The organism is Streptomyces sp. NPDC057682, from assembly GCF_042799575.1.
Classification (GTDB): domain Bacteria; phylum Actinomycetota; class Actinomycetes; order Streptomycetales; family Streptomycetaceae; genus Streptomyces.
The window spans coordinates 338,296-394,841 of the sequence record NZ_JBHVIN010000001.1 but is presented as its reverse complement, the minus strand read 5'-3'; the positions used below and the strand labels follow the sequence as shown (position 1 = coordinate 394,841).

The 56,546-nt window shown below is 70.6% G+C and carries 53 protein-coding genes, 1 tRNA gene and 1 riboswitch (2 of these 55 only partly in view); of the genes, 27 read left to right on the top strand and 27 right to left on the bottom strand.

Translation table 11 applies throughout. The features are described from left to right. The 4 genes from efeB to ACFVDM_RS01820 form a co-directional block, all read left to right on the top strand. Positions 1-813: the 3' portion of an iron uptake transporter deferrochelatase/peroxidase subunit gene (gene efeB, locus ACFVDM_RS01835; protein ID WP_383631578.1), read on the top strand. The gene continues 537 nt to the left of window position 1, outside the view; the window shows 813 of its 1,350 coding nt (coding positions 538-1,350); the start codon falls outside the window, past its left edge; its stop codon occupies positions 811-813. Positions 814-873: 60 nt separating this feature from the next. Then, a complete protein-coding gene (pheA, locus tag ACFVDM_RS01830) occupies positions 874-1,809 on the top strand; it encodes a prephenate dehydratase (RefSeq protein WP_383631575.1) in 936 nt (311 codons plus the stop codon). Between the two features lie 627 nt (positions 1,810-2,436). After that, the gene (gene serS / locus ACFVDM_RS01825; RefSeq protein ID WP_383631572.1) at positions 2,437-3,726 is read left to right on the top strand and encodes a serine--tRNA ligase; all 1,290 of its coding nucleotides are present in this window, start codon (positions 2,437-2,439) and stop codon (positions 3,724-3,726) included. Further along, a complete protein-coding gene (locus tag ACFVDM_RS01820; protein WP_383631569.1) occupies positions 3,723-4,520 on the top strand; it encodes an HAD family hydrolase in 798 nt (265 codons plus the stop codon). Before serS ends, ACFVDM_RS01820 begins: the two co-directional genes overlap by 4 nt. A 28-nt stretch (positions 4,521-4,548) precedes the next feature. Here the strand turns inward: ACFVDM_RS01820 and ACFVDM_RS01815 are convergent. The 6 genes from ACFVDM_RS01815 to ACFVDM_RS01790 all read right to left on the bottom strand — a co-directional run bounded on the left by ACFVDM_RS01815 (position 4,549) and on the right by ACFVDM_RS01790 (position 9,472). Further along, positions 4,549-4,636 (bottom strand) — tRNA-Ser (locus ACFVDM_RS01815). Between the two features lie 315 nt (positions 4,637-4,951). After that, positions 4,952-5,647: a hypothetical protein gene (locus ACFVDM_RS01810; protein WP_383631566.1), complete on the bottom strand. Its 696-nt coding sequence runs from the start codon at positions 5,645-5,647 to the stop codon at positions 4,952-4,954. 282 nt (positions 5,648-5,929) lie between these two features. After that, positions 5,930-6,649, bottom strand: coding sequence for an ABC transporter permease (locus tag ACFVDM_RS01805; RefSeq protein WP_383631563.1), 720 nt, complete (start codon positions 6,647-6,649; stop codon positions 5,930-5,932). Positions 6,650-6,676: 27 nt separating this feature from the next. Further along, complete coding sequence (locus ACFVDM_RS01800) at positions 6,677-7,588, bottom strand: ABC transporter ATP-binding protein (RefSeq protein WP_383631560.1); 912 nt, start codon at positions 7,586-7,588, stop codon at positions 6,677-6,679. Continuing rightward, on the bottom strand, positions 7,585-8,493 hold the full coding sequence (locus ACFVDM_RS01795; RefSeq protein WP_383631557.1) for an ABC transporter permease: 909 nt from the start codon (positions 8,491-8,493) through the stop codon (positions 7,585-7,587). The genes ACFVDM_RS01800 and ACFVDM_RS01795 overlap by 4 nt, the downstream gene beginning before the upstream one ends. Next, positions 8,483-9,472 carry an ABC transporter ATP-binding protein gene (locus tag ACFVDM_RS01790; protein WP_383632136.1) on the bottom strand — a complete coding sequence of 330 codons (990 nt, stop codon included), beginning with the start codon at positions 9,470-9,472 and terminating at the stop codon, positions 8,483-8,485. Before ACFVDM_RS01790 ends, ACFVDM_RS01795 begins: the two co-directional genes overlap by 11 nt. 305 nt (positions 9,473-9,777) lie before the next feature. On the opposite strand from ACFVDM_RS01790, the gene ACFVDM_RS01785 reads away from it, so the two are divergent. From ACFVDM_RS01785 to ACFVDM_RS01770, 4 genes are all read left to right on the top strand, one after another. Beyond that, on the top strand, positions 9,778-10,629 hold the full coding sequence (locus ACFVDM_RS01785; RefSeq protein ID WP_383631554.1) for a M24 family metallopeptidase: 852 nt from the start codon (positions 9,778-9,780) through the stop codon (positions 10,627-10,629). Further along, positions 10,626-12,407: an SDR family oxidoreductase gene (locus ACFVDM_RS01780; RefSeq protein WP_383631551.1), complete on the top strand. Its 1,782-nt coding sequence runs from the start codon at positions 10,626-10,628 to the stop codon at positions 12,405-12,407. The genes ACFVDM_RS01785 and ACFVDM_RS01780 overlap by 4 nt, the downstream gene beginning before the upstream one ends. Then, on the top strand, positions 12,404-13,375 hold the full coding sequence (locus tag ACFVDM_RS01775; RefSeq protein WP_383631548.1) for a MerR family transcriptional regulator: 972 nt from the start codon (positions 12,404-12,406) through the stop codon (positions 13,373-13,375). The genes ACFVDM_RS01780 and ACFVDM_RS01775 overlap by 4 nt, the downstream gene beginning before the upstream one ends. Before the next feature lie 180 nt (positions 13,376-13,555). Beyond that, positions 13,556-14,098: an RNA 2'-phosphotransferase gene (locus tag ACFVDM_RS01770; protein WP_383632133.1), complete on the top strand. Its 543-nt coding sequence runs from the start codon at positions 13,556-13,558 to the stop codon at positions 14,096-14,098. 16 nt (positions 14,099-14,114) lie between these two features. On the opposite strand, the gene ACFVDM_RS01765 is transcribed toward ACFVDM_RS01770, so the two are convergent. Then, the gene (locus tag ACFVDM_RS01765) at positions 14,115-15,071 is read right to left on the bottom strand and encodes an LLM class flavin-dependent oxidoreductase (protein WP_383631545.1); all 957 of its coding nucleotides are present in this window, start codon (positions 15,069-15,071) and stop codon (positions 14,115-14,117) included. A gap of 47 nt (positions 15,072-15,118) precedes the next feature. Next, entirely contained in the window at positions 15,119-15,976 is an 858-nt protein-coding gene (locus ACFVDM_RS01760; protein WP_383631543.1) for an isocitrate lyase/phosphoenolpyruvate mutase family protein, read from the bottom strand. Between the two features lie 343 nt (positions 15,977-16,319). On the opposite strand from ACFVDM_RS01760, the gene ACFVDM_RS01755 reads away from it, so the two are divergent. After that, positions 16,320-17,186, top strand: a complete 867-nt coding sequence (locus ACFVDM_RS01755) for an HAD hydrolase family protein (RefSeq protein ID WP_383631541.1) — start codon at positions 16,320-16,322, stop codon at positions 17,184-17,186. A 5-nt stretch (positions 17,187-17,191) separates the two neighbouring features. Here the strand turns inward: ACFVDM_RS01755 and ACFVDM_RS01750 are convergent, their stop codons facing one another. The 5 genes from ACFVDM_RS01750 to hisC all read right to left on the bottom strand — a co-directional run bounded on the left by ACFVDM_RS01750 (position 17,192) and on the right by hisC (position 26,499). Beyond that, positions 17,192-18,898, bottom strand: a complete 1,707-nt coding sequence (locus ACFVDM_RS01750) for a GAF domain-containing sensor histidine kinase (protein WP_383631538.1) — start codon at positions 18,896-18,898, stop codon at positions 17,192-17,194. Between the two features lie 113 nt (positions 18,899-19,011). After that, positions 19,012-22,536: a thiol reductant ABC exporter subunit CydD gene (cydD, locus tag ACFVDM_RS01745; RefSeq protein ID WP_383631535.1), complete on the bottom strand. Its 3,525-nt coding sequence runs from the start codon at positions 22,534-22,536 to the stop codon at positions 19,012-19,014. Between the two features lie 87 nt (positions 22,537-22,623). Beyond that, a complete protein-coding gene (cydB, locus tag ACFVDM_RS01740) occupies positions 22,624-23,625 on the bottom strand; it encodes a cytochrome d ubiquinol oxidase subunit II (protein WP_383631531.1) in 1,002 nt (333 codons plus the stop codon). A gap of 19 nt (positions 23,626-23,644) precedes the next feature. Next, the gene (locus ACFVDM_RS01735; RefSeq protein WP_383631528.1) at positions 23,645-25,153 is read right to left on the bottom strand and encodes a cytochrome ubiquinol oxidase subunit I; all 1,509 of its coding nucleotides are present in this window, start codon (positions 25,151-25,153) and stop codon (positions 23,645-23,647) included. A 266-nt stretch (positions 25,154-25,419) separates the two neighbouring features. Beyond that, positions 25,420-26,499: a histidinol-phosphate transaminase gene (gene hisC, locus ACFVDM_RS01730; RefSeq protein ID WP_383631525.1), complete on the bottom strand. Its 1,080-nt coding sequence runs from the start codon at positions 26,497-26,499 to the stop codon at positions 25,420-25,422. Positions 26,500-26,870: 371 nt separating this feature from the next. Here hisC and ACFVDM_RS01725 point away from each other — a divergent pair, with 371 nt between their 5' ends. From ACFVDM_RS01725 to ACFVDM_RS01710, 4 genes are all read left to right on the top strand, one after another. Then, on the top strand, positions 26,871-27,983 hold the full coding sequence (locus tag ACFVDM_RS01725) for a LacI family DNA-binding transcriptional regulator (protein WP_383631522.1): 1,113 nt from the start codon (positions 26,871-26,873) through the stop codon (positions 27,981-27,983). A 173-nt stretch (positions 27,984-28,156) separates the two neighbouring features. Further along, the gene (locus tag ACFVDM_RS01720) at positions 28,157-29,206 is read left to right on the top strand and encodes a metallophosphoesterase (protein ID WP_383631519.1); all 1,050 of its coding nucleotides are present in this window, start codon (positions 28,157-28,159) and stop codon (positions 29,204-29,206) included. Between the two features lie 181 nt (positions 29,207-29,387). Continuing rightward, positions 29,388-30,206, top strand: coding sequence for a hypothetical protein (locus ACFVDM_RS01715; RefSeq protein ID WP_383631516.1), 819 nt, complete (start codon positions 29,388-29,390; stop codon positions 30,204-30,206). 44 nt (positions 30,207-30,250) lie between these two features. Then, a complete protein-coding gene (locus ACFVDM_RS01710) occupies positions 30,251-30,946 on the top strand; it encodes an IMP cyclohydrolase (protein WP_383631513.1) in 696 nt (231 codons plus the stop codon). A gap of 72 nt (positions 30,947-31,018) precedes the next feature. Here the strand turns inward: ACFVDM_RS01710 and thiC are convergent, their stop codons facing one another. The 5 genes from thiC to ACFVDM_RS01685 all read right to left on the bottom strand — a co-directional run bounded on the left by thiC (position 31,019) and on the right by ACFVDM_RS01685 (position 35,275). Beyond that, positions 31,019-32,812: a phosphomethylpyrimidine synthase ThiC gene (thiC, locus tag ACFVDM_RS01705; RefSeq protein WP_383631510.1), complete on the bottom strand. Its 1,794-nt coding sequence runs from the start codon at positions 32,810-32,812 to the stop codon at positions 31,019-31,021. After that, positions 32,805-32,939: riboswitch (TPP riboswitch) on the bottom strand. (Overlaps the previous gene by 8 nt.) Positions 32,940-33,069: 130 nt before the next feature. Further along, positions 33,070-33,507 carry an SsgA family sporulation/cell division regulator gene (locus tag ACFVDM_RS01700; RefSeq protein ID WP_018553937.1) on the bottom strand — a complete coding sequence of 146 codons (438 nt, stop codon included), beginning with the start codon at positions 33,505-33,507 and terminating at the stop codon, positions 33,070-33,072. Between the two features lie 101 nt (positions 33,508-33,608). After that, positions 33,609-34,379: an IclR family transcriptional regulator gene (locus tag ACFVDM_RS01695; RefSeq protein WP_383631507.1), complete on the bottom strand. Its 771-nt coding sequence runs from the start codon at positions 34,377-34,379 to the stop codon at positions 33,609-33,611. Between the two features lie 241 nt (positions 34,380-34,620). Beyond that, complete coding sequence (locus tag ACFVDM_RS01690) at positions 34,621-34,830, bottom strand: DUF5326 family protein (protein WP_383631504.1); 210 nt, start codon at positions 34,828-34,830, stop codon at positions 34,621-34,623. A gap of 127 nt (positions 34,831-34,957) precedes the next feature. Further along, positions 34,958-35,275 (bottom strand): cupin domain-containing protein, encoded by a 318-nt coding sequence (locus tag ACFVDM_RS01685; protein WP_383631501.1) that lies wholly within the window; start codon positions 35,273-35,275, stop codon positions 34,958-34,960. Between the two features lie 68 nt (positions 35,276-35,343). Here ACFVDM_RS01685 and ACFVDM_RS01680 point away from each other — a divergent pair, with 68 nt between their 5' ends. The 7 genes from ACFVDM_RS01680 to ACFVDM_RS01650 all read left to right on the top strand — a co-directional run bounded on the left by ACFVDM_RS01680 (position 35,344) and on the right by ACFVDM_RS01650 (position 41,833). Beyond that, entirely contained in the window at positions 35,344-35,721 is a 378-nt protein-coding gene (locus ACFVDM_RS01680; RefSeq protein WP_383631498.1) for a phage holin family protein, read from the top strand. 140 nt (positions 35,722-35,861) lie between these two features. Further along, positions 35,862-36,992 (top strand): cystathionine gamma-lyase, encoded by a 1,131-nt coding sequence (locus tag ACFVDM_RS01675; protein WP_383631496.1) that lies wholly within the window; start codon positions 35,862-35,864, stop codon positions 36,990-36,992. A gap of 100 nt (positions 36,993-37,092) precedes the next feature. After that, positions 37,093-38,601, top strand: coding sequence for a DUF4246 domain-containing protein (locus ACFVDM_RS01670; RefSeq protein ID WP_383631493.1), 1,509 nt, complete (start codon positions 37,093-37,095; stop codon positions 38,599-38,601). A 224-nt stretch (positions 38,602-38,825) separates the two neighbouring features. After that, positions 38,826-39,722 carry a LysR family transcriptional regulator gene (locus ACFVDM_RS01665; RefSeq protein WP_383631490.1) on the top strand — a complete coding sequence of 299 codons (897 nt, stop codon included), beginning with the start codon at positions 38,826-38,828 and terminating at the stop codon, positions 39,720-39,722. A 63-nt stretch (positions 39,723-39,785) separates the two neighbouring features. Next, complete coding sequence (locus ACFVDM_RS01660; RefSeq protein WP_383631487.1) at positions 39,786-40,265, top strand: NUDIX domain-containing protein; 480 nt, start codon at positions 39,786-39,788, stop codon at positions 40,263-40,265. Positions 40,266-40,412: 147 nt separating this feature from the next. Further along, the gene (locus ACFVDM_RS01655; RefSeq protein WP_383631484.1) at positions 40,413-40,940 is read left to right on the top strand and encodes a DUF2269 domain-containing protein; all 528 of its coding nucleotides are present in this window, start codon (positions 40,413-40,415) and stop codon (positions 40,938-40,940) included. Positions 40,941-40,945: 5 nt separating this feature from the next. Further along, positions 40,946-41,833, top strand: a complete 888-nt coding sequence (locus ACFVDM_RS01650; protein WP_383631481.1) for a GNAT family N-acetyltransferase — start codon at positions 40,946-40,948, stop codon at positions 41,831-41,833. Positions 41,834-41,888: 55 nt separating this feature from the next. Here ACFVDM_RS01650 and ACFVDM_RS01645 read toward each other — a convergent pair whose 3' ends face one another. Next, a complete protein-coding gene (locus tag ACFVDM_RS01645) occupies positions 41,889-42,314 on the bottom strand; it encodes a heme-binding protein (protein WP_383631479.1) in 426 nt (141 codons plus the stop codon). 73 nt (positions 42,315-42,387) lie between these two features. Continuing rightward, positions 42,388-43,602 carry an MFS transporter gene (locus ACFVDM_RS01640; RefSeq protein ID WP_383631476.1) on the bottom strand — a complete coding sequence of 405 codons (1,215 nt, stop codon included), beginning with the start codon at positions 43,600-43,602 and terminating at the stop codon, positions 42,388-42,390. Positions 43,603-43,770: 168 nt separating this feature from the next. Between ACFVDM_RS01640 and ACFVDM_RS01635 the strand changes: the two genes are divergently transcribed. Genes ACFVDM_RS01635 through ACFVDM_RS01625 form a run of 3 tightly spaced genes read left to right on the top strand, consistent with a single transcriptional unit; the run spans position 43,771 to position 45,915 of the window. Next, positions 43,771-44,262 (top strand): MarR family winged helix-turn-helix transcriptional regulator, encoded by a 492-nt coding sequence (locus ACFVDM_RS01635; RefSeq protein ID WP_383631473.1) that lies wholly within the window; start codon positions 43,771-43,773, stop codon positions 44,260-44,262. Between the two features lie 10 nt (positions 44,263-44,272). Next, entirely contained in the window at positions 44,273-44,725 is a 453-nt protein-coding gene (locus ACFVDM_RS01630; RefSeq protein ID WP_383631470.1) for a GNAT family N-acetyltransferase, read from the top strand. A gap of 26 nt (positions 44,726-44,751) precedes the next feature. Then, the gene (locus tag ACFVDM_RS01625; protein WP_383631467.1) at positions 44,752-45,915 is read left to right on the top strand and encodes a winged helix DNA-binding domain-containing protein; all 1,164 of its coding nucleotides are present in this window, start codon (positions 44,752-44,754) and stop codon (positions 45,913-45,915) included. A gap of 36 nt (positions 45,916-45,951) precedes the next feature. Here the strand turns inward: ACFVDM_RS01625 and ACFVDM_RS01620 are convergent, their stop codons facing one another. Together ACFVDM_RS01620 and dnaB are read right to left on the bottom strand one after the other, a co-directional pair. Further along, the gene (locus tag ACFVDM_RS01620) at positions 45,952-47,334 is read right to left on the bottom strand and encodes a serine hydrolase domain-containing protein (RefSeq protein ID WP_383631464.1); all 1,383 of its coding nucleotides are present in this window, start codon (positions 47,332-47,334) and stop codon (positions 45,952-45,954) included. 82 nt (positions 47,335-47,416) lie between these two features. Further along, positions 47,417-48,898 (bottom strand): replicative DNA helicase, encoded by a 1,482-nt coding sequence (gene dnaB / locus ACFVDM_RS01615; RefSeq protein ID WP_383631461.1) that lies wholly within the window; start codon positions 48,896-48,898, stop codon positions 47,417-47,419. A 458-nt stretch (positions 48,899-49,356) separates the two neighbouring features. On the opposite strand from dnaB, the gene ACFVDM_RS01610 reads away from it, so the two are divergent. Beyond that, positions 49,357-50,694: an MATE family efflux transporter gene (locus ACFVDM_RS01610; protein ID WP_383631458.1), complete on the top strand. Its 1,338-nt coding sequence runs from the start codon at positions 49,357-49,359 to the stop codon at positions 50,692-50,694. Between the two features lie 128 nt (positions 50,695-50,822). Here the strand turns inward: ACFVDM_RS01610 and rplI are convergent, their stop codons facing one another. The 4 genes from rplI to rpsF form a co-directional block, all read right to left on the bottom strand. Next, on the bottom strand, positions 50,823-51,269 hold the full coding sequence (gene rplI, locus ACFVDM_RS01605; protein ID WP_383631455.1) for a 50S ribosomal protein L9: 447 nt from the start codon (positions 51,267-51,269) through the stop codon (positions 50,823-50,825). 18 nt (positions 51,270-51,287) lie between these two features. Beyond that, complete coding sequence (gene rpsR, locus ACFVDM_RS01600; protein ID WP_003967857.1) at positions 51,288-51,524, bottom strand: 30S ribosomal protein S18; 237 nt, start codon at positions 51,522-51,524, stop codon at positions 51,288-51,290. Between the two features lie 43 nt (positions 51,525-51,567). Continuing rightward, a complete protein-coding gene (locus tag ACFVDM_RS01595) occupies positions 51,568-52,161 on the bottom strand; it encodes a single-stranded DNA-binding protein (protein ID WP_383631453.1) in 594 nt (197 codons plus the stop codon). Positions 52,162-52,235: 74 nt separating this feature from the next. After that, positions 52,236-52,526, bottom strand: a complete 291-nt coding sequence (gene rpsF / locus ACFVDM_RS01590) for a 30S ribosomal protein S6 (RefSeq protein ID WP_018101872.1) — start codon at positions 52,524-52,526, stop codon at positions 52,236-52,238. Positions 52,527-52,806: 280 nt separating this feature from the next. Here rpsF and ACFVDM_RS01585 point away from each other — a divergent pair, with 280 nt between their 5' ends. The 3 genes from ACFVDM_RS01585 to ACFVDM_RS01575 all read left to right on the top strand — a co-directional run bounded on the left by ACFVDM_RS01585 (position 52,807) and on the right by ACFVDM_RS01575 (position 55,615). Next, positions 52,807-53,127 (top strand): hypothetical protein, encoded by a 321-nt coding sequence (locus ACFVDM_RS01585; protein ID WP_383631450.1) that lies wholly within the window; start codon positions 52,807-52,809, stop codon positions 53,125-53,127. A 186-nt stretch (positions 53,128-53,313) separates the two neighbouring features. Continuing rightward, positions 53,314-54,432 carry a lipid II:glycine glycyltransferase FemX gene (locus ACFVDM_RS01580; protein WP_383631447.1) on the top strand — a complete coding sequence of 373 codons (1,119 nt, stop codon included), beginning with the start codon at positions 53,314-53,316 and terminating at the stop codon, positions 54,430-54,432. A 151-nt stretch (positions 54,433-54,583) separates the two neighbouring features. Continuing rightward, complete coding sequence (locus ACFVDM_RS01575; protein WP_383631444.1) at positions 54,584-55,615, top strand: alanine racemase; 1,032 nt, start codon at positions 54,584-54,586, stop codon at positions 55,613-55,615. 28 nt (positions 55,616-55,643) lie between these two features. Here the strand turns inward: ACFVDM_RS01575 and ACFVDM_RS01570 are convergent, their stop codons facing one another. Next, on the bottom strand, positions 55,644-56,546 hold the 3' portion of the coding sequence (locus tag ACFVDM_RS01570) for a glycosyltransferase family 87 protein (protein WP_383631441.1). It continues 600 nt past the right edge of the window; 903 of the gene's 1,503 nt are visible here — the last part of the coding sequence; its start codon lies beyond the right edge, outside the window; the stop codon is at positions 55,644-55,646.

Below are 56,546 nucleotides of genomic sequence, written 5' to 3'. Positions count from 1 at the left end.
CCGCCGGGGCTCGACCCGCTGCCGCCCTTCTCCTCCGACCACCTCGACAGCGCGCGTTCGAACGGCGACCTCTGGGTGCAGATCGGTGCCGACGACGCGCTCGTCGCCTTCCACGCGCTGCGCGCCGTGCAGAAGGAGGCCGGATCGACGGCCACCGTGCGCTGGCAGATGAACGGCTTCAACCGCACCCCCGGAGCCACCGCCACGCCCATGACCGCACGCAACCTCATGGGCCAGATCGACGGCACCGGCAACCCGAAGCCCGCCGACAGCGACTTCGACCGGCGGATCTTCGTCCCCGCGCAGGCCGCCGACGCCCGGTACGCCTGGCTGGCGGGCGGTTCCTACGCGGTGGTCCGGCGCATCAGGATGCTGCTCGACGACTGGGAGAAGCTGTCGGTGGAGCGGCAGGAACGGGTCATCGGCCGGCGCAAGTCGGACGGCGCACCGCTCAGCGGCGGCACCGAGACCACCCCCATGGACCTCGACAGAGCGGGCCCCGACGGAAAGCTCCTGATCCCGGACAACGCGCACGCGCGGATCTCCTCGCCGGAGCGCAACAGCGGCGCGGCCATGCTGCGCCGCCCGTTCTCGTACCACGACGGGGTGGCCACGGACGGCACTCCGGACGCGGGGCTGCTCTTCATCTGCTGGCAGGCGGATCCGCTGCGCGGATTCGTCACCGTGCAGCGGAAACTCGACCGCGGCGACGCGCTGTCGCCCTTCCTCCGCCATGAGGCGAGCGGCCTCTTCGCGGTGCCGGGCGGGGCGGCGAAGGGGGAGTACGTGGGGCAGCGGCTCCTGGAGTCCTGAGCGGCGCGGGCGTTCGGCGTTCCGGGTCCTGGAGGTCCCCCCGCGCATTAGGGTGACGGTATGTCCGCCACGCGCTACGTCTATCTCGGCCCCGAAGGCACCTTCACCGAGGTCGCCCTCCGTACGCTCCCGGAGGCCGCCACCCGCGAGCTCGTCCCGATGGTGTCCGTGCCGGCTGCCCTGGACGCGGTGCGCAACGGCACGGCCGCCGCCGCCCTCGTACCGATCGAGAACTCCGTCGAGGGCGGTATCACCACCACCCTCGACCAGCTCACCAGCGGCGAACCGCTGATGATCTACCGCGAGGTGCTGCTGTCCATCACGTTCGCGCTGCTGGTGCGTCCGGGGACCAAGCTGTCGGACATCAAGACGGTCACCGCGCACCCGGCCGCGCAGCCGCAGGTGCGCAACTGGCTGGCGGCGAATCTCCCCCAGGCCGTCTGGGAGTCCGCCTCGTCCAACGCGGACGGGGCCCGGCTGGTGCAGGAGGGGCGGTACGACGCCGCCTTCGCGGGCGAGTTCGCGGCGGCGACGTACGGGCTCGAACCGCTGGTGACGGAGATCCACGACGCGGAGAACGCGCAGACCCGCTTCGTCCTGGTGGGCCGTCCGGCGCGCCCCTCGGCGCCGACGGGCGCGGACAAGACGTCGGTGGTGATCTGGCTCGGGGACGACCACCCGGGTGCGCTGCTCGAACTGCTCCAGGAGTTCGCGGTGCGCGGGGTGAACCTGATGCTGATCCAGTCCCGGCCGACGGGCGCGGGCATCGGCAACTACTGCTTCGCGGTGGACGCCGAAGGCCATATCGCCGACCGGCGGGTCGGGGAGGCGCTGATGGGGCTGAAGCGGATCTGCCCGAACGTGCGGTTCCTGGGCTCCTACCCCCGGGCCGGGGTGAGCCCGCAGGACGTGCGACCGCTCCGGGCGGGTACCTCGGACGCCGAGTTCACCGAGGCCTCCGACTGGCTCCTTCGCAATCAGGACGGCCGGGCCTGACCCCTCCTCGCAGGCGGCGCGCCGCTCCGCGTCCGCCTGCGGGACGCCGCCCGCACGGCCGGTGTGATCAGCCGATGGTCATCCGTGGAAAAGTTATCCACAGGTCGGCGGTTCGGCCTGGGGACAAGTCGACACCGCAAGGCGACATGGTCGACAAATCGGCCCACCCCGCCTGGACCGGCCCACAGGACGACAGGTCATCCGTTGTCAGTCGAATTCCCTTGATCAACTCTTTAGGGCGAGCAATTCCCACCCGAACGAGTGCGCGATCGGGGTTTGAACCGTGAATCCACGTACCTCAACCCCCTTTTCGGAATGATCTCCTCCATGTCCACAGACCTTCCTCACAGCCTGTGGATAACTTTCGCCGAGCTTCCACCCCTGTGGACAAGCAACGGCCAACTCCCCCTTCACCCAAGGCCGATGCGTCAAGACGCGCGGCCTTTCTGCCCCATTTAGGGGAAATGGATCTCTTTCTTGACGGGATCGCGCGCACCCTTGACGGGATCACGCGCACCGCGCCACAGAATCCCTCCCCAGCATTACCAATGCAGGCAATTCGGGCAAAGTGACACGCTTGGCTATATCGGTTCGAGTCGGGGAAGCCGACACCGGTAGCCTGGAGGGGTGATTGACCTTCGCCTGCTTCGTGAGGACCCCGACCGTGTTCGCGCCTCCCAGCGCGCCCGTGGAGAGGACGTCGGCCTCGTCGACGCCCTGCTCTCCGCCGACGAGCGGCGCAGGTCGTCCGGGGTTCGGTTCGACGAGCTCCGTTCCGAGCAGAAATCGCTCGGCAAACTCGTCTCCAAGGCCTCTCCCGAGGAGCGCGCCGAGCTCCTGCAGCGGGCCGAACAGCTCAAGGCCGACGTCAAGGCGGCCGACGCCGCCCAGGACGAGGCCGCCGAGGAGACCAGGAGCCTGCTGCTGCGGCTCGGCAACATCGTCCACGCGGACGTGCCGGTCGGTGGCGAGGAGGACTTCGTCGTCCTGGAGACCCACGGCACCATTCGCGACTTCGGCGCCGAGGGCTTCGAGCCCAAGGACCACCTGGAGCTCGGCGAGGCGCTCGGCGCGATCGACATGGAACGCGGCGCCAAGGTGTCCGGCTCGCGCTTCTACTACCTGACGGGCGTCGGCGCGCTGCTGGAGCTCGCCCTCGTCAACGCGGCGATCGCCCAGGCCACCGAGGCCGGCTTCGTCCCGATGCTCACCCCCGCGCTGGTCCGCCCGCGCGCCATGGAGGGCACCGGCTTCCTCGGCCAGGCCGCGGAGAACGTGTACCACCTGGAGAAGGACGACTACTACCTGGTCGGCACCTCCGAGGTCCCGCTCGCCGCGTACCACATGGACGAGATCATCGACGCGGACAAGCTGCCGCTGCGCTACGCCGGCTTCTCGCCGTGCTTCCGCCGCGAGGCCGGCACGTACGGCAAGGACACCCGCGGCATCTTCCGGGTCCACCAGTTCGACAAGGTCGAGATGTTCTCGTACGTCGACCCGGCGGACGCCGAGGCCGAGCACCAGCGCCTCCTGGACTGGGAGAAGCAGTGGCTCACCGCGCTGGGCCTGCCCTTCCAGGTCATCGACGTCGCCACCGGCGACCTGGGTGCCTCGGCGTCCAGGAAGTTCGACTGCGAGGCGTGGATCCCGACCCAGGGCAAGTACCGCGAGCTGACCTCCGCGTCCAACTGCGACGGTTTCCAGGCCCGCCGGCTCTCCGTCCGGATGCGGGACAACCGCGACGGCAAGAAGGTCCTCCAGCCGCTGTCCACGCTGAACGGCACGCTCTGCGCCGTCCCGCGCACGATCGTGGCGATCCTGGAGAACCACCAGCTCGCCGACGGTTCGGTACGGGTGCCCGAGGTGCTCCGGCCGTACCTGGGCGGACGCGAGCTGCTGGAGCCGGTCGCCAAGTGACCTTCCCGTACAAGCTCGTCGCGACCGACCTCGACGGCACGCTGCTGCGTGGCGACGACACGGTCTCCGGGCGCACACGCGACGCACTGGCCGCGGTCACCGCGGCCGGTGCGGCGCACATCATCGTCACCGGCCGGGCCGTCCCGTGGACCCGGCACATCCTGGACGACCTGGGCTACGAGGGCCTCGCGGTGTGCGGCCAGGGCGCGCAGGTCTACCACGCCGGAGAGCACCGGCTGCTGACCTCGCTCACGCTGGACCGCCAGCTCGCGGGGCTCGCCCTGTCCAAGGTCGAGGCCGAGGTCGGCCCGCTGGCCCTGGCCGCGAGCCGCGACGGGCTCGACGGCGAGGTGCTGGTCGGCCCCGGCTACCGCGTCCAGGAGGGACCGCTGCCGGCGCTCCCCGTGAAGGACGCCTCCGAGATGTGGTCCGCCCCGCTGAACAAGGTGTACATACAACATCCGGAGCTGGACGACGACGCGCTGGCGAAGGCCGCACGGGCGGCGGTCGGCAATCTGGTGGACGTGGTCATGGCCGGTCCGGGGGTCGTGGAGATCCTGCCGCTCGGCCTCAGCAAGGCGACCGGCCTGTCGCTGGCCGCGCGCCGGCTGGGCGTCAAGGCGGCGGACACCATCGCCTTCGGGGACATGCCGAACGACATCCCGATGTTCGCCTGGGCCCGGCACGGTGTGGCCATGGCCAACGCGCACGACGATCTGAAGGCCGTGGCCCACGAGATCACCGCGTCGAACGAGGACGACGGCATCGCGGTCGCCCTGGAGCAGTTGCTGTAGGAGCCGGTGGCCACGGCGGCCTCTTCGGCGGAGGATGCGCGGATCGAACGCGCGCGGGGTCAACGGCCCCGACGACGGCTTAGCAAGCCGCTGCCTTACCACTCGGCCAATCCTCCGGGAGGGCGGCCGCGCGCAGCGCGCGGAACGGCCGCCCCGGGCGAGCTGCGCGGAGCGGCGCGGCGGAGCAGTCGCTGACTACTCCGGCACCGGCTCGGGCACGCCCTGCGGGGAACTCGACGGACTCGGACTCTCGGTCATCGTCGCGCTCCTCTCCCGGTCTGTGGTGCCGCACCCGGCGGACGCCGGTCCGGCGTATGCCGTCTCCGTTCACTGTGCCCGGTGACTGGGGACCGGTGCCACCCAATATTCGACGAGCGCGCGATGAGCGCCCGGTGAACACGCGTCGGGACGGCACCGGCCACCGGGGCGTCTCAGCGGTTCCTGTTCCGGCGGTTGAGGTCCTTCAGGCCGCGGGCCAGCGCGTCCATCCGCCCGTCGAGCCGGGCGATGTCGTCGGACACCCCGGTCAGCCTGACGCTCATGGCGCCGACCACCTGATGCGTGACCTCAAGCCTCCGGTCGAGGCTGTCCAGTCGGTGCGACATCCGCCCGAGGACCGGCCCGAGCTCCTGCAGAGCGGCGCCCACACCGGCCAGGCAGCTTTCGACCCGGGTGACCCGGTGTTCGAGCGAGGCGTACCCCGCGCGCGCCTCCTGTTCGGCGTCGAGGAGATACGTACGGACGCATCGGGCGATGTCGCTGTCGCGAAGCAGCATGGCGACGTTGAGGACGGTCCTGCGGGTGAAGAGGCGCAGCTGGGTGGCTGCCTGTGGATAACCTTCACCCTCCTCACCACCCCATAGCGACATCATGTCGCTATGGAAGGACCGCAGCTCAGAGCCTCGGAGCACTCGCATGCCGTTCTCCGTGAACTCCTCCTGATGGCGGTCGGTCAGCCTCCTGACGGCGCCTGTGGATACTTCGAAGTACCGCGCCACGTCCTCGGTGCGAACGTGAATTCCGTCCGGGAGCATGACAAGGCTCTTCACCTTGTCGAGGGCGTCGACGCGCCCCATCTGTTCGATGCGCAGCGCGCGTGATTCGAGCAGGGCCACTTCCGTGGGCATGGGTGGATCTTCCTTCGTGAGGGAACGAACGGACGGCCCACTCCCCGGGCTTCAGGGGCGGAGGACGCTCACGGTTGCCACTCACTCATGGACCGACCGACGGGGCCACGGCCCCGCCGCATCGGCCTTCCTCGATTTCACGAAAGCCACGACGCCACGGATTCCAGGTGCCTCCACGCATCTGGAACAACGAGCCGATATCCGTACAGTCACGCGTAGGACTGTCCGATATGCGGAAACCCCCGTTCCGGAAGGAACGGGGGTTTCACGGGATCCGCGGTCTCACTCCTCGCCGGCGAGCTTCAGCGTGCGCAGCTTCTGGCCCGCGTACCAGGTCGCCACGACCGTGACCACGATCAGCAGCGCGGTCGCGGCCGGGAGGCCGACGTCGGAGGTGATGGTGCCGCCCCCGCCGGTCTTCTCGGCCAGCGCCAGCGACCACTGCTGGACGCTGAGGGTGCGCGCGCCGGGCACCAGACTGCCGAACAGGGCCTCCCACACCAGCGCGTACACGAGCCCGAGGACGACCGCGTGGCGGCTGACGGTGCCCAGCAGCAGGAAGAGCGCGCTGTACGCGATCGACGCGACCAGCGCCGCGATCGTGTAGGCCACCGCGATCTGCTGGCCGTTGCCGTTGAGGATCAGTCCGGCGATCATCGTCGGCACCGCCGAGAACACCATCGTCACCGCGATGGCCACGATCAGTTTGGTGAAGATGATCGTGGGACGTTTCACCGGCTTCGACAGCAGATAGACGATCGATCCGTCGTCGATCTCCGGGCCGATGGCCCCCGTACCGGCGATCACGCCGATCAGGGGCACCATGGTCGCGATGGCGAAACCGCCCAGGACGTCCGAGGCCACCTGGTCGTCCGCCCCCGCGAACGCCCGTACCGCGACCGCGATGACGATCAGCAGGGCGGGCAGGACGAAGAGGATGGCGGCCCGGCGCCGGCCGAGCAGGGCCCGGTAGGTGAGCCGGGCGACGGTGGGGTCGTACATGAGTCACCGCTCCTTTCAGGCCACTACTCAGGCCGCTACGAGATACGAGAAGACCGATTCGAGGGACTCGTCGGACGGGGAGACGGTCAGCAGGCGGATGCCCTGCTCACGCGCCACCTTGGGCAGCAGCGCGGTGAAGCGGCCGAAGTCGACGGCCTGGATCCGCAGGGCGTTCTCCCCGAGGTCGACCTCGATACCGGCCGTCGACGGATCGGCGATGAGCGCGGCGGCCAGGGCGCGGTCGTCGCTGGAGCGCACGAGATAGCGGTGCGGCCGGTCCGTCATCAGTCGGCGGATCCTGCGGAAGTCACCGGACGCGGCATGGCGGCCGGCCACGATCACCTCGATGTGCGAGGCGAGCTGTTCGACCTCTTCGAGGATGTGGGAGGAGAAGAGGACCGTGCGGCCCTCCGCCCCCATCTGCCGCAGCAGGTCCATGAGCTGCATCCGCTGACGCGGGTCCATACCGTTGAAGGGCTCGTCGAGCAAGAGCACGGAAGGGTTGTGGACGAGCGCGGAGGCCATCTTCACGCGCTGGCGCATGCCCTTGCTGTACGTCGAGATCTTGCGGTCCTGCGCGTACTCCATCTGGACCGTGGCCAGGGCGGCCGCCGCCTCGGCGTCCCCCAGACCGTGCAGTTCGGCGTTGGCCACCACGAACTCGCGCCCGGTGAGGAAGTCGTACATCCCCTCGCGCTCCGGCACGATCCCGATCTGCCGGTACACCGCCTCGTTGCGCCAGATCGGCTGTCCGTCGAGCGTGACCGCGCCCGTCGAGGGGGCGAGGAACCCGGCCATCATGTTGATCAGCGTGGACTTGCCGGCGCCGTTCGGGCCGAGCAGACCGGTGACGCCCGGCCCCACGGTCATGCTCACGTCGTTGACGGCGACCACATTGCCGAACCAGCGGGACGTGTGGTCGATCTCGATGGTGGTCACAGCCCGACCCTCCGGTAGCGGCGCATCAGCACGGCGTACGAGCCGGCGACGAGCGCGAGAACAACGATCAGGTAGACCGCCCCGGCCCCGGCCCCCGGGCCTTCCCCTCCGGGGAAGGCGGAGGTCGCGCCGAGGAACGCGGTCTGCACACCGTCGACGAGCGTGATCGGTGAGAAGAGCCCCAGCCACGGCACCGCGCCGGTGGATCCGGTGGACCAGGCGATGCCCTGGATGGTGCTGACCGCTCCGTAGGTGATGGTCAGCACGGCGATGACCGCGGCGACGCCGAAGCCGCGGCGCGGGGTGAGCGCGGCCATGACCAGGCCGAGACCGGCGAAGAGCACGGAGAGCAGGGCCACCGAGACCATCCCCTGGGCGAACCACTTGGTCTGGTCCGCGAAGTCGAACTTCCCCAGCAGCGCGCCCACGTACAGGATGACGAGCGGCGCGCCCGTGAGCACCAGCAGTGCCGTGACCATCGCGGCGAACTTGGCCAGCACGTAGTCGGCCCGCTCGATCGGCCGCGAGAAGTACAGCGGCACGGTCTTGAACCGGAGGTCCCTGGAGACCGACTGCGGTGCCTGCGCGGCCAGGAACAGGCCGATGACGGCCTGGAGGTAGATCGCGAACGAGGTGTACTTGACCGGCAGTTTCGTCGAGTTGGGGGTCGCGATCGCGACCGCCACGATGATCGCCGCCACCAGGCACATCACGCCGAACAGCAGCATGGGCAGCACCTTGGACTTGGCCGAGCGGCCGAGCCCGAAGGAACCGCGCAGCGACTGCGAGTACAGCGAACGCCGTGCGTAGGCGCGGCCGAGGCGCGGGCCGTCGTAGGCGCGGTAGCCGATGTTGTGGATCCGGGAGGTCTCGCTCCCGGTCGCGGCGCCGGTCTCAGTGCTCATCGCGACCGCTCCCCTTCTGCAGTACGGCTCCGGCCGGCACGGCCGCGGCGGGCGCCCGGTCGTGCGCCGCGGGCTCCCCCTCCGTGCGGAAGACCTCGGCGATGTGGTGACGGCGCTGTTCCATCCGGACGAGGCCCAGACCGAGATCCGCGACGCTGTCGCGCACCAGGTCGTACGTCTCCTCGCCCGTCGCCTCGACGAGCAGGATGTGGCCGGCCCCGGGCAGCCCCTGGGTGTCCAGTCCGTCGAGGCCGAGCAGGGTGACGCCCGCGCCGGCGAGGACCCGGCGCAGCGCGTCGGTGCCGTCGGGGTGGGTGTCGCTGTCGGTGACCTCGACCGCGAGGGTCGTGGTGGTCTGGGTGAAGTCGCTGGTGGAGCTGGAACGCAGCAGCGATCCGCCGTCGATGACGACGACGTGGTCGCAGGTGCGCTCCAGTTCGCCCAGGAGGTGGGACGTCACCAGGACCGAGATCCCGAAGTCGGTGTGGATGCGGCGGATGAGGCCGAGCATCTCGTCGCGTCCGACCGGGTCGAGACCGTTGGTCGGCTCGTCGAGGAGGACCAGCTGCGGGTCGTGGACCAGGGCCTGCGCCAGCTTCACGCGCTGCTTCATACCGGTCGAGTAGCCGCCGATGGGGCGGTAGCGCTCCTCGTAGAGCCCGACGTGCCGCAGCGTGTCCGCGGTCCGTTCACGGGCCGCGGTGGGCGGCAGACCGGACATCCGCGCCATGTGCACGACGAACTCGGTGGCCGAGACGTCGGGCGGCAGGCAGTCGTGCTCCGGCATGTAGCCGACCCGTTCCCGGATCGCGGCGCCGCTGGTGGCGACATCGAGCCCGAGCACCTCGGCACGGCCCTCGGTCGCGGGGGACAGACCCAGAAGGATCTTGATCAACGTGGACTTGCCGGCCCCGTTGGCGCCCACCAGCCCGGTCACACCCGGGCCGATGTCCAAGGAGAGCCGGTCAAGCGCGGTCACCCGGGGGAACCGCTTGCTCAGGCCTTCAGCCGCAATGACATTCACGTCATCGACGTTAGTGGCGCGGGCCACACCGGTCGTCAGACCTGGCGGCTGGATTCCCGTCAGACTCCAGACGTACGGCCCCGTAGGGGCACCCCACGAAGGAGGACACGGACCGGGCCCGGTGGAGCCGGCCGGCCGGGTCCGCAGCGGGGTTGTCCACAGGCCGGGCCCGACCCCTTGACGCAGCCGCCGGACATTGTCACATTCATCAGTGTCACGTTACGGGCACGTACCGCACACGGCAGGGAACGGACGGTGGCATGACTTCGCGCGTCTCGACCGAACAGGCCTCGGAGCTCCGGGGGTTCAGGGAAGTACAACGGCTCGCGTACGCCTGCGCGGAGGCGGTCGCCGCCCGGCTGCGGCCGGGGGTGACGGAGCGCGAGGCGGCGCGGATGCAGCGGACCTGGCTGCGTGAGCGCGGGGTGCGCGACTGGTTCCACCTGCCGTTCGCCTGGTTCGGCGACCGTACGGCGTTCGCCGGGTTCAAGGTGCCGCTGCAGTTCTTCCCCACCGACCGGCGGCTGGAGCCGGGGATGCCGTTCATCCTCGACATGGCCCCGGTCCACCGCGGCTTCACGGCGGACATCGGCTACTCGGGCTGTCTGGGGCCGAATCCGCTGCACGACCGGATGCTCGACGATCTGGCCGACCACCGGGAGCTGATCCTGCGCGAGGTGCGCGAAAGACGCCCGCTGCGCGAGATCTACGAGGACGTGGAGCGACTGATGATCCGGCAGGGCTATGCCAACCGGCACCGCGCCTATCCCTTCGGCGTCATCGCCCACAAGGTCGACCGCGTGAGTGAACGCCGTTGGTCGCCGCATGTGTTCGGGTTCGGCACACAGTCGCTGAAGGGCCTGCTGAGCGACGCGGTGCACGGGCACCGGGAGGGCTGGTCGCCGCTCTGGAGTCCGTACCGCTTCTCCGACCATCCGCCCCGTCCGGGATTGTGGGCGGTGGAACCGCATCTCGGATTCCGGGGCACCGGCGCGAAGTTCGAGGAGATCCTGGTCGTCACCGACTCCCGGGATCCCGAGGAGAGCGCCTTCTGGCTGGACGACGATCTGCCGCATGTGCGGCGCTGGGCCGAGGAGAGGGTGACGGCGTGAGTCCGCGAGGTCTGACCGGTGCGCGCGAGCGCACGGTGTCCACGGGCGGCATCGAGCTGTGCGTGGCCGAACTGGGCGACGGGACGCGCCCCACGATCGTGCTGGTGCACGGCTATCCGGACAGCAAGGAGGTCTGGACGGATGTCGCCGTGCGCCTGGCCGAGGAGTGGCACGTCGTGCTGTACGACGTCCGCGGTCACGGCAGGTCGACGGCGCCGACCCCGCTGCGCGGCGGTTTCACCCTGGAGAAGCTGACGGACGACTTCCTCGCCGTCGCCGACGCGGTGAGCCCGGACCGCCCGGTGCATCTGGTCGGGCACGACTGGGGTTCGGTGCAGTCCTGGGAGTTCGCCACCGTGGCCCGCACCGAGGGCCGCATCGCCTCCTTCACCTCGATGTCCGGCCCGTCGCTCGACCACTTCGGGCACTGGATCAAACGCCGGATGTCCCGGCCGACCCCGCGCCGGGTCGGCCAGCTGCTCGGCCAGGGCGCGAAGTCCTGGTACGTGTACATGCTGCACACGCCGGTGCTGCCGGAGCTGGCCTGGCGCGGACCGCTGGGCAAGCGGTGGCCGCGGATTCTGGAGCGTCTGGAGAAGGTGCCCGCGGGCGACTACCCCACCCCGTCCCTGCCCGACGACGCGGCGCACGGGGCATGGCTCTACCGCGACAACGTCCGCTCCCGGCTGCGCCGGCCGCGCCCCGACGCCTTCGCCCATGTCCCGGTCCAGCTGATCACCCCGACCGGTGACGTCTTCCTCTCGGAGGAGCTGTACGACGAACTCGACGCCTGGGTTCCCCGGTTGACCAGACGGGCCCTGCCCGCCAAGCACTGGGTGCCGCGCACCCGGCCGGACCAGCTGGCCTCCTGGATCGGCGAGTTCGTGAAGGCCAACGAGGCGGCGTCCGAGCCCGGTTCGCCCGTCCGGGAGACCGGGCCGAAGGGGGTGTACGCGGAGCGGTTCGCCGGACAGCTCGTGCTGGTGACGGGCGCGGGCAGCGGCATCGGGCGGGCCACGGCCTTCGCGTTCGCGGAAGCGGGTGCGCGGGTGGTGGCCGTGGACCGGGACGCGGAGGCGGCGCGGCGCACGGCGGAGCTGTCCGCGCTGATCGGCGCCCCGGCGGCCTGGGCCGAGACGGTGGACGTCGGCGACGAGCAGGCGATGGAGAAGCTGGCGGAGAAGGTCGCCGCCGAGTACGGGATCGTCGATGTGCTGGTCAACAACGCCGGGATCGGGCTCTCCGGGCCGTTCCTGGACACCACCTCCGAGCAGTGGCGGGAGGTCCTCGACGTGAACCTGTGGGGGGTCGTCCACGGCTGCCGGCTCTTCGGCCGGCAGATGGCCGAGCGCGGCCAGGGCGGCCACATCGTCAACACGGCTTCCGCCGCCGCCTATCAGCCGTCCCGGGCCCTGCCCGCGTACAGCACCTCGAAGGCCGCGGTGCTCATGCTCAGCGAGTGCCTGCGCGCCGAACTGGCCGAGAAGTCCATCGGGGTCAGCGCGATCTGCCCCGGCATCGTGAACACCACCATCACCTCGACGGCCCGGTTCGCCGGGGTCGACGCGGAGGAGGAGGCGCGGCTGCGGAAGCGGACGAGCAAGCTGTACGGGGCCCGCAACTATCCGCCGGAGAAGGTCGCCGACGCGATCCTGGACGCGGTGGTGCGCAATCGGGCGGTCGTGCCGGTGACGCCGGAGTCGCGTGCCGCCCGCTTCCTGTCGCGGGTCAGTCCGGGGGCGCTGCGCCGGGTGGCCCGGATGAAGCCGCCGCTGTGAGCGGGGGCGGGCCGGCGGCGGCCGGCCGGAGGGCCGCCGAGTACCGGATCGAGGACCTGGCGCACGCGAGCGGGGCCACGGTCCGCACCATCCGCGCCTATCAGGACCGGGGCCTGCTGCCGACCCCGGAGCGTCGGGGCCGGGCCAATGTGTACCGGGACACGCATCTGTCGCGGCTGCGGCAGATCGCCGATCTGCTCGACCGGGGCTACACCCTGGCCAGCATCAAGGAGTTGCTGGACGCCTGGGACACCGGCCGGGGCCTGGGCGGGGTGCTCGGACTCGTCGCCGAGGTGCACGGTCCGTGGACGGACGAGCGGGCGGACCGCGTCACCCGAGCGGAGTTGGAGGAGCGGTTCGGCGGGCGCCCGGACGACGAGGCGATCGCCGAGGCGGTGGACCTGGGTGTGCTGGAGAGGGTCCCGGGGCGCGCCGACGAGTTCCTGGTGCCGAGCCCCCAGGAGCTGGCCGTGGCCGTGGAGTTGTTCGGGGCCGGGGTGCCGCTGAACGCGATCTCCGGGCATCTGAGGGAACTTCGCGGCCAGGTCGAGCAAATAGCCTCACGCTTCCTCGAATTCACGACCGAGCATGTTTTCGCCCGCTATCTCGGGCATCGCCCGCCGACGGACGCGGACGCGGCGGAGGCAGCCTCGATGGTGCGGCGGCTGCGCCCGCTGGCGCAGCAGACCGTGGACGCCGAACTGGCCAGGGCGATGCGGACGTTCGCGACCCGCCATCTGGAGCACCATCTGACGACGGAGGGCCCGTTCACGTCGGACTCCGCGGGGCCGCCGCCCGTCTCGGTGCCCCTGCCGCCGGAGACAATCAGCGCCGTGGAGAGCCTGGTTGGTCGGGAGAACGCTGCGGCCTTCATCGCGGCGGCCGCGGAACGCGAGGTACAGACAAGGACATTGGACTCACTTGCCGCATCTCACGCAAAGAACAATAAAGTTGATCAAGTCAATTGATCTGCGCAGTCGTTGTCCACAGAATCGCCAAATTACCTGTGGATAACCCTAGTTGGCTGTGGATCAAACCTGTGGACAGAAATTGCTCACGCGAAGAACGCGCGAGCATCGCCCGGCCGCCAAATCCGGATGCGGGGAACGGGGACCACCCGCCACTCTGAGTCCATGAGCGAACATCTCATGGATGAAAGACGCACCGTCAAGGTGTCCAAGTACCTCTCGAAACACCTGCGCCATCAGCCCGAACGGATCGGGATCACGCTGGACGCCCACGGATGGGTGGCCATCGACGACCTGCTGAAGGCCCTGGCCCGCCACCGGGTCCCGCTGACCCGGGCGGAGCTCGACCACGTGGTGGCGACGAACGACAAACGGCGCTTCGCCATCGAGGGCGACCGCATCCGGGCCAGCCAGGGCCACACCGTGGACGTGGACCTGGGGCTGCCACCGGCCGAACCGCCCGCGTACCTCTACCACGGCACGGTCGCCCGGTTCCTGGAGCCGATCCGGGCGGAAGGGCTGCGCCCCATGAATCGGACACACGTCCATCTCTCGCCCGACCGCGAGACCGCGACGCGCGTCGGAGCACGCCGCGGCCGACCTGTGGTGCTGTCCGTGGACGCGCGCGCCATGCACGGCCAAGGACATGTCTTCCGGGTCAGCGCCAACGGCGTATGGCTCGTCGACGCGGTACCCCCGCGATTCCTGCGCCTCCCGGGCTGAGCCGGGTCCCGGCGCCCTACCCGGCGAGCTGGTCGAGCCCCCGGGTGACGATCTCCTCGAAGAGCTTCTGGTCCGCCACCGCCGCGCTGAACTCCGGGCTTCCGGCGGGCACGGGGGCGTGGATCACGATCTCCGTGAACCCCAGCTCCGCGTGCCGTCCCGCGAAGTCCACGAACGCGTCCACGGAGGCGAACGGGCCCAGCCGGCCTCCGGTGAGGTCCGGATTGAACTCCGGGGTGAAGCCCGTGAGAAGGATCTTGTCGAGTTCGTCCACGTCCCGGCCGATGTCACCGCACGCCTTGCCGAGGCGGGTGATCTGCCCCCGGAGCGCGTCGAGCGACTCCGCCGCGCTGCCCGCCTCGTACAGCTTCGGATCGCCCGTGGTCACCCAGGCCTGTCCGTACCGGGCGGCGAGCCGCAGCCCGCGCGGCCCGGTGGCGGCGACCGCGAACGGCAGGCGCGGAAGCTGCGCGCAGCCCGGCAGGTTGCGCGCCTCCGTGGCCGCGTAGAACGTCCCCTCGGAGGTCAGCCCTGCGGGTTCGCGGAGCAGCTCGTCGAGCAGCGGGACGAACTCGCCGAATCGGTCGGCACGTTCACGCGGCGTCCAGGGTTCCTCGTCGGCCCGTCGGAGGGTCGACGCGTCGAAGCCGTTGCCCCCGGCGCCGATACCCAGCGTGACACGCCCGCCGGAGACGTCGTCGAGCGAGATCAGCTCCTTGGCCAGGGTGACCGGGTGGCGGAAGTTCGGCGAAGTGACCAGGGTGCCCAGACGGATCGTCCCGGTCACCGCCGCGGCGGCGGTCAGCGTCGGAATCGCGCCGAACCACGGCCGGTCGCGGAAGGCACGCCAGGACAGATGGTCGTACGTGTACGCGGCGTGCAGCCCCAACTCCTCGGCACGCTGCCACTTCGCCCGTCCGCCCTCGTGCCAGCGGTCGACGGGAAGGATCACGGTGCTCAGACGCGGGCTCATGGGGCGAGCCTACGTCGAGCGCCCCGGGAGCCCCACCGGAGCGGCAGTCACTGCCCCGGGCCGGGCACCCGGGTCATCCAGCGGTTCACGTCGCCATAGGGCGGGGCATCCGCGGTGAAGCCGAAGGTGCCGTGGTCGAGCACCTCGTGGGCCGCCCGGACGAGGCCGCCGAGCGCGGCACGGAAGAAGGACGAACCGATGCTGATCCGGCGGACCCCGCAGGCGGCGAGCTCGGAGACGCTCAGGGCGGGCTGCTGACTCCCGGCCAGCACGTTGACCGGCTTGCCGACCGACGTACAGACGGCCCGTACGGCCTCGGCGGAGGGCAGCGCGGGTGCGTACAGCACATCGGCGCCCGCCTCCTCGTACGCCTGGAGGCGGCGGATCGTATCGTCCAGGTCGGGGCGCCCGTAGAGGAAGTTCTCGGCACGGGCGGTGACGGTGAACGGGAACGGCAGCGCCCGCGCGGCCTCCACCGCCGCCGCCACTCGGTCCACGGACTCGGCGAGGGAACGCACCGGATCGTCGGCCAGCCCGGTCGCGTCCTCGATCGAGCCGCCCACCAGCCCCACGCCCCCGGCGGCCGCGAAGGTCTCGGCCACCCCGTCCGGTGTGGCCGCGAAGCCGCTCTCCAGATCGGCGGAGACGGGCAGGTCCGTGGCCTCCACGATCTCCCGTGCGTTGGCGATCACCGTGGCACGGTCCAGCCCGTTGGCCCCGTCGGGGCGGCCCAGGGTCACCGCGAGGCCGGCGCTGGTGGTGGCCAGGGCCGGAAATCCCAGGCCCGCCAGAATGCGGGCGGTTCCGGCATCCCAGGGATTGGGGACGACGAAGGCACCCGGTCCCTGATGGAGGTCCCGGAACGCGGCGCCCCTGCGTCGAAGATCCTGAACAGACGGTCGCACTACCGCACCCCTCGCACTCTCGGCACCGTGGGCCGGTGCCTCGCCGACGCCGCGGAAGGCGCCCGCGCCGCGCGTCCGGCCCTCCGTGGTTTCACGTGAAACCCAGCCAGGGGCAGTCAAACAGACGGCGACGGACCCAGGTGGAAATCCGGCCAGAGAAACGGGGGAACGACGTCGCGACACCCTTCGCCCGACCGGTCTCCCGCCCCTCCCCGCAGGAGTTCCGAGAGCATCCGTAACACCTCTGGCATATTCCTTAGTCATACCCGCTGTTCAGCGGTGCGCGCACTCAGATGGGCGCCCCTCCGCACGCCCGTGCACCCGCGTACGCGAGAATGGAACGGTGACCTCAGCTACCGAACAGCCTGTTCCAGCCGCTCCCCGGCTGATCGCCACCGACCTGGACGGCACCCTTCTGCGGGACGACAAGACCGTCTCGGAGCGCACGGTCGCGGCACTCGCCGCCGCCGAGGAGGCCGGGATCGAGGTCTTCTTCGTCACGGGCCGCCCCGCCCGCTGGATGGACGTCGTCAGCGACCATGTGCACGGGCACGGTCTGGCGATCTGTGCCAACGGCGCCGCGGTCGCCGATCTGCACGACGGGGGCCGGCTGCTGAAGGTCCGGGACCTGGAGCGGGCCATCGCCCTGGACGTCGTGCACACCCTGCGCGCGGCGGCCCCCGGCACGGCGTTCGCGGTCGAACTGGCCACCGGGATCCACTACGAACCGGCCTATCCGCCCTTCCACCTCGACCCCGGGGCCACGATCGCCATCGCAGAAACGCTCCTTCACGAGGCGGTGGCCGGCGCCGGCGCCCCCGTACTGAAGCTGCTGGCCCACCACGGAGCGCTGGCCCCCGACGATTTCCTCGCCCTGGCGCACGGCGTGGCAGGTGACCGCGCCTCGTTCACCCGGTCCAGTCCGACGGCACTTCTGGAGGTCAGCGGCCCAGGCGTCTCCAAGGCCAGCACGCTGGAGCTGTGCTGTGCCGAGCGCGGGATCTCCTCCGCCGAGGTCGTCGCCTTCGGCGACATGCCGAACGACGTGGAGATGCTCCGCTGGGCGGGCAGCTCGTACGCCATGGGCAACGCCCATCCGGCCGCGCTCGCCGCCGCCTCCGGCCGTACGGCCACCAACAACGAGGACGGCGTCGCCCTCGTCATCGAACGGATCGTCGCCGAACGCACCCGGGCGCACGCGGAACGCTGACGGACTCACAGGGGTGCCTGCCACACCACGGTCGTCCCCCCGCCGCCCTCCCCGATCCCCGGTTCGAACCAGCTGGACCCGCCGAGCGACTCCGCCCGGCGGGCCAGGTTCCGCAGCCCACTGCGCCGGCCGCCCTCCGGGATGCCCACCCCGTCGTCGGCGACCGAGAGCCGGACCGCGTCCCGCCCGTCCGGCAGGGTCGCGGTCGCGTCCACCACCACGTCGATCCGGGCGGCGTCGGCGTGCCGGAAGGCGTTGGACAGCGCCTCCCGGAGCGCGGCGATCAGGTTCTTCCCGGTCAGCTCGCCCACCAGGGCGTCGACCGCGCCGATGAAGCGGTGCCCCGGCTTGAAACCCAGCGGGACGGCCGCCATGTTGATCTCGCGCAGCACCCGGGTGCGCAGCCCCGAGGGCGCCTCGGCCGGTTCCTGCTGGAGCGCGAAGATCGCGGTGCGGATCTCCTGGATGGTCACGTCGAGCTCGTCGACCGCGCGGCCCACCCCCGTCCGCACCTCCGGCACGTCCGACCGGCGCTGAGCGCTCTCCAGCATCATCCCGGTGGCGAACAGCCGCTGGATGACCAGATCGTGCAGATCGCGGGCGATCCGGTCGCGGTCCTCGTAGACGGCCAACCGCTCCCGGTCCCGCTGGGCCTCCGCCATCATCAGGGCCAGAGCGGCCTGCGAGGCGAACTGTGTGGCCAGGGTGCGCTCCGCCTCCGTGAACGGCCGCCCGCCCCGGGCCCGCGGGGTGGCCAGGGCGCCGAGCACCCGGCCGCCGCTCTGGAGCGGAAGCAGCATGCTCGCGCCGAAGCGGTGCGCGAGATCGGAGACGATGCGCGTGTCGGTGGCCGCGTCGTCGATGAAAACGGCCTCGCCGTCGAGCAGCTTCGACACCACCGGACTGTGCGCCGGAAAGATCGTCCCGAGGGACGCCGAGGGTTCCTCGCCGGACACGGCGACGATCTCCAGGCCCCCGTCCGCGGCCGGCAGCAGCACGATGCCGGAATCCGACCCGGCGAGGCGGCGGGCCTGCTCGGCGACGACCGACAGCGCGTCGTCCGCGTCGCCGCCGGAGAGCAGCGCGGTCGTCACGGCCACCGAGCCGTCGATCCATCGCTCGCGCTGCCGGGCCGCCTCGTAGAGCCGGGCGTTGCCGATGGCGATGCCCGCCTCGGTGGCCAGCACCCGGACCATGTGCAGGTCGTAGTCGTTGAACTCCTGCCCACCGGCCTTCTCGGCCAGATAGAGGTTGCCGAAGATCTCGCCCTGGACCCGGATCGGTACGCCGAGGAAGGTCCGCATCTCCGGGTGGCCCGGTGGGAAGCCGGCACACCTCGGGTCGGTGGTCAGATCCGCGAGCCGCACCGGGCGCGGGTCGTGGATGAGGGCGCCGAGCAGCCCCCGGTGCCCGTCCGGGCGGCGGCCGATCCGGCGCGCCACTTCGTCCGAGACCCCGTAGGTGACGAAGTCGGACAGCCCGTCGCCGTCCGCGTCCACGATGCCGATGGCCGCGTACCGGGCATGGGCGAGTTCGGCGGCGGTCTCGCAGATCCGGTCGAGCGTCGAGTGCAGTTCGAGGCCCGTGCCCACCGAGCGCATGGCTTCGAGCAGCCTCGGCACCCGGGCGGTCAGTTCCGTGGACAGGCCCTGGAGGCTGCGGGTCGCCTCCGTGGCGGCGTCGAGCGAGTGATGCGGATCCTGCTCTGCCATACCCAGAGCGTAGTTAGTCCTATTTCGTGGGGAAAGTCGAGTCGCGGGGGCCGCCCGGTGGCGGAGCGGCCCGGGGCACGCGATCGCACCGCCGCCGGACCGGGGCCGCGCCCTCAGCCGCCCGCGCCCACCATCCGGCCCCGGGTGCCCTCGGTCTCCCGCTCGCGCTCCCGCATCCGGCGCAGCGGACCGTCCACCTCCGCGAGCACCTCGTACGGCCCGCGCTGCACGATCACGCCCGCCTCCAGCACCAGCACCTCGTCGACGGCCTCCAGACCGGCGAGCCGGTGCGTGATCAGTACGGTCGTACGGCCCCGGGTCGCAGCCAGCAGGTCCGCCGTCAGGGCGTCGGCCGTCTCCAGGTCCAGATGCTCGGCCGGCTCGTCCAGGACCAGCACGGGGAAGTCCGCGAGCAGGGCCCGTGCCAGGGCCAGCCGCTGGCGCTGGCCGCCCGAGAGCCGGGCACCGTGCTCCCCCACCAGCGTGTCCAGGCCGTCCGGCAGCGCCTCCGCCCAGTCGAGCAGCCGGGCCCGGCCGAGGGCCGCGCGCAGTTCGGCGTCGGTCGCCCCGGTCCGGGCCAGTCGCAGGTTCTCGCGGATCGAACTGTCGAAGATGTGGGCGTCCTGGGCGCACAGGCCGACGAACCGCCGGACGGTGTCCCCGTCCAGCCCGGCCGCCTCCACCCCGCCGATCCGGTAGCTTCCGGCCCGCGCGTCCAGGAAGCGGAGCAGGACCTGGGCCAGGGTGGTCTTGCCCGAGCCGGAGTGGCCCACGACGGCGATGCGCCGGCCCTCCTCCAGGGTCAGGTCGACGGCCTCCAGCGCGTCCCGCGCGGCACCCGGGTAGCGCGCCGACAGCCCCCGCACCTCCACCGGGAACGGCGAGGCGGGGGCTTCCGCCGGGGTGACCGGTTCACGGACCGGTTCCGGCGCGTCCAGCACCTCGAAGACCCGCTCGGCACTGCGCGCGACCCGCTGCCGGTACTGCACGGCGAGCGGCAGACCGGCGACGGCCTCGAAGGCGGCCAGCGGGGTGAGGACGACCACGGCCAGCTCCACCCCGGCGAGCCGCCCGTCCGCCACGGCCGGCAGCGCGACGAGGGCGGTGCCGACGACGGTGAGACCGGCGATCAGCGCCCCGAGCCCGCCACCGAGCGCGGTGGCGGTCGCCGCCCGTGAGGCGATCGTGGTCAGGACGGCATCGGCCCGGCGGGTCCGCTCCAGGCGCCCCGGGAGCGCTCCGGCGACGGTCAGTTCCGCGGTGCCGCCGAGCAGATCGGTGACCCGGGTGGCCAGGTCGGCGCGGGCGGGCGCCAGCCGTCGTTCCGCGGCGCGGGCGCAGGCCCCGCTGACGAGCGGGACGCCCGCTCCCGCCAGCAGCAGACCGGCGGCCAGGACGAGGCCCGCCTCCGGCAGCAGCCAGCCGGTGAACCCGGCCGCGCCGACCCCCACGGCCACGGCGGTCCCCACCGGGAGCAGCCAGCGCAGCCAGTAGTCCTGGAGGGCGTCCACATCGGCGACGAGCCGGGAGAGCAGATCCCCGCGCCGGGTGCGCCGCAGCCCGGCCGGGGCGATCCGCTCCAGACCTCGATAGACGGACACCCGCAGGTCGGCGAGCATCCGGAGCACGGCGTCGTGCGAGACGAGGCGCTCGGCGTAGCGGAAGACCGCCCGTCCGATACCGAAGGCGCGGGTCGCCGTCACCGCCACCATCAGATAGAGCACCGGGGGCTGCTCGGAGGCTCGGGAGATCAGCCAGCCGGAGACAGCCATCAGGCCGACCGCGGAACCGAGCGCCAGACTTCCCAGCAGCAGGGCGAGCAGCAGCCGGCCGCGCTGTGCGCCGGCCGCCTCCCGGACCCGGGTGAGGACATGGCCGGTGTGTGCTGCGGCCTCCCTCGGCACCTCCGCCTCGGGGGCCGTGTCAGGCACCGCGAGGGGCCCGTGCGCGGTACCGGTGCCGGTCGTGGCCGCCGGGTGCGGCGGCGGGGGCGCGGCCGCGGTCCGGGCCGGTTCCAGGGTCACCACCCGGTCGGCGACCGCCAGCAGGGCCGGTCGGTGCACCACCAGCAGGACGGTCCGGCCGACGGCCAGCCTCCGTACCACCTCGACGATGCCCGCTTCGGTCTCGCCGTCCAGGCTCGCGGTCGGCTCGTCCAGCAGAAGCAGCGGACGGTCGGCGAGGAAGGCACGGGCGAGGGCGAGCCGCTGGCGCTGTCCGGCGGAGAGCCCGGCGCCGTCCTCGCCGAGCAGGGTCCGGGTGCCTTCCGGGAGCCGGGCGACGAAGTCCTCGGCGCCCGCGTCGCGCAGGGCGGCCGCCACGGCGTCGTCGTCCGCGTCGGGCCGGGCGAGACGGACGTTGTCCGCGAGGGTGCCCGCGAAGAGATGCGGACGCTGGGGCACCCAGGCGATGTGCTCGCGCCAGCGTTCGGGGGAGAGGCAGGCCAGATCGGCCCCGCCGACACGTACCCGTCCCTCGTCGGGGGCGGTGAATCCGAGCACCACGTTCAGCAGGGTGGACTTGCCGACGCCGCTGGGGCCGACGAGGGCGACGGTCTCCCCCTCCTCGACCACCAGGGACGCCGAGGAGAGCGAGGGCTCGGTACGTCCCGCGTGGCGCACCGTCACGTTCTCCAGTTCCAGCCGCAGGGAGGTCGGCGCCCCGGCCGTACCGCCGGCGGGCGGCTCGGTCTCCAGGACGGCGAAGATCTCCTCGGCGGCCGAGAGCCCCTCGGCCGCCGCGTGGTACTGCGCCCCGACCTGCCGCAGCGGCAGATACGCCTCGGGGGCCAGGATCAGCACCACCAGGCCGGTGTAGAGGTCCAGTTCGCCGTGGACCAGCCGCATACCGATGGTGACGGCGACCAGGGCGACCGAGAGCGTCGCCAGGAGCTCCAGCGCGAACGAGGACAGGAAGGCGATCCGCAGGGTGCGCAGGGTCGCCCGGCGGTACTGGGAGGTGATCGTGCGGATGGACTCCGCCTGCGCCTTGGCCCGGCCGAAGACCTTCAGCGTCGGCAGCCCCGCGACGACGTCGAGGAAGTGCCCGGAGAGCCGGGAGAGCAGCCGCCACTGGCGGTCCATCCGCGACTGGGTGGCCCAGCCGATGAGAATCATGAAGAGCGGGATGAGCGGCAGGGTGACGACGATGATCGCCGCCGACACCCAGTCCTCGGTGACGACCCTGGCCAGGACCGCCACCGGCACCACCACGGCCAGTCCGAGCTGGGGCAGATAGCGGGCGAAGTAGTCGTCGAGCGCGTCGATCCCCCGGGTCGCGAGCGCCACCAGCGAGCCCGTGCGCTGCCCGCCGAGCCAGTCGGGGCCGAGTTCCGCCGCCCTGGCCAGCAGACGGCCGCGCAGTTCGGACTTGACCGCCGCCCCGGCCCGGTGGGCGGCCAGTTCGGTGAGCCAGGAGACCATCGCCCGGCCCAGCGCGACCGCGGCCAGCAGCAGGAGCGGGGTGCGCAGTCCCGAGACGGTGAGACCGTCCTCGAAGCCGCCCACCACCACCTCGGCCACCAGCATGGCCTGGGCGATGACCAGGGCGGCCCCGGCCCCGCCGAGGACCACCACGGCCGCCAGGAAGCGGCGGGTGGCACGGGCGTGGTGGAGCAGTCGTGGATCGATCGGTTTCACGTGAAACACCCCATGCGGCTCGGCATGATCGAGAAGACGGGCCCGCTGCCCCGGCCTCGTCCGTGACGCGGCCGGAGCACCGTGCGTTCAGTGCGCTTCGGCGATGTGCTGCGTACCGATCCGCTTGCGGAACACCCAGTACGTCCAGCCCTGGTACAGCAGGACGATCGGGGTGGCGATCCCCGCGCACCAGGTCATGATCTTCAGCGTGTACGGGCTGGACGAGGCGTTGGTGACGGTGAGGCTCCAGGCGTCGTTCAGCGACGACGGCATGACGTTCGGGAAGAGCGTCAGGAACAGCATGGCCACCGCGGCCACGATCGTCAGCCCCGAGAGCGCGAACGCCCAGCCCTCGCGCCCGGCGGCCACCGCGCCGATCGCCGCGACCAGCGCCAGCGCGGCGACGATCAGCGCGAGGAGGCTCCAGCCGTCCCCTCCGTCGGTCTGGGTCCAGATCAGGAAGGCCAGCGCGAGCACGGCGGTGACCGCGCCCAGCTTGAGCGCCAGCCCCCGGGCCCGGCTCCGGATGTCCCCGACCGTCTTGAGACCGACGAACACCGTCCCGTGGAAGGTGAAAAGGAAGAGCGTGACCAGCCCGCCGAGGATCGCGTACGGGTTGAGCAGGTCCCAGAAGTTGCCCACGTACTCCATGTCCGCGTCGATCTTGACGCCGCGGACGATGTTCCCGAAGGCCACGCCCCAGAGCAGCGCCGGGATCAGCGAGGTCCAGAAGATCGCGTGCTCCCAGTTGCTCTGCCACCGCTCCTCCGGCCGCTTCGCCCGGTACTCGAAGGCGACGCCCCGCACGATCAGGCAGAGCAGGATGATCAGCAGCGGCAGGTAGAAGCCCGAGAACAGCGTGGCGTACCACTCGGGGAAGGCGGCGAAGGTGGCTCCGCCGGCTGTCAGCAGCCAGACCTCGTTGCCGTCCCAGACGGGCCCGATCGTGTTGATCAGGACCCTGCGCTCCGTGCGGTCCCGGGCCAGGAGCTTGGTGAGCACGCCGACCCCGAAGTCGAATCCCTCCAGGAAGAAGTAGCCGGTCCAGAGAACGGCGATGAGCACGAACCAGACGTCGTGGAGTTCCATCTCTCTGCTCCCTGTGCGCTCAGTAGGAGAAGGCCATGGGGCGGTCGGCGTCGTCGTGGTCGCCGCCGATCCTCGTGGGCGGGTTGAGGTCGGCGTCGGTGAGCTCCGGCGGACCGGCCTTGATGTACTTCAGGAGCAGCTTGACCTCGATGACGGCGAGGATCGCGTAGAGCACGGTGAAGAGGATCAGCGAGGTGAGCACCTCGCCCTGCGAGACACCGGGGGAGACCGCGTCGCGGGTCTGCAGGACGCCGTAGACGACCCAGGGCTGGCGGCCCATCTCGGTGAAGATCCAGCCCCAGGAGTTGGCGATCAGCGGGAACAGCAGCGTCCACAGCGCGAGGAACCAGTAGACCCGCGCGAACTTGGGGCTCAGCGCCTTGTTCCTGAAGAGCACCAGATGCGGTACCTCGTCCTCACCGGTGCGCAGCCCCGGTGGCAGCAGGAACTTCTTCCGGGTCAGCCACAGCCCCAGGATGCCGAGACCGAAGGAGGCCATGCCGAAGCCGATCATCCACCGGAAGCTCCAGAAGGCGACGGGGATGTTGGGCCGGTAGTCGCCGGGCCCGAAGCGCTCCTGCTCGGCCTTGTTGATGTCGTTGATGCCGGGGACGTAGGAGTTGAAGTCGTCGTCGGCGAGGAAGGACAGTATCCCGGGGATCGAGATCTCGACGGTGTTGTGGCCCTTGCTCACATCGCCGTAGGCGAAGATCGAGAAGGGCGCGGAGTCCTGTCCGTCCCACAGCGCCTCGGCGGCGGCCATCTTCATCGGCTGCTGCTTGAACATGACCTTGCCGAGCTGGTCGCCGCTGATCGCGGTGAGCAGACCGGCGATCACGACGGTGACCAGGCCCAGCCGCAGCGAGGTCCGCATCACCGGGATGTGCTTCTTGCGCGCCAGGTGGAAGGCGGCGATGCCGACCATGAACGCGCCGCCGACCAGGAAGGCCGCCGTGATGGTGTGGAAGAACTGGGCGAGCGCGGTGTTCTGCGTCAGTACGTGCCAGAAGTCCGTCAGCTCGGCGCGGCCGCGCTCCTTGTTGATGCGGTAGCCGACCGGGTGCTGCATCCAGGAGTTGGCGGCCAGGATGAAGTACGCCGAGAGGATCGTGCCGATCGAGACCAGCCAGATGCAGGCGAGGTGGATCTTCTTCGGCAGCTTGTCCCAGCCGAAGATCCACAGCCCGATGAAGGTGGACTCGAAGAAGAACGCGATCAGTGCCTCGAACGCGAGCGGGGCACCGAAGATGTCGCCGACGAACCGCGAGTAGTCGGACCAGTTCATCCCGAACTGGAACTCCTGGACGATGCCCGTGACGACGCCCATGGCGATATTGATCAGGAAGAGCTTTCCCCAGAACTTGGTGGCCCTGAGGTACTTCTCCTTGTTGGTCCGCACCCAGGCGGTCTGCAGGCCCGCGGTGAGCGCGGCCAGAGAGATCGTCAGGGGAACGAAGAGGAAGTGGTAGACGGTGGTCGTTCCGAACTGCCATCGCGCCAGGGTTTCCGGCGCCAGAGCCAGCTCCACGTCGTCTTCTCCTTACGTCGCCGTTGCTACACCGGCAGTTTGTCCTGTGAATCCACCCGATCACGGGAGGAACAGGACACGCTTGTGAACGCGTTCACATTCACAAGCAATTATGGCGCACACACTTTCGGGAGCGATGACCGGGGGGTCCCTTTCGTCGCACCACCGGGGGGCACCCGCGCCGCACCACCCCCGCGCACGCGAACGGCCCCGCACCTCGCGCACGAGATACGGGGCCGGGACGGCGGGCAGGGGCCGCGCCGGGGCTACAGCGACCGGCGGTACGACTCCGTCACCTTCAGGAACAGATCGTTCGCCTCGTTCTCACCGATCGTGACGCGCACACCCTCGCCCGCGAACGGCCTGACCACCACACCGGCCTTCTCGCAGACGGCCGCGAAGTCCGCCGTCCGCTCCCCCAGCCGCAGCCAGACGAAGTTGGCCTGGGACTCCGGCACCGTCCACCCCTGGCGCGCCAGCACCTCCTGCACCCGCTGCCGCTCACCCACCAAAGAGCCCACCCGGCCCAGGAGTTCGTCCTCGGCCCGCAACGAGGCGACCGCCGCGTCCTGGGCGAGCTGGCTGACCCCGAACGGCACCGCGGTCTTGCGCAGCGCCGCCGCCACCGGCTCGTGCGCCACGGCGAAGCCCACCCGCAGCCCGGCCAGGCCGTAGGCCTTGGAGAAGGTCCGCAGCACGGCCACATTGGGCCGGTCCCGGTAGATCTCGATGCCGTCCGGGACCTCGACGTCGCGGATGAACTCCTTGTACGCCTCGTCCAGCACCACGAGCACGTCGGAGGGCACCCGGTCCAGGAAGCGCTCCAGCTCCGCCCGGCGCACCACGGTCCCGGTCGGGTTGTTCGGGTTGCAGACGAAGATCATCCGCGTCCGGTCGGTGATGGCCCCGGCCATCGCGTCCAGATCGTGCACCTCACCGTCGGTCAGCGGCACCTTCACCGAGGTGGCCCCGCTGACCTGCGTGATGATCGGGTACGCCTCGAAGGAGCGCCAGGCGTAGATGACCTCGTCGCCCGGTCCCGAGGTCGCCTGGAGCAGCTGCTGCGCCACACCGACCGAACCCGTACCGGTGGCGAGGTGCGAGACGGGCACACCGAAACGCTCGGCCAGCTCGTTCATCAGACCGGTGCAGGCCATGTCCGGGTAGCGGTTGAAGTGCGCGGCCGCGGCCAGCGCCGATTCCATCACCCCCGGCAGCGGAGGATAGGGATTCTCGTTGGAGGACAGCTTGAAGGCGACGGGCCCGTCGGCCGCCGCCGGCTTGCCCGGCACATAGGCGGGAACGCCGTCCAGTTCCGCACGCAGCTTGGGGCTCGTCTCGCTCACCGCAGGTCCTCCTCGACCGTCTGTACACATCAATACTGCTCACCTTAAGAGGATTGGCCGCCGCTGCGAATGGGCGGAACGGGGATTCGCCCGGTGGGCCCCGGAATGAGGGGGAGCGCTCCGCGCCATGGCGCGCGCCGGTGGCTCGCGCCGTGGCGCGCGTCCCCCGAAGAGGTGAGTTGAGACCTCTTCGAGACATCGCCCCAAGGGCAGGCCCATCCGGCCGGACACGTGACACATGACGGCAGAACCCCCCAACGCCCTTGATTCTCAAGGCCATTGGCCACTTTTGATCATGCAGAAACGTGCCTGTCAACGGCTGCATATGCGGCCGGGCCAAGTACCCGTCCGAGCCCTACTATCGGCTCGCCATGACAGCAGCAGGGAAGCACCAGGTAAGCCGGACGGAGACCCCCCGGCGCGGCGGCAGGCAGGGACGAGCAGGTATCCGGGACGTGGCCGCCGCCGCCGGGGTCTCCATCACGACCGTCTCCGACGCGCTCAACGGCAAGGGGCGGCTCCCGGACGCCACCCGCCGCCATGTCCGCGAGGTCGCCGAGCGCCTGGGCTACCGCCCTTCCGCCGCGGCCCGAACGCTCCGTACCGGCAAGTCCGGCCTCATCGGCCTGACCGTGACGACCTACGGGGATGAACCTTTCACCTTCACCGAATTCGCGTACTTCGCGGAGATGGCCAGAGCCGCGACCTCCGCCGCGCTCGCCCGCGGCTACGCCCTCGTCATCCTGCCCGCCACCTCACGCCACGACGTCTGGTCCAACGTCGCCCTGGACGGCACGGTCGTCATCGACCCCTCCGACCAGGATCCGGTCGTCACCGAGCTCGTACGCCAGGGGCTGCCCGTCGTCTCCGACGGCCGCCCGGCCGGGTCGCTCCCGGTCACCGCCTGGGTCGACAACGACCACCGGGCGGCCGTCCTCGACCTCCTGGACCATCTCGCCGCCGCCGGCGCCCGCCGCATCGGGCTGCTGACCGGCACCACCACCGACACGTACACCCGGCTCTCCACCACCGCGTACCTCCACTGGTGCGAGCGCGTCGGGCAGGACCCGGTCTACGAGTCCTACCCCGCCCACGACCCCTGTGCGGGCGCGGTGGCGGCCGACCGGCTGCTGGCCCGCCCCGACCGCCCGGACGCCGTCTACGGCCTCTTCGACCCCAACGGCACGGACCTCCTGGCCGCCGCCCGGCGGTACGGACTGCGCGTCCCCGAGGACCTGCTGCTGGTCTGCTGCTCCGAATCGACCGTCTACGCGACGACCGAGCCGCCCATCACCACGCTCTCGCTCAAGCCGCGCCGCATCGGCACAGCCGTCGTCCAACTGCTCATCGACGCCATCGAAGGGGTCGACCACGACGGCCCGGTGGAGCGGGTGATACCGACGGAACTCATCGTGCGGACCTCCTCGCAACGCCGTCCGCCCCGCACCACCGTGAGCGCGCCACGGTCACCGGCAGGGGACTGATCAGGCCAATTGGGATCAATCGACCGAGGAACCCGGCCCACTCCAGGATTCACCACCCCTGGTGCGTCACAGAGGACGATCCTCATTCCTATGATGGGCCCACGACACCGCGGACGACCCCGACCAGCAGGGCCCGTCAGGTGTACGGCGGCACGAAGGCGGTGGAGGGGTCGATGACACAGGGGGCCGGTCAGGATCCCGTGGTGCGGACGGCGACGTTGCGCGACTTCCGCGTACCGCCCTACGCGCAGTCCCCCGCGCCGCCGCATCCGGGCGCCGCCGCTCCCGAGGGCGAGCCTCCGGAGGGGTACACGCCGACCGCACGGGACCTCCCGGTGATCACCCGGGAGGACACCGTCCAGGTGCGCGCCGTGCCCGAGCCCAGGCCGTCCCAGGACCCGGGCCGCGGCCCGCTCTACGTCGTCGGTGACGTCCACGGCTATCTGGACGAGCTGGTCGCCGCCCTCACCGAACAGGGTCTGATCGACGCCGAGGGCCAGTGGTCCGCGGGCAACGCGCGGCTCTGGTTCCTCGGCGACTTCACCGACCGCGGTCCGGACGGCATCGGCGTCATCGACCTCGTGATGCGCCTCTCCGCCGAGGCGGCCGCCGCCGGCGGCTACTGCAAGGCCCTGATGGGCAACCACGAACTGCTGCTGATCGGCGCCAAGCGGTTCGGCGACACCCCGGTCAACTCCGGGGCCGGCACCGCCACCTTCCAGGCGGCCTGGCTGCTCAACGGCGGCCAGAAGACGGACATGGAGCGTCTCCAGGACGTCCACCTCCAGTGGATGTCCCGGCTCGACGCGGTCGTCGAGGAGGACGACCACCTCCTGATGCACTCGGACACGACGGCCTACCTCGACTACGGCTCCACCATCGAGGACGTCAACGACACGGTGCACGCCATTCTCACGCGGAACGACGCCGACGAGTGCTGGGACCTCTTCCGGAAGCTGACCAAGCGGTTCGCCTTCCGTGACGACTCCGGGGCACAGGCCGTCCAGGAGCTGATGGCGGCCTACGGCGGCCGGCGCATCGTCCATGGTCACAGCCCCATTCCGTACCTCCTGGGCGAGGTCGGGACAGAGGAGGGCGAGGACGGCGCCGGACCCGTGGTGGACGGTCCGCACGTGTACGCGGAAGGCCTCGCCATCGCCATGGACGGCGGAGTGACCATGGCCGGAAAGCTCCTGGTCGCCCAGCTCCCCCTGCATGACTGACGCGCTTGCGGGAAGACGCATCCCGATCTGAACACGCCAGCCTCCGGGCCTATTTACGGAAACACCCTGTCACCCCGTGCCGTGGGCGCTCTACCATCGGCGTACCAGTAGCAGGCTCTCCTCCGTTTCCGCCCGACCGCCCGGTCCGTCCGGGTGCTCAGGCCCTACGGAGCATCGGGGGATGCACATGAACAGCGCTCCGCACCTGCTGACCGAGGACCGGCCCGAGTACGAGCGGATCCTCGACGACGCACTGCGCCACGCTCATGAACGACCGGATCTGGCCGCCGTCGGAGAACGGCTCAATCCGGTGCAGCTGCGCACCATGGCCATGGCCGCCACGGCGCTGATCACCGCTGCCGCCGCCACCGAGTACGACCACTACGTGAAGGCCCGTGAGGAGGTCCGGGCGGCCGCCGCAGCGGACGAGGACCCGGAGGCGGACACCCTCCCCGCCGGTGCGCAGTCCGGGGCCGGCATAGGTGCGGTCGTCACCGTCCTGGCACCGCTTCTGGCCGGGACCGCCGCCCTGATCTTCCTGCTGGTCGGCTATCTCCTGAAGATGCTCGACCCGCCGCCGGCGTTCGCGCGCACGATGGTCGGCGCGGGCTGGTTCTTCGCCGCGGTGACCGCCGCCGCCATCCTCGTCGCCGCCGTCGGACTGCTCGTCACCGCCCTGCGCAACGGCTCGGACGACCAGGACGCGGAGGAACCGGGCGAGGAACTGCCGGAGGACGTCGCCCGCGCCCGCGAGGCCTGGCGGCACGCCCTGCTGGAACGGGGCATCCTGCCGTTCCTGAGGGACGCGCTCGCCGACCCGGGCGCCGCCACGGCCGCCCGCGTCCCGCACCGCTCGCCCCACCGCATCCCCAAGATCGGCTACAGCCGCCCGGACTTCTCCAGCCCGGACGACGGGCCGGCGGCGGCCCCGCGTCCCACCTTCACCAGTCCGGACTTCACCAGCCCCGACTTCGGCGGCCCGGACCACGAACCGGAGTAACCAGCTCCGGTCCCCGGGGCTCGCACCACTGACGAAAGCGTGACATGACAGACCTGACCGATCTCCTCTCGGCCAATCCCTATCCGGGCCGGGGCGTGCTCTGCGCCCGGACCCGGTCCGGCGCCGTCCTCGGTGCCTACTTCCTGACGGGCCGCAGCGCCGCCTCCAAGGACCGCGCGCTGCGCGTGAACGGCGACGAGCTGACCGTCGGGCCCGTGGCCCCCGTGGAGCACGACCCGCTGCGCCACTACGCCGCGGCCCTCCACACCGCCGACTGGCTGGTGTTCGGCAACGGCGAGCAGGTCGCCCAGGTCGCCGGGCGGCTGGACAAGGACATCGCCCCCGCCGAATCCCTCGGCGGACTGGAGTACGAGCCCGACCCGCCGATCCGCACCTCACGGATCACGGCGCTGCTCAGCCGTGACGGCGGACGCACCGCCGTCTTCGGCGCCGCCCGTCCGAGCCGGGGCTCCCGGACGTCCAGCAACGTCATGACGCTCACCGTCCGGGACCTGGAGCCGGGGGAGGCCGTCCTGCTCACCACCTACCGCTCCGACGGCAGCACCGTGGCCGTCGCCGGCCCTTTCGACGAGACCACGGTGGCCGCACACGACGGACCGGAGCTGCTCGACGAGATCTGGTCGGCCCTGAACCCCGCGTACCGGGTCGCCGCCGTCGTCCTGGATCCCGAGCGGGGCCCGGCCTCGGCGCTCCGGCGCGCGGAACCGCGCACCGCCTGAGCGGACGGACGACGGGGGCGCCGCCCGGAGCGAGAGCTCCCGGGCGGCGCCCCCGTGCACGCCGAGGCGTACTCAGTCGGCGAGCGGCAGATAGACTCGGTTGCCCGAGGCCGCGAACTCCTTCGACTTCCGGAGCATCCCCTCGGCGACCTCCTCGGCCGTCGCTCCGGCGGCCTCCGTACCGCCGAACTGCTCGTTGATGGACCGGCTGATCTTCATCGAGCAGAACTTCGGCCCGCACATCGAGCAGAAGTGCGCCGTCTTGGCCGGTTCGGCCGGCAGCGTCTCGTCGTGGAACTCACGCGCGGTATCCGGATCGAGGGCCAGATTGAACTGGTCCTCCCAGCGGAACTCGAAGCGGGCGTCCGACAGCGCGTCGTCCCACTCCTGCGCCCCCGGGTGCCCCTTGGCCAGGTCCGCCGCATGGGCCGCGATCTTGTAGGTGATGACCCCGGTCTTCACATCGTCCCGGTCGGGCAGGCCCAGGTGCTCCTTGGGCGTCACGTAGCAGAGCATCGCGGTCCCCCACCAGGCGATCATCGCGGCGCCGATGCCCGAGGTGATGTGGTCGTAGGCGGGCGCCACATCGGTGGTGAGCGGGCCGAGCGTGTAGAACGGCGCCTCCTCGCAGATCTCCTGCTGGAGGTCGATGTTCTCCTTGATCTTGTGCATCGGGACGTGCCCCGGGCCCTCGATCATCGTCTGGACGCCGAACCGCTTGGCGATCGTGTTCAGTTCGCCGAGCGTGCGCAGCTCGGCGAACTGCGCCTCGTCGTTGGCGTCCGAGATCGAACCGGGCCGCAGCCCGTCGCCCAGCGAGTACGTCACGTCGTACGAGGCGAGGAGTTCGCAGAGTTCCTCGAAGTTCTCGTACAGGAACGACTCCTTGTGGTGCGCGAGGCACCAGGCCGCCATGATCGACCCGCCGCGCGAGACGATGCCCGTCCTGCGGTTCGCCGTCAGCGGCACGTACGGCAGGCGCACGCCGGCGTGGACCGTCATGTAGTCGACGCCCTGCTCGGCCTGCTCGACGACGGTGTCCCGGTAGATCTCCCAGGTCAGCTCCTCGGCCCGGCCGTCGACCTTCTCCAGGGCCTGATAGAGCGGCACGGTGCCGATCGGCACGGGGGAGTTGCGCAGAACCCACTCACGGGTGGTGTGAATGTTGCGGCCGGTGGAAAGGTCCATGACCGTATCGGCGCCCCACCGGGTCGCCCAGGTCATCTTGTCCACCTCCTCCTCGATGGAGGACGTGACCGCGGAGTTGCCTATGTTGGCGTTCACCTTCACCAGGAATCGCTTGCCGATGATCATCGGCTCGATCTCCGGATGGTTGACGTTGGCCGGCAGTACCGCCCGCCCCGCGGCTATCTCCTCGCGCACCACCTCGGGCGCGACGTTCTCGCGTATCGCGACGTACTCCATCTCCGGGGTGATCTCGCCCCGGCGGGCGTACGCGAGCTGGGTGACCGCCCGCCCGTCCCTGCCGCGCCTGGGATGGCGCGGGCGGCCGGGGAAGACCGCGTCCAGATTGCGCAGCCCACCGCGCGGAGCGGTGTGCCTGAGCCCGTCGTCCTCGGGGCGCGCGGGGCGTCCCGCGTACTCCTCGGTGTCGCCGCGGGCGATGATCCAGTTCTCCCGCAGGGGGGACAGCCCCCGGCGGACATCGGTCTCGGTGGCGGGATCGGTGTACGGCCCCGACGTGTCGTACAGCGTCACGTCCTTGCCGTTGGTGAGGTGCACCTGACGGACCGGCACCCGGAGGTCCGGGCGCGAGCCCTGGACGTATCCCTTGTGCCAGCCGATGGACTTCCCGGCCTCGTCGCTCTGGTTCGAGGCAGGCGTGCGTGCGTCCGATGTGGTCATGAGACCTACTCCCTACGCCGGCATTACCCGGTAACAGGTTCGGCGGTCGGCGCAGCCTCGTCCCGTACGGACGTACGGAGATCAGCGCCCTCTCAGCCCGGTGCTCCGAGCTCCCGCGTGTGCAAAGGTGCCACCACGCTAGCGTCCGCACGGCAGGACTGAACAGAGGGCCCCGGGGGAGGCCGGACACGGAGAGCGATTCACCCGTTCGGCAGGTGTCCTGTTCGACCGGGTTCCGGGCCAGGAGCACGGCCGGGTCAGCCGGCGTTCTGCTCTTCGGCCAGAATTCGCCCCAGCGCCTCTTCCAGATTGCCCTCGAAGTCACCCAGCGTGCACTCCTGCCCCAGGGGCACGAGCTTGTCCGTCCGGTCGAGGAACGCCACCAGGGGTGCCGTGCCGGCCCTGAACAGCGCGCGGTCGGCGCCGACCTGCAGCCGGATGTGGACGTCGGACAGGCCCTCGGGCTCGATCGGCCCGATGTGCACATCGCCGTCACCACTGGGGCTGTTGAGGCCGTCGAGCAGCAACTCACGGCCGAAAGCCCAGGTGACGGGGGCGTCGCCGGGCAGATGGAAGGTCATCCGGATCGCGTACGGATCGCACACTTCGTACCGGAGCTCCACCGGGATACGGAATGAGAGCTCCTCGGAGACGAGGAAGCTCATCATGACCTCAGCTTGAACCGACTCGCGCATCGTTCAACCCCGCAGTAGATGAATCTGGCCAGGAATGATCCCCCGTGGCCCTATTGACGCCATCGTGGTGCACGCGATAGCAGATCACAAGGAGTGATTTTTCAGATACTGATAGAGAACACGAACGAACGCAAGAGGCTGGCCACTTCGCCACGTAGTCGTTCGACTGCGGGGAGCAACTGTTCTTCCCGGTCGAGCGGGACGGAAATGGCCACGGCGGCGGCCGTGAAACCGGCCGAGATCGGGAGGGCGGCACAGACCGTGCCGAGCGCGTACTCCTGCCGTTCGACGACGGGTTCGACGCGGCCGATCGACCGCAGCCGCTCAAGGAGCGCGGGGCGGTCACGCACCGAGTAACGGGTCAACGGGCTTACGGGATGGCGGTCGAGGTGGTCCTCGCGGGCCTTCTCGTCGAGCTGGCTCAGCAGGCACTGGCCGATCGCGTGGGCGTGCCCGGTCTCCCCGAAGGCGGCCCACTCCTCGACGGCGGGCGTCTCCGGGCTGTCCGCGACCGCGACCAGCTCGATCTCGCCGTCGCGGTAGACGGCGCAGTACACGGGCACACCGATGATGTCCCGCCAGCGCCCCAGGGACTGGGTCATCCTGCTGCGACGATTCCGCAGCGCCCCGTCACCGGCCAGCCGCTCCGCGGCGGCCCCGAAGAGGAAGACGCCGTTCTCCCGGCGCAGATATCCCTCGTGCGTCAGGGTGCGCAGCAGGTGGTACGCGGTGGGAAGCGGAAGCCCCGCCTCACGCGCGAGCTGTTTGGCAGGGGCACCGTCGCGATGGGTGCCCACCGCCTCCAGCAGCCTCAGCGCCCGCTGTACGGATCCGATCAGCGTCGGGACGGCGGTATTCGATGCCGTGGCCAACGGTCACCCCCAGGCATGGTGACGGGCGGTCAGCCCGCCTGTGGGGGCCGCCCCCACAGCTCTCCCGCAGGCCTGGGGTCCCGAAGGCCGGATGCCGTACAAACCACTGGTCAGGGTGGCCACTGACGGTGCTTTCCCAGGCGGCGGCAGCGAACTGCCACTGTATCGGGAGCATCCGGGCGGGGTGTCGTTTCGTCTTCCGCTTAGCTCAGCTGGGCTAACGGCCCGGCCGATCGTGCGGTTACCAGCCGCTTCCCGAGGAGGAGGACATGAACTTCCGTACGACGAAGACCAGACCGCCGACCAGGATCACGAAGATCAGGACCTTGAACAGCAGACCGATCACGAACCCGACGATGCTGGCGATCAGACCGCCGAACACCACGATCGCGATGACCGGCACCGCGATCCACTTCACCCACCAGGGCATCCCCGCGAATATCTCCCGCACGGCCATCGTCCTTACCTCGTCTCTGTGAGTTCCTGCTTCGATGCTAGAGGCGCGGGGGTGGTCGACGGGGCCCCGGCAGCCCTTGGACTCCCCTGATCGATCCCCTAGGGATCCCCGGGGGAAGCGCTCAGCCCTCGGGCGGGGAGAACACCACCATCACGCGCAGGTCCTCGGTGATGTGGTGGAACTTGTGGGGAGTCCCGGCCGGTACGTACACGACACTGCCTCTGCCCACCTGCGTCGTTTCCATGCCGACGGTGATCGAGGCGCGGCCGCTGACGACGAGGTAGACCTCGTCCTGCCGGTGCGGCTGCTGCGGATCGAGGTCGCCCGCGTCGAGCGCGTACAGACCGACCGACATGTTCCGTTCCCGGACGAACTGGAGATACGCGCCGTCGTTGGCGGCCCGTTCCGCCTCCAGCTCGTCCAGTCTGAATGCCTTCATGGCCCGTGCGCCCCTTGCCTGTGCCCAGCCGGTGTCCGCCACCGATCACGTCTGCCACGATCAGACACATGAAGAATTTCGTAGTCAAGACGATCGCCAACGCGGGAGCGCTGGCCGTGGCCATCTGGCTGCTCCAGGACATCACGCTGAGCGGCGGCAGCACCGGCCGCAAGGCACTGACCCTGATCCTGGTGGCGTTGATCTTCGGCCTGGTCAACTTCGTGGTCAAGCCGGTGGTGAAGGTGCTCACGCTGCCGCTCTTCATCCTCACCCTGGGGCTGATCACCCTCGTGGTGAACGCCCTGATGCTGTTGCTCACCTCCTGGCTCGCGGACGTCCTGAACCTCAGCTTCCACGTCCACGGCTTCTGGACCGCCGTCCTCGGCGGCCTGATCATCTCCATCGTCTCCTGGGCGCTGAACGTCGTCCTGCCCGAGGACGACTGAGGACGGACGCGCGCACGGGCCCGCGCCGGGGCCCTTGCCCCGGCGCGGGCCGGGCGGAGCGGCACCGCGCCCCGCCCACCTGAGACAGTGCGGAGGAACAGGACCGGTGACCGGCCGGGGAGAGAAACGAGGACACGGACATGAGCACCATGGGCGACGGCACCCGGGCGGTACGCGCGGGACTGCCGGAACCGCAGCAGTACGAGCCCACGCTCCCCGGGCCGGTCTTCGCCGCGCACTACCACCTCTCCGGCGAACCGACCGGGCCGTACACCTACGGCCGTGACGCCAACCCCACCTGGGACCGTCTGGAACGGGCCATCGGCGAACTGGAGGCACCGGGCGAGGACGTGGAGACGACGGTCTTCGCGTCCGGCATGGCGGCCATCTCGGCCGTCCTGCTCTCCCAGGCGCGGACCGGCGACATCGTCGTCCTGCCCGACGACGGCTACCAGGCCCTGCCGCTGGTACGGGCACAACTGGAGGAGTACGGGGTCGAGGTGCGGACCGCACCGACGGGCGGCGACGGCCAGCTGGCGGTGCTGGAGGGTGCCCGGCTGCTGTGGATCGAGACCCCGTCCAACCCCGGCCTGGACGTCTGCGACGTGCGACGGCTCGTCGAGGCGGCCCATGCCGGCGGCACCCTGGTGGCCGTCGACAACACCCTCGCCACTGTGCTCGGGCAGCGCCCCCTGGAGCTGGGCGCCGATTTCTCGGTAGCCAGTGACACCAAGGGCCTGACCGGGCACGGCGATCTGCTGCTGGGCCATGTCACCTGCCGGGACGCCGGTCTCGCCGCGTCCGTGCGGCGCTGGCGCAAGGTCGTCGGTGCGATCCCGGGACCGATGGAGGCCTGGCTCGCCCATCGTTCGCTGGCCACGCTGGAACTGCGCATCGACCGGCAGTGCGCCAACGCCCTCGCGCTCGCGGAGGCGCTCTCCGCGCATCCCGCCGTGAGCGGACTGCGCTATCCCGGCCTGCCCACCGACCCCTCGCACGCGGTCGCCTCGCGTCAGATGCGGCGCTTCGGCTCCGTGGTCTCCTTCGTGCTGGCCGACCGGGAGACCGCCGAACGCTTTCTGCTGGCGCTGCGGCTCGTGGAGGACGCGACCAGCTTCGGCGGGGTGCGGTCCACCGCGGAGCGCCGGGCCCGCTGGGGCGGAGACGCCGTTCCGGAGGGCTTCATCCGCTTCTCGGTCGGCGCGGAGAACATCGCGGACCTGGTGGCCGACGTCGAACGCGCCCTGTCCGAGGCCGTCACGGGCCGCTGAACGCCCGCCCCGCGGCGTCCTCATCCGGGCGCCGCGGGGGTGTCAGACCGCTCCAGTACGCTTCCCCGCGATCGCTCATCGACCGTGAGGAACAAGAGAATTGACCGGCCTGACCGCCTTCCCCCTGCCCTTCCAGGCTTCGCACCGCACGGAACGCGACGGGCCCCGGACCCTGCGCGAGATCCAGATGATGCAGTGCAGCGCCCATATACGGGCGAAGTCGGGGTGGTCCGAGAAGATGCACGACCCCGAGATCGTCGCCCGGTGGACGCGTGAGGCGGTCGAACAGGGCCTGACCGAGGCGCAGGTGCGGTACGTCCTCGACGAACTCGCCCACTACGCCTCGCTCCGCGACGCGGACACCGGTGTCGAGGTGTCCGCCGTCGACGGCGTCTGGCACTCGGACACCCTGATCGACGACGCGCTGCGCACCCGGCTCCGCGACGCGGTCCGGGTCCTGGAGGACGTGCCGGAGGCGGAGCGGGACTGGCACCCCGGTTCGGACGGCCAGGTGCTCGATCTGGTGCATCCCTCGCTGTTCTGCCTGGTCAACGGGGTGAGTTCCGCACCGGAGCACGCCTGGGAGAACCCGACGAACCGCTACTCGAAGCATGAGTTCTCGGAGCGGTTCCAGTGGCTTCCCACCGACGCCGATGTCGCCGAGGACGGCACCGTCTCCTTCCGTTCGTACGTCAACAACGTCCACCCGGAACGGCACGGTGAGCTGGCCGCCGTGCTCCCGGAGCTGCTCGGCCGGATGCGCCCCCTGCTGGAGAACGTGCTCACCGATCTCCGCCATCCCCGGCCGATGCGGATCGAGGCCGATCCCTACGGCTGGTACGAACCGGAGCCGGAGTTTCCGGACGAGGACGACTACAGCGACGAAGCCGCCTACAACGAGGCCGTGGAGGCGTGGGAGCAGGCTGAGGACGAGCGGTACGCGACCCGCCGCCCGATGGTCCCGGACGCACCGGAGTTCACCGCGCCCGAGCGGCCCGCTCCCTCCGACCGGGTCGATCTGCGCGGCCGCCGCCTCCAGGTCATCGTGAAGCTCGCCACCCTGCACCTCACGCCGGAGAAGCCCGAGTACGCGGGCGGTTCCTGGCATGTCGAGGGGATGCTGAACGAGCGCATCGTCTCGACCGGCCTCTACTACTGGGACAGCGAGAACATCTCCGAGAGCCGGCTGGGCTTCCGGACCGCCGTCGACGAGCCCGAGTACGAGCAGAGCGACAACAAGGGCATCCGTGAGGTCTACGGGCTGGAGAACGAGGGCCCGCTGAACCAGACACTGGGATCGGTGGAGACCCGGGCGGGCCGCTGTCTGGCCTTCCCCAACCTGCTCCAGCACCGGGTGAGCCCGTTCCGCCTGACCGACCCCACGCGCCCTGGGCACCGCAAGATTCTCGCGTTCTTCCTGGTCGACCCGTCGGAGACGCTCGTCTCGACCTCGGACGTGCCCCCGCAGCAGCCCTGGTCCGAGACCTCGACGATGACCGCCGAGCAGGCCCATGCGTTCCGCGAGGAGCTGATGCGGGAGCGCAAGTTCTTCGTCGACGAGCACAACGACCAGGTGTACGAGCGGGAGTTCTCCCTCTGCGAGCACTGAGCTTCCGGCGGCCGACCACCCCGGCCTCCTCGTGGTCGGGGCGGTCCGAGCCTCCCCCCTCGTGGCTCGGACCGCCCGGGTTCCCCGTCTTCTCCTCACGAAGAACCGCCTCGACAAGGCTAGTTGACTCTGCGTCAGTGTCCAATCACAGTAGCGGCAGCGACCTATCGACATATTTATAGTTGTCCGGGTCCGACGAGCCGCCGCGGTGAGAGGGGACGGAGATGGACCTGGCGCTGCTGCGTACGTTCGTCACCGTGCACCGGGCCGGTTCCTTCACCCGCGCCGCCGCGCTCCTGGGCCTCTCTCAGCCCGCCGTCACCTCGCAGATCCGCACCCTGGAACGGCAGCTGGGACGGCCGCTCTTCACCCGGCGGGCGCGCGGGGTGACGCCCACCCCGATCGGCGACGAACTGGCGCACCGGGCGGCGCCGCATCTGGACGCCCTGGTCGAGATCACCGAGACCGAGCTGGACGAGGTGTCGGGCGTCCGCACCCTGCATCTGGCCGGGCCTCCCGAGTTCACCTCGCTGCGCGCCCTGCCCGCGCTCACCCCGCTCCTGACCCAGGGCCTGGCCCTGCGCAGCTCGTTCTCGGCGGCCACCGACGAGACCCTGGAGGGCCTGGCGGCGGGCCACCACGACCTGGCCATCGTGACGGCCCGGCCGCGTGGCGGGCTGGTCACCGCCACCCCGCTCTGCGACGAGGAGCATGTGCTGGTCGCCGCGCCGCGCTGGGCCGGGCGGCTGGGGCCCGGCACGCTGCGCCGCGACGGACCGGTGGTCCTGGCGCAGCTGCCCGTCGTGGAGGTCCACGAGAGCCTGCCGCTCGTCTCCCGCTACTGGGCGGAGGTCTTCGACGCCCGGCCGGCCGCCGCGGGCGCCGTCATCGCACCGGATCTGCGGGCCGTGCTGGCCTGTGCGGCGGCGGGAGCGGGCCTCGCGGTCCTGCCGCGCTATCTGTGCGAGAGCGCGCTGGAGCGGGGCGAGGTCGTGGCCCTCCTCGATCCCCCGGTGCCGCCGCTGCGCACCTACTTCCTGGCGGCGAGGACCGGCACCCTCGCCCTGCCGCCGATCGCACGGGCCCACGAGGTGCTGCTGCGCGCGGCGGCCGACTGGTGACCTCAGGGCGGCCCGGCAGCCGCCCGGTGTTTCAGAACCGGTCCGGCGGGCCACGCTCTTGCCATGACCGAACGTCCTGTGGTCAAGCGCACCGCACGCGCCATCCTGCTCGATGACAACGACCTGATCCTCATCAAGCGCACCAAGCCGGGCGTGGATCCGTACTGGCTCACGCCGGGCGGCGGGGTGGAGCCCGGGGACGCCACCGTCGTCGATGCCCTCCACCGGGAGCTGGACGAGGAACTCGGCGCCAAGATCACCGATGTGGTGCCCTGCTTCGTCGACACCGTCGAGCACATCGAGGGCGACGGGGTGAAGGGGGTCAAGGTCCAGCACTTCTTCGTCTGCCGGCTCGAATCGATGGACCTGTCCCTGCGCCACGGCCCCGAGATCGACGATCCGTGCGGAGAGTACGACGTCGTCCGGGTGCCGTTCAGCCGGGTCGGCATCGCGGCCGTGCACCTTGTACCGCTCTCCCTGCGGCACTACCTGGACGGCAACATCGAGGGCGTCCGGGCCATGCACGCGCCGGATCTCGGCTGACGGGCCGCGCCGGGCGGGAGCGTGCGCCGGTGCCGCCCCGGGTGGGGCACGGCGGCCCAGGGCCCGCACGTGTACGCCGAGGCCAGTACGCGGGGATACTCCCCTCGTCAGATGACCGGCCGCGCCGCAGCCCGCACCGTGTTTCACGTGAAACCACTCAAGCGCCGCACCCGCAGAACCCTGCTCGTCGCCCATGTCTCGGTATCGGTCGGCTGGCTCGGGCTGACCGTCTGTCTGCTGACGCTCGGCCTGACCGCCTTTCTGACCGGTGATCCGGCCACCGCGCGGGCGGCGACCCGGTCCATGAAGATCTTCGGGGACTGGCTGGTCGTCCCCGTCGCCGTGGCCGCCCTGGTCAGCGGTCTGGTGCTGTCCCTGGGGACGCCCTGGGGGCTGGCCCGGTACCGCTGGGTCTGGGCGAAGTTCTGGCTCACCATGGTCACGGCCGGGCTGTCGGTCTTCGCCCTGCGCCCCGGCATCGACGAAGCGGCCGAGCGGGGTACGGCGGACATCGACCTCGTCGTCGCTCCCTCGGTGGCCACCGCGACCTATCTGTTCGTCACCGCGGTCTCCGTACTGAAGCCCTGGGGGCCGACCCGGCGCGGCCGGCGCCTACGCGTCTCGGCCAGATCCGGTAAAGCGGTGGACGAGCGATCACCGAGTCGTACAGCCTGACCTCTATGCCCAGCTCCTTGCCCCGCCCGCCCGCCGATCTACCGATCCGGCGCCTCACCCGGGACGATCTGGTCCCCTGCGCCGACCTCAGCGAGGACCGGGGCTGGCCCCGCGACGAACACCGCTGGGGACTCCTCCTCACGGCGGGAACCGCGTACGGCATCGACGATCCCGAGGGCAAGGGCCTGATGGCGAGCTGTGTGGTGACCTCGTACGGACCCGAGGACGCCGCCGTCGGCATGATGCTGGTGGCCGGACGTCACGCCCGGAAGGGGATCGCCCGGTATCTGATGCACGCGGTGATCGAGTCCACCGGGGGAGCGGCGCTCAGCCTCCACGCGACGGACGCCGGTCGTCCCCTGTACGAACAGCTCGGTTTCGAGGCCGTGGGCCGGACGGACCGGATGAGCGGCCTCTTCCGGCCCGGCGCGGCCCCGGAAAGGGATGCGGGCGACGGAGGGGCCGTACGCGTGCGCCCCGCCTCGGCCGGCGATCTGCCGGACATCCTGCGCCTGGACACCCGGGCCACCGGGCTCGACCGCACCCAGCTGCTGGCCCGCCTTCCCGCCTTCGCCGACCATCTGCGGGTGGCCGAGGAGAACGGCGCGCTCGTCGGGTACGGCGCGCTGTGGCCCAGCGCGCAGAGCCATGCACTCGGTCCGCTGGTCGCGCGGGACACGGCCACGGCGAAGCTCCTGGTCGCCTCGCTCGCCGGAGCGACGGACCGGCCGCTGCGGGCGGACATCGACGCCCGGCACACGGACCTGCTCGCCTGGCTCGGCGCACACGGCCTGGAGCCCGGTGCCCCGACCACTCTCATGACCCTCGGCGGCGCACGGCAGCCGGGGGACCGGGAGCGGTACTTCGCCCCGCTGAGCGTGGCGACCGGCTGAACGACGCGCTGATGCCCCCGGCCGGAGCCGGGGGCATCAGTGCGCGTGCGAAGGCTCAGACGAGGGACGCGACGGCGGTCGTGGCGAAGCCGTGGTCCTGGTCGGGTGCGCCGCCGCCGACGCCGACGGCGCCGATCAGCCGTCCGTCACGGTGGACCGGGACGCCGCCGGCGATGAAGAGCAGCGGCCGGTCGAGCGCGGTCGGCAGCGTGTGGAAGAGGCCGCCCGGCTGGACCGCATCGACGAGGTCGGCCGTGGGGGCGTCGAGCTGGAGGGCGGTGTACGCCTTGCGGGTGCTGGTCTCGCCGGCGATCAGGACCGCCCGGTCGTCGCGGCGGAAGGCCAGCAGATGGCCGCCCGCGTCCAGGACGGTGACGGCTGCCGCGACACCGGCGGCCTCGGCGGCGGTGCGGGCCGTCTCGATCAGGGCTTCCGCGTCCTGGGTGGTGAGCGGGGCTGCGGCAGCGGTGGGGGTGCTCATGGGATGACTCCTTGGTGCGGTTCCGTGCGGTGTACGCCCGCGCGGTGCGGTGCGTGCGGTGCGGTTGGGTCGGTCAGTGGCGGGAAGCCACGGGTACGGCGGCGGCTTCCGGGGTGTGCGCGGCGACGAGACGGCTCCGGGTGTCCGAACGGCGCTCCAGCCCGCGGGAGAGGACGGCCAGCACCAGGGCGGAGGCGGCGAGGACGGCGCCCACCCAGTTCGGGGCGGTGTAGCCGAGGCCGGCGGCGATGACCATGCCGCCCAGCCAGGCGGACAGGGCGTTGCCGAGGTTGAAGGCGCCGATGTTGACGGCGGAGGCGAGCGTCGGTGCGCCCGCCGCCTGGTCGAGCACGCGCTTCTGGAGCGGGGGCACGGTCGCGAAGCCCAGAGCGCCGATGAGGACGAGGGTGACGGCTGCCGCGATCTTGTTGTGGGCGGTGAGGGTGAAGAGCGCCAGGACGACGGCCAGGCCGCCCAGGGACACGTAGAGCATGGGCATGAGGTGACGGTCGGCGAACCGGCCGCCGAGCAGGTTGCCGCCGACCATGCCAAGGCCGAAGAGGACCAGCAGCCAGGTCACGGAGGAGGCCGAGTAGCCGGCGATCTCGGTCATCATCGGGGTGATGTAGGTGATCGCGGCGAAGACTCCGCCGAAGCCCAGCACGGTCATCGCCATGGCGAGCAGGACCTGGACGTTGCGGAAGGCGGCCAGTTCGTGGCGCAGCCGGACGCCCTCGGGGCGCGGCTGTTCGGGCACGAGGCGGGCGACACCCAACAGTCCGACGACGCCCAGGCCGGCGACGACGACGAAGGTGCTCCGCCAGCCGACGCTCTGCCCGATGTAGGTGCCGAGCGGTACGCCGACCACATTGGCGACGGTGAGCCCGGTGAACATCATCGCGACGGCACCGGCCTTCTTCCGGGGCTCGACCAGATCGGCCGCGACCACCGAGCCGATGCCGAAGAAGGCGCCGTGGGCGAGCGAGGCGATCACGCGGCCGGCGAGCATCACGCCGAAGACCGGGGCGGTCGCGGAGACGACGTTTCCGATGACGAACAGCCCCATCAGGATCATCAGCATGCGTTTGCGGCTGATCCGGGTGCCGAGCAGGGTCATCAGCGGGGCCCCGAGGACGACGCCGAGCGCGTAGCCGGTGACGAGGAAGCCCGCGGTCGGAATGGAGACGTGGAAGTCCGCCGCCACCTCGGGGAGCAGTCCCATGATCACGAACTCGGTGGTTCCGATACCGAATGCCCCGATGGCGAGAGCGAGGAGCGCGAGCGGCATGGCTTCACCTTCCCTGGAGAGTGCGTCTGCGGAGAGCGCCGACAGACCTTGTGTCCGCGCCTTACGAGCGTCCACATTAATTGCATGCGCGGGTTAATTGCAAACGCGGGCTATCACGGTCTTCGCCTATCCTGGGGGGACGAGCTCCCGCACGGAGGTGAGGACCCCATGACAGCGACGGACCCCGCACTGACCGCCCTTTCCCAGGGCTGGTGCGCGCTCTCCCTGCTCCACGGGAAGATCGAGGCCCATATCGAGCGCGCCCTGCAGAGCGGTCACGGCCTCAGCGTGCGGGAGTACTCGCTGCTGGACGTCCTGAGCCGCCAGCACAACGGGCCGGGCGGCCACCTCCAGATGAAGCAGGTCGCGGACGCCGTGGTCCTCAGCCAGAGCGCCACGACCCGGCTGGTCACCCGCCTTGAGGACCGGGGACTGCTCACCCGCTATCTCTGCGACACCGACCGCAGGGGCATCTACACCGATGTCACCGAGGCCGGACTCGCCCTGCTCGCAGCGGCCCGGCCGACCAACGACACCGCCCTGCGGACCGCACTGGACGAGGCCGCCACCCATCCCGAGCTGGCTCCCCTCGTGCGGACGGTGGAAGAGCTGAAGGCCCCCGTCTCACAGGTGCCTGACACCCTCGGGACCAGGGCCTAGGCTGCCGATCATGAGCGATCCGGAGATCCGCCCCGCCACCGTCGACGATCTGCCCGAGATCGTGGCCATGCTGGCCGACGATCCACTCGGCGCCGGGCGTGAGTCGCCGGACGACCTCTCGCCCTACGAGACGGCCTTCCGGCGGCTGTCCGGCGACCCCCATCAGCACCTGGTGGTCGCCGTGCGCGCGGACCGCGTCATCGGAACCCTGCAACTGACCGTGATCCCCGGCCTGTCCCGGCGCGGTGCCACCCGCTCGGTGATCGAAGGCGTCCGCATCCACGCCGACGAACGGGGCAGCGGCCTCGGCACCCGGCTGATCCAGTGGGCCGTGGACGAATCACGGCGCCAGGACTGCCAGTTGGTGCAGCTCACCTCGGACTCCACCCGGACCGACGCCCACCGCTTCTACGAGCGGCTCGGCTTCGTCGCCAGCCATGTGGGGTTCAAGCTCGCACTCTGACCCGGAACGCAGCCGAGGAGACGCCCATGCACCGCATCACCGACGAGCAGCGCCGCATCAGAATCGGGCGGCGCCACCTTCTGGCCCCCTCCCTCCGCGCCGGCTCCCCCGTCACCGTGGCCGAGGCCCTCATCGGCCTGCATGCCACGGACGCCGCCACCGTGTTCCTGTCCACCTGCGCACGGCTGCGGAATCCCGACGCCGGAACGGTGGAGGCCGCCCTGTACGAGGACGTCTCCCTGGTCCGAATGCTCTCCATGCGCAACACGCTCTTCGTGGTGTCGGACGGACTGGCCCCGCAGGTACGGGCGTCGAACGCCCACACCGTCGCCGCCAAGGAGCGCCGGAAGCTGGTGAAACACCTGGCCGAGGACGGACAGGGGCTGGACGAAAGATGGCTGGCCGACACCGAGGACGCCACGCTCGCCGCACTCACCGCCCGGGGCTCCGCCACCGGAAGCGAACTCTCCGCCGCCGTTCCCGCCCTCCGCACCAAGATCACGATCTTCCCCGGCAAGAAGCAGGAGGCGGTCCAGGGCATCGCCACCCGGGTGCTCCGGGTGCTGGCCGCGGAAGGACGGATCCGCCGCGACCGGCCGCGGGGCTCCTGGACCTCCAGTCAGTTCCGCTGGACCGCCTCCACCCCTCACCCCGAGATGGAAACCAGCAGCGCACAGGCCGAATTGGCGCTGCACTGGCTGCGGGCGTACGGCCCGGCGACCGAGGCGGACCTCGCTTGGTGGACGGGGTGGGGCCTCGGCCAGGTCCGCAAGGCGCTGGCCGCCGCCCAAGCCGTCGATGTGCGGCTCGACGGCGGAGGCACCGCCTGGGTCGCCCCGGGCGACGAGGCACCCGATGCCGAACCGGAGCCCTGGGCCGCCCTGTTGCCGGCACTCGACCCGAGCGCGATGGGCTGGGCGGACCGGGACTTCCATCTCGCCCCCGGCCTCCGGGCCCCGCTCTTCGACCGGTCCGGCAACATCGGGCCCACCGTGTGGTGGAACGGCCGGATCATCGGCGGCTGGGCCCAGCGAGCCGACGGCGAACCGGTCTGGCGGCTGCTGACCGACGCCGGCCGGGAGGCCTCCACCGCGGTCGAGGCGGAGGCCTCCCGGCTGCGGAACTGGGTCGGCGACGCACGCGTCACCCCGCGCTTCCGCACGCCGCTGGAACGGGAGTTGACCGCCTGACCGGCCTCGCCCGCCGTTTCACGTGAAACGGCGCGCTCAGCCCTCCAGGCCGCGCCAGCCGCCCTCGTCCACGCCCCCGGGCACGACGGCCTCCGGGGCGTACGGCTCGCGGGTGAAGACGAAGGACCCCAGATCCAGGTGGCTCACCCGGCCGTCGGCGGTCCGCACCACGCGCAGGGTCTCCCCCGTGTAGTAGCCGTCGAGCCCGGTCCAGGTGCCGTCCGGACGGGCGACGAAACGGGCCCCGCGTCCCAGGCCGTTCAACGGCCGCAGCTCCAGACCGCGTTCGGGCAGCAACCTCAGCACGTTCGCACGCGGGCCCCAGTACCAGGGGCCGGTCAGTGCCAGCAGCTCCTGGTCCACCTCGGGCAACGGCCGCCACGGCTCCGGGATCCTCGGCTCGGCCCCGGCGACGATGTCCACGAGATCGGCGGCCACATCACCGATCGGAACTCCGGCGGTGACGTTCGCGAACACCACGGCCGCGACGTCGTCCTCGACACTGATCCAGAGCGCGGCCAGGAACCCGGGCAGCGACCCCGTGTGCCCGATGAGCGTCCGTCCCTTCGACCTCACCACCTGAAGCCCGAGGCCGTAGTGACCGGTGTGGTCCCCCGGTTCGGGTGCCGCAGCCGGCTCCCGCATCTCCGCGACGGACGCGGCGGAGAGCACCCGGTCGTCCCCGTCGGCCAGGAAGGCGGCGAAACGCAAGAGGTCCTCCGTGGTGGACCAGAGCTGGCCGGCCGGTGCCATCAGCCCCAGGTCCTCGGCCGGCTCGGGCAGCAGGACGTCCGCCCAGGGGTGGACCGCCCACGCGCCGGCGTGCGGAGCCTGCGGCTGCGGGCCCGTCCGGTGCAGGCCCAGCGGCTCCAGCACCTCACGGCGCAGCACCTCGGCCCAGGAATCCCCGCGCACCGCCTCGATGAGCGAGCCGAGCAGGGTGTAACCGGGGTTGGAGTAGTGGTGGCGCCGGCCGGGCGGGTGCACCCCGGTCCGGTCCTCCAGCACCTCCGCGAGCCCGGGACGCACGGTCCCGGGCGTCCGCTCCCACCAGGGCGCCGGCGCCTCGGCACCGAGCCCCGCGCTGTGCGCGAGCAGCTGGTGCACGGTGACGTCCCCGGCCCCCGTCCCGGGCAGATGCTTCTCCAGCGGGTCCCCCAGGTCCAGCAGCCCCTCGTCCCGGAGCCGCAGCACCAGCACGGCGGTGAACGTCTTGGTGAGGGACCCGATCCTGAACTGCGTATCGGTGTCCGGGGCGTGGCCGTCCACGCACGAGCGGGAACCGTGCCAGGCGATCTGTCCCTCGCGCCGCACGGCAGCGGTCATGGAGGGCGAACGCCCCTCCGTCTGAGCGATGGCGAGGCGGTGCAGCAGCGCACGGCGGGTACCCGGAAGCAGAAGTTCGGCTGGAGAAGTCATGGTCCATGCCTACCTCCCCGGCCTCCCCGTGGCGAACCGATTTGCGCGCCGGTCGCGACCGGCCGGGAAGGGCCGGGTCCGCTCAGGTCTGCGCCATGTCCACGAAGCGCGAGTAGTGCCCCTGGAAGGCGACGGTGATCGTCGCGGTCGGGCCGTTTCGGTGCTTGGCCACGATCAGGTCGGCCTCGCCCGCGCGCGGGGACTCCTTCTCGTAGGCGTCCTCCCGGTGCAGCAGGATCACCATGTCGGCGTCCTGCTCGATGGATCCGGACTCACGGAGGTCGGAGACCATGGGCTTCTTGTCGGTGCGCTGCTCGGGGCCTCGGTTCAGCTGGGAGAGCGCGATGACCGGGAGCTGGAGCTCCTTGGCCAGCAGCTTGAGGTTTCGGGACATGTCCGAGACCTCCTGCTGACGGCTCTCGGCGCGCTTGGAGCCGCCGGACTGCATCAGCTGCAGATAGTCGATGACCACCAGCTTGAGGTCGTTGCGCTGCTTGAGCCGACGGCACTTGGCCCGGATCTCCATCATGGAGAGGTTCGGGGAGTCGTCGATGTACAGCGGGGCCGCGGACACGTCCGGCATCCGTCGCGCCAGCCGTGTCCAGTCCTCGTCGGTCATGGTGCCCGAACGCATGTGGTGCAGCGCCACCCGCGCCTCTGCGGAGAGCAGACGCATCGCGATCTCGTTCCGGCCCATTTCCAGGGAGAAGATCACGCTGGGCAGATTGCTCTTGATCGAGCACGCCCGCGCGAAGTCCAGCGCGAGCGTCGACTTGCCCATGGCGGGACGGGCCGCGATGACGACCATCTGGCCCGGGTGCAGTCCGTTGGTGAGGGCGTCGAGATCGGTGAAGCCGGTCGGCACACCGGTCATCTCCCCGCTGCGCGAACCGATCGCCTCGATCTCGTCGAGCGCGCCCTCCATGATGTCGCCGAGCGGCAGGTAGTCCTCGCTGGTCCGCTGCTCGGTGACGGCGTAGATCTCGGCCTGCGCGGAGTTGACGATGTCGTCGACGTCGCCGTCGGCCGCGTATCCCATCTGCGTGATCTTCGTGCCGGCCTCGACGAGTCGCCGCAGGACCGCGCGCTCGTGCACGATCTCCGCGTAGTACGACGCGTTGGCCGCGGTCGGCACCGACTGGACCAGGGTGTGCAGATAGGGGGCGCCGCCGACCTTGGTGATCTCGCCGCGCTTGACCAGCTCGGCCGCCACGGTGATCGGGTCGGCCGGCTCCCCCTTGGCATAGAGGTCGAGGATCGCCTGGTAGACGGTCTCGTGCGCGGGGCGGTAGAAGTCGTGGCCCTTGATGATCTCCACGACATCGGCGATGGCGTCCTTGGACAGGAGCATGCCGCCGAGCACGGACTGCTCCGCGTCGAGGTCCTGGGGCGGGACGCGCTCGAAACCGGACGAGCCGCCTTCCCAGCCGTCGCTCTCCCGGCCCCGGTCGTGCTGCTCGCCGCGCTGCTGCCGGCCCTCGCCCCGGCGCTGACGGGACACGGGCAGCCGGTCGCTGGGACCGGTGTCGGCCCAGGGGTCGTCCAGGGGCTCAGGAATGCTCATCCGGCCACCTCCTCCCGTCCGCTCCGCGGACCTAGCCGTGCCACTCTTTCTTACGGCACGGCACCGACAAACAAGACGCCCGACTCCGGTTCCGGTGTGTCGGGTACTACGGCTTCCGAAGCCGGAACACGGTGGGGGCGCCGGACCACGGTAGGCGTCCCGGCACCGTCAGCCAATCTGGTTATCCACAGGGCATGTGGACGACGGACCAGATGCTGTGGAGAACTCCGCAGAACCTGTGCACGGAGCGGGGGACAGCACTGTGGACAAACTCATAGCAGCCCCCACAGAAACCGCCTGACCTGCATCTTCTCCATCCACGACCTGTGGGGGAGAAAAACTTTTCCCGTCGGCTCACAATCCCGCCCGCACCCTTGCGTCCGAACACCCCGTCCCAGCAAATGTAAGGATCCTAACTGGCTTGCATCCATTACCTGTGGAAGATTAGATTGGCCCTCATGACCCAGGCACCGGCGATCCCGCCGTCCCGTCGTCGCAGACACGACCGCGAGATCATCTCGCTGGCCGTTCCGGCCTTCGGCGCACTCGTGGCCGAGCCCCTCTTCGTGATGGTCGACAGCGCCATCGTCGGCCATCTGGGGACACCGCAACTGGCCGGACTGGCCGTGGCCGCCGCCCTGCTGACGACGGCCGTCAGCGTCTTCGTCTTCCTCGCCTACGCCACCACCGCGGCCGTCGCCCGCCGGATCGGCGCCGGCGATCCGGCCTCCGCGATCCGCCAGGGCATGGACGGCATCTGGCTGGCCATACTGCTCGGGGCCGCCGTCATCGCCGTCGCGCTCCCCCTGGCCCCGTGGCTCGTGGACGTCTTCGGCGCCTCCGACACCGCCGCCCCCTACGCCACCACCTATCTCCGGATCTCCAGCCTCGGCATCCCCGCCATGCTGGTCGTGATGGCGGCGACCGGTGTGCTGCGCGGGCTGCAGAACACCCGCACCCCGCTCTATGTCGCCATCGGCGGCTTCGCCACCAACGCCGCACTCAACGCCGGGCTCGTCTACGGCGCCGGACTCGGTATCGCGGGCTCCGCCTGGGGCACTGTGATCGCCCAGGTCGGCATGGCCGCCGCCTATCTCGTCGTGGTGGTCCGCGGCGCCCGGCGGCACGGTGCCTCCCTGCGCCCCGACGTCGCCGGCATCAGGGCCAGCGCCCAGGCCGGCGTCCCGCTCCTGGTCCGCACGCTGTCGCTCCGCGCCGTTCTGCTCATCGCCACGGCGGTCGCGGCCCGGCTGGGCGATACCGAGATCGCCGCCCACCAGATCATCCTGTCCCTGTGGAGCCTGATGGCGTTCGCCCTGGACGCCATCGCGATCGCCGGCCAGGCCATCATCGGCCGCTATCTGGGCGCCGACGATCCCAAGGGCGCCCGGGAGGCGTGCCACCGCATGGTCCAGTGGGGCGTGGCGTCCGGCGTGGTCTTCGGAGCGCTGATCGTTCTGGCCCGCCCGCTGTTCGTGCCGCTGTTCACCGGCGACCAGTCCGTGCAGGACACGCTCTTCCCGGCCCTGCTGGTGGTGGCCCTGACCCAGCCGGTCGCCGGAGTCGTCTTCGTCCTGGACGGGGTGCTGATGGGTGCCGGGGACGGCCCTTATCTGGCCTGGGCCATGCTGGTCACCCTGGCCGTCTTCGCTCCGGCCGCCCTGCTGGTGCCTGTCATCGGCGGGGGACTGACCGCCCTCTGGTGCGCGATGGCGCTGATGATGCTCGTCCGCATGGCGACGCTGTGGCTCCGCACCCGCTCCGGGAAATGGCTGGTCACCGGAGCCACCCGCTGAACGTGCCCCGTGTCCGTTTCACGTGAAACGGACACGCCCCTCCCGTAGCCGGGAAGGAGCGGGCCCACGGCGAAGGGCCGCACCCAAGGGGTGCGGCCCTTCACTGTTCTGCTGGGATGCTGCCCGAATCAGGCGGCAACGACCTCGACGCCGAGCTTCGCAGCGACCTCGGGGTGCAGACGCACGGACACCTGGTGTCCGCCGAGCGTCTTGATCGGCGAGCCGAGCTCGACGCGACGCTTGTCGACCTCCGGACCACCGGCGGCCTTGATCGCCGAGGCGATGTCGGCCGGGGTGACGGAGCCGAAGAGACGGCCGGCGTCGCCGGAGCGAACAGCCAGACGGACCTTCACGGCCTCGAGCTTGGTCTTGATCTCGTTGGCCTGCTCGATCGTGGCGATCTCGTGGATCTTGCGGGCGCGGCGGATCTGCGCCACGTCCTTCTCGCCACCCTTGGTCCAGCGGATGGCGAAGCCACGCGGAACCAGGTAGTTACGGGCGTACCCGTCCTTGACGTCGACGACGTCGCCCGCAGCACCGAGGCCGGAGACCTCGTGGGTGAGGATGATCTTCATGTTTCGGTCACCCTTCCCTTATCGCGCGGTGGACGTGTAGGGCAGCAGCGCCATCTCACGGCTGTTCTTCACGGCCGTGGCGACGTCACGCTGGTGCTGCGTGCAGTTGCCGGTGACGCGGCGGGCACGGATCTTGCCGCGGTCGGAAATGAACTTCCGCAGCATGTTCGTGTCCTTGTAGTCCACGTACTGGGTCTTGTCCTTGCAGAACGCGCAGACCTTCTTCTTAGGCTTGCGCACAGGCGGCTTCGCCATGGTGTTTCTCCTGTGTGATCAAGAAGTGGGGGTACGAGCTGCCCTAGAAGGGCGGCTCGTCCGAGTAGCCGCCGCCGGAACCGCCGGAGTTTCCACCCCAGCCGCCCTGGCCCCCGCCCTGCTGGCCGCCGCCGGACGGTGCGCTGGTGGCCCAGGGGTCATCGGCGGGAGCGCCGCCACCCTGTCCACCGGAACCGGGACCGCCGCCCCAGTTGCCGCCGCCGCCCTGCTGGCCGCCGCCGTATCCACCCTGGCCGCCCTGGCCACCGCGACCGGTGGTCTTGGTGACCTTGGCCGTGGCGTTCTTGAGACTGGGGCCGACTTCCTCGACGTCCAGCTCGTAGACCGTGCGCTTGACGCCCTCGCGGTCTTCGTACGACCGCTGCTTCAGCCGGCCCTGCACGACAACGCGCATGCCTCGCGTGAGCGACTCGGCGACGTTCTCCGCCGCCTGCCGCCAGACCGAGCAGGTGAGGAACAGGCCTTCGCCGTCCTTCCACTCATTGGTCTGCCGGTCGAAGATGCGGGGAGTGGACGCGACGCGGAACTTCGCGACCGCCGCACCGGACGGGGTGAAGCGCAGCTCGGGGTCGTCGACGAGATTGCCGACGACCGTGATGACGGTCTCGCCTGCCATGGATGAACCTCTCGGCGGGATTTACTTCTGGCTGCTTGCTGCTACTCGAACCCGATGACCGCTGAGCCGGAGGCTCAGTGGATCTCGGGACGGAGGACCTTGGTCCGGAGGACCGACTCGTTCAGGTTCATCTGGCGGTCGAGCTCCTTGACGACCGCAGGCTCGGCCTGCAGGTCGATGACCGAGTAGATGCCCTCGGGCTTCTTCTTGATCTCGTAAGCGAGACGACGACGGCCCCAGGTGTCGACCTTCTCCACCTTTCCTTCGCCCTCACGGACGACGGAGAGGAAGTTCTCGATCAGCGGGGAGACAGCGCGCTCCTCGAGATCGGGGTCGAGGATGACCATCACCTCGTAGTGACGCATGTGGAACCCACCTCCTTTGGACTCAGCGGCCACGGTCGTTCCGTGGCAGGAGGGTCGTGATGCGTGAGCATCGATGTCTCCGAGTAGAACAGCCGCCACTGACAACGCCCTCCCCGAAGGTGGGGGCTGCCTGTGTCGGCCTCGGCAGACAACGGTGCAGACCGTCCAGAGTACCCGCAGACCACCTTCCGGTTGAAATCCGGTGGTCAGGAGACGCAATCTGGACACATCGGGTGTGAGCGGCGCCACGACGCGCCGCCTTTCGGCCAGGAGGTGCTCCATGGCACAAGCAATGCGAACCCGCTCCCGCTCCACCGTCTCCCTCTTCGCGACGGACGGCAGGCCCCATCCCCTCCAGAACGCCCTGGTGGCCGTGACGGTGGTGCTCGGCGCCCTCGCGTTCGTGACGGCGATGTTCCACAACCTGCATCTGCTCAGCTCGTGGGCCGGGCTCGTGGGAATCCTCACGGGGGTGTACGGGATCTACATCTCCGCGACCACACGCGAGCGGTTCCCGCTCTTCCTCGGCACGGGCGCGGCGGCCATCGGGTTCTTCCTCGGCATGGCCCACGGCGGACTCTTCGGCGGCGTGATCGGCTGATCACGCACCGGAGCGTTCCCGGCGGTGCGCGGGGCGGAGCGTCCACGGACGGTCCGCCCCGTTCCCGTGCGCCCGGGAGCACAGGTGCGACGGGGCCAGACCGCCCGCTGCCCGGTCACAGTAGGCTTCGGCGCGAGAGCCGGAGCCCCTGACCGATGGGGACACACCTGCCGAGGAGCGCCCCGCATGAGCCTGACCCTGAGGACCATCAGCCGAGAGCAGCATCTGGCGTACATCCAGAGTCTGCCCGCGGCCAGTCACATGCAGGTCCCGGCATGGGCGGACGTGAAGGCCGAATGGCGTTCGGAGAGCCTCGGCTGGTTCGACAAGGGCGGTCAGCTCGTCGGCGTCGGTCTGGTGCTCTACCGCCAGCTGCCGAAGATCAAGCGCTACCTCGCGTACCTTCCCGAGGGCCCGGTCATCAACTGGTACGCCCCCAACCTCAGCGACTGGCTCGAACCGATGCTCGCGCACCTCAAGCAGCAGGGCGCCTTCTCCGTGAAGATGGGCCCGCCCGTCGTCATCCGCCGCTGGGACGCCGCCGCCATCAAGGGCGGCATCCAGGACCCCGAGGTCAAGCGCCTGCGCGACATCGAGGCCACCCACATCGAGCCGCGCGCCTTCGAGGTCGCCGACCGGCTCCGCAAGATGGGCTGGCAGCAGGGCGAGGACGGCGGCGCGGGATTCGGTGACGTACAGCCCCGCTACGTCTTCCAGGTCCCGCTGGCCAACCGCTCCCTGGAGGACGTACACAAGGGCTTCAACCAGCTGTGGCGCCGCAACATCAAGAAGGCCGAGAAGGCCGGCGTCGAGGTCGTCCAGGGCAGCTACGCCGAGCTCGCCGAGTGGCAGCGGCTGTACGAGATCACCGCGGAGCGCGACCACTTCCGCCCGCGCCCGCTGGGCTACTTCCAGCGCATGTGGACGGCGCTCAACACCGAGGACCCCAACCGGATGCGGCTCTACTTCGCCCGCCACGAGGGGGAGAACGTCGCGGCCGCCACCATGCTGATCGTGGGCGGCCACGTCTGGTACTCGTACGGCGCCTCGGCCAACCACAAGCGCGAGGTCCGCCCCTCGAACGCGATGCAGTGGCGGATGCTCCGCGACGCGTACGCCATGGGCGCCACCGTCTACGACCTGCGCGGCATCTCCGACTCCCTGGACGAGACCGACCACCTCTTCGGCCTCATCCAGTTCAAGGTGGGCACCGGCGGACAGGCCGCGGAGTACCTCGGCGAGTGGGACTTCCCGCTCAACAAGCTGCTCCACAAGGCGCTCGACATCTACATGTCGCGTCGCTGATCCGCCGTACGGACCGCTGATCAGCCGCACAAGGCTGACGAAACCGGCTTCATTCGTTTCAATGGGCTCGTCCGGAAACTCCTGTGGAGGCGCTTCCGGAGCACCGCACCCTTCGACCCCCCGCAGCCACCAGAAAGGTCCCGGACCGGCCATGGCGCTCTCCCTGTACGTCGACACCGCGCGCTGGCGGGCGCACCAGAAATCCGTCCTCGACCAGTTCCCCGGCCTCGTGCCGGTCTGCAAGGGCAACGGATACGGCTTCGGCCACGAGCGGCTGGCCGACGAGGCGATCCGCTTCGGCTCCGACATCCTCGCGGTCGGCACCACCTACGAAGCGGCCCGCATCAAGGACTGGTTCAGCGGTGATCTGCTGGTGCTCACCCCGTTCCGGCGGGGCGAGGAGCCGGTGCCGCTGCCGGACCGCGTCGTCCGCTCCGTCTCCTCCGTGGACGGCGTGCACGCCCTGGTGGGCGCGCGGGTCGTCATCGAGTGCATGTCCTCGATGAAGCGGCACGGCGTCAAGGAGGAGGAGCTCGGGCAGCTGCACGCCGCGATCGAGGACGTGCGCCTCGAAGGGTTCGCCCTCCACCTCCCGCTGGACCGCACGGACGGTTCGGACGCCGTCGAGGAGGTCATCGCGTGGATGGACCGCCTGCGGGCGGCCCGGCTGCCGCTGCACACGATGTTCGTCAGCCATCTGCGGGCCGAGGAGCTGGGCCGGCTCCAGCAGCAGTTCCCGCAGACCCGGTTCCGCGCCCGGATCGGCACCCGGCTCTGGCTCGGGGACCACGAGGCGACCGAGTACCGCGGTGCGGTGCTCGACGTCACCCCGGTGGTCAAGGGCGACCGGTTCGGCTACCGCCAGCAGAAGGCGGCCTCCGACGGCTGGCTGGTCGTCGTCGCGGGCGGCACCTCGCACGGCGTGGGCCTGGAGGCCCCGAAGGCCCTGCACGGGGTCATGCCGCGCGCCAAGGGCGTCGCACGGGCCGGTCTGGCGACCGTGAACCGCAATCTGTCGCCGTTCGTCTGGGCGGGCAAGCAGCGCTGGTTCGCCGAGCCGCCGCACATGCAGGTCTCGATCCTGTTCGTGCCCTCGGACGCCGAGGAGCCGCGGGTGGGCGACGAGCTGGTGGCCCATCTGCGCCACACGACCACGCAGTTCGACCGCCTCGTCGACCGCTGACCCCGCCGGGGCGGGGCCACGCCCCGCCTCAGTCGGTGAGCGGGGCCGTCCCGGCCGCGCCCCACTCCACCCGCGGCGCCTCCGTCTCCCGCGCCTCCTGGTGCGGGGCGTGGGCGCCCGCGCGCGCCAGCACGAAGACGTCCTCGGCCCCGTCGAGCACCCCGCCCGACGGGTCGTCCGAGCCGTCGGCGCGCACCCCGTCGCGTTCCGGCATCACGATGTCGCGTACGACCACGGCGCACAGGTAGGCCGTGCCCAGCAGGTGCAGCACGATCGCGAGCTGGTAGCCCTCGGTGGGCAGCCCCTGGTGCTTGTCGCCGCTCGTCGTGTACGCGAGGTACATCCAGATCCCCAGGAAGTACATGACCTCGCACGCCTGCCAGATCAGGAAGTCCCGCCAGCGCGGCCGGGCCAGCGCGGCGAGCGGGATCAGCCAGAGCACGTACTGCGGTGAGTAGACCTTGTTGACGAGGATGAACACCGCGACGACGAGGAAGGCGAGCTGGGCGAAGCGCGGCCGGCGGGGTGCCGTCAGCGTCAGGACCCCGATCACCGCGCACAGCGCGATCGTGGTCAGCATCGAGACGGTGTTGACCGTGGAGACGTCGATGGGCTCGCCCGTGCGCTGGGTGATGATCAGCCAGAACGACCCGAAGTCGATCCCGCGTTCCTCGCTGAAGCTGTAGAACTTCTTCCATCCCTCGGGCGCGAAGACCATGACCGGCAGGTTGACCACCAGCCAGGAGGCGGCGGCCCCGAGGACCGCCGCCCCGAACTCGCGCCACTTCCCGGCCCGCCAGCACAGGACGAACACGGGCCCCAGCAGGAACACGGGGTAGAGCTTGGCGGCCGTGGCGAGCCCGATGAGGACGCCGAACGCGAGCGGACGGCTGCGGGACCACATGAGCATCGCCGCGGCCGTGAGCGCGAT

Coding starts and splice junctions, on each gene's coding strand:
- pheA (WP_383631575.1), top strand. CDS start 874: ATGTCCGCCACGCGCTACGTCTATCTCGGCCCCGAAGGCACCTTCACC.
- rplI (WP_383631455.1), bottom strand. CDS start 51,269: ATGAAGATCATCCTCACCCACGAGGTCTCCGGCCTCGGTGCTGCGGGC.
- ACFVDM_RS01810 (WP_383631566.1), bottom strand. CDS start 5,647: ATGCCCACGGAAGTGGCCCTGCTCGAATCACGCGCGCTGCGCATCGAA.
- rpsF (WP_018101872.1), bottom strand. CDS start 52,526: ATGCGTCACTACGAGGTGATGGTCATCCTCGACCCCGATCTCGAGGAG.
- ACFVDM_RS01675 (WP_383631496.1), top strand. CDS start 35,862: ATGAGCACCATGGGCGACGGCACCCGGGCGGTACGCGCGGGACTGCCG.
- ACFVDM_RS01720 (WP_383631519.1), top strand. CDS start 28,157: ATGACACAGGGGGCCGGTCAGGATCCCGTGGTGCGGACGGCGACGTTG.
- ACFVDM_RS01700 (WP_018553937.1), bottom strand. CDS start 33,507: ATGCGCGAGTCGGTTCAAGCTGAGGTCATGATGAGCTTCCTCGTCTCC.
- ACFVDM_RS01610 (WP_383631458.1), top strand. CDS start 49,357: ATGACCCAGGCACCGGCGATCCCGCCGTCCCGTCGTCGCAGACACGAC.
- ACFVDM_RS01785 (WP_383631554.1), top strand. CDS start 9,778: ATGACTTCGCGCGTCTCGACCGAACAGGCCTCGGAGCTCCGGGGGTTC.
- ACFVDM_RS01685 (WP_383631501.1), bottom strand. CDS start 35,275: ATGAAGGCATTCAGACTGGACGAGCTGGAGGCGGAACGGGCCGCCAAC.
- ACFVDM_RS01765 (WP_383631545.1), bottom strand. CDS start 15,071: ATGAGCCCGCGTCTGAGCACCGTGATCCTTCCCGTCGACCGCTGGCAC.
- ACFVDM_RS01575 (WP_383631444.1), top strand. CDS start 54,584: ATGGCGCTCTCCCTGTACGTCGACACCGCGCGCTGGCGGGCGCACCAG.
- ACFVDM_RS01805 (WP_383631563.1), bottom strand. CDS start 6,649: ATGTACGACCCCACCGTCGCCCGGCTCACCTACCGGGCCCTGCTCGGC.
- ACFVDM_RS01665 (WP_383631490.1), top strand. CDS start 38,826: ATGGACCTGGCGCTGCTGCGTACGTTCGTCACCGTGCACCGGGCCGGT.
- cydB (WP_383631531.1), bottom strand. CDS start 23,625: ATGGAACTCCACGACGTCTGGTTCGTGCTCATCGCCGTTCTCTGGACC.
- ACFVDM_RS01595 (WP_383631453.1), bottom strand. CDS start 52,161: ATGGCAGGCGAGACCGTCATCACGGTCGTCGGCAATCTCGTCGACGAC.
- ACFVDM_RS01620 (WP_383631464.1), bottom strand. CDS start 47,334: ATGACTTCTCCAGCCGAACTTCTGCTTCCGGGTACCCGCCGTGCGCTG.
- thiC (WP_383631510.1), bottom strand. CDS start 32,812: ATGACCACATCGGACGCACGCACGCCTGCCTCGAACCAGAGCGACGAG.
- ACFVDM_RS01770 (WP_383632133.1), top strand. CDS start 13,556: ATGGATGAAAGACGCACCGTCAAGGTGTCCAAGTACCTCTCGAAACAC.
- ACFVDM_RS01750 (WP_383631538.1), bottom strand. CDS start 18,898: ATGGCAGAGCAGGATCCGCATCACTCGCTCGACGCCGCCACGGAGGCG.
- ACFVDM_RS01640 (WP_383631476.1), bottom strand. CDS start 43,602: ATGCCGCTCGCGCTCCTCGCTCTCGCCATCGGGGCATTCGGTATCGGA.
- dnaB (WP_383631461.1), bottom strand. CDS start 48,898: ATGAGCATTCCTGAGCCCCTGGACGACCCCTGGGCCGACACCGGTCCC.
- ACFVDM_RS01635 (WP_383631473.1), top strand. CDS start 43,771: ATGACAGCGACGGACCCCGCACTGACCGCCCTTTCCCAGGGCTGGTGC.
- ACFVDM_RS01645 (WP_383631479.1), bottom strand. CDS start 42,314: ATGAGCACCCCCACCGCTGCCGCAGCCCCGCTCACCACCCAGGACGCG.
- rpsR (WP_003967857.1), bottom strand. CDS start 51,524: ATGGCGAAGCCGCCTGTGCGCAAGCCTAAGAAGAAGGTCTGCGCGTTC.
- ACFVDM_RS01585 (WP_383631450.1), top strand. CDS start 52,807: ATGGCACAAGCAATGCGAACCCGCTCCCGCTCCACCGTCTCCCTCTTC.
- ACFVDM_RS01725 (WP_383631522.1), top strand. CDS start 26,871: ATGACAGCAGCAGGGAAGCACCAGGTAAGCCGGACGGAGACCCCCCGG.
- ACFVDM_RS01630 (WP_383631470.1), top strand. CDS start 44,273: ATGAGCGATCCGGAGATCCGCCCCGCCACCGTCGACGATCTGCCCGAG.
- ACFVDM_RS01680 (WP_383631498.1), top strand. CDS start 35,344: ATGAAGAATTTCGTAGTCAAGACGATCGCCAACGCGGGAGCGCTGGCC.
- ACFVDM_RS01650 (WP_383631481.1), top strand. CDS start 40,946: ATGCCCAGCTCCTTGCCCCGCCCGCCCGCCGATCTACCGATCCGGCGC.
- ACFVDM_RS01715 (WP_383631516.1), top strand. CDS start 29,388: ATGCACATGAACAGCGCTCCGCACCTGCTGACCGAGGACCGGCCCGAG.
- ACFVDM_RS01580 (WP_383631447.1), top strand. CDS start 53,314: ATGAGCCTGACCCTGAGGACCATCAGCCGAGAGCAGCATCTGGCGTAC.
- ACFVDM_RS01710 (WP_383631513.1), top strand. CDS start 30,251: ATGACAGACCTGACCGATCTCCTCTCGGCCAATCCCTATCCGGGCCGG.
- ACFVDM_RS01660 (WP_383631487.1), top strand. CDS start 39,786: ATGACCGAACGTCCTGTGGTCAAGCGCACCGCACGCGCCATCCTGCTC.
- ACFVDM_RS01625 (WP_383631467.1), top strand. CDS start 44,752: ATGCACCGCATCACCGACGAGCAGCGCCGCATCAGAATCGGGCGGCGC.
- ACFVDM_RS01795 (WP_383631557.1), bottom strand. CDS start 8,493: ATGAGCACTGAGACCGGCGCCGCGACCGGGAGCGAGACCTCCCGGATC.